Annotated in this window: 52 protein-coding genes (2 of these 52 only partly in view); 27 read left to right on the top strand and 25 right to left on the bottom strand. The window is 72.9% G+C overall.

All coding sequences use genetic code 11. The features are described 5' to 3' along the window. On the bottom strand, window positions 1–2,220 hold the 5' portion of the coding sequence (locus AA0005_RS12030) for a serine hydrolase (RefSeq protein WP_413450413.1). Its footprint begins 1,212 nt before the window's first position; the window shows 2,220 of its 3,432 coding nt (coding positions 1–2,220); its start codon is at window positions 2,218–2,220; its stop codon lies off the left edge, out of view. 114 nt (window positions 2,221–2,334) lie between these two features. Beyond that, window positions 2,335–4,074 carry a pyruvate dehydrogenase gene (locus AA0005_RS12025; RefSeq protein ID WP_413450412.1) on the bottom strand — a complete coding sequence of 580 codons (1,740 nt, stop codon included), beginning with the start codon at window positions 4,072–4,074 and terminating at the stop codon, window positions 2,335–2,337. Between the two features lie 223 nt (window positions 4,075–4,297). Between AA0005_RS12025 and AA0005_RS12020 the strand changes: the two genes are divergently transcribed. Next, a complete protein-coding gene (locus tag AA0005_RS12020) occupies window positions 4,298–5,803 on the top strand; it encodes a DUF222 domain-containing protein (protein ID WP_413450411.1) in 1,506 nt (501 codons plus the stop codon). Window positions 5,804–5,867: 64 nt separating this feature from the next. On the opposite strand, the gene deoD is transcribed toward AA0005_RS12020, so the two are convergent. After that, window positions 5,868–6,584, bottom strand: coding sequence for a purine-nucleoside phosphorylase (gene deoD, locus AA0005_RS12015; protein ID WP_413450410.1), 717 nt, complete (start codon window positions 6,582–6,584; stop codon window positions 5,868–5,870). A 67-nt stretch (window positions 6,585–6,651) separates the two neighbouring features. On the opposite strand from deoD, the gene AA0005_RS12010 reads away from it, so the two are divergent. From AA0005_RS12010 to AA0005_RS11980, 7 genes are all read left to right on the top strand, one after another. Next, window positions 6,652–7,209, top strand: coding sequence for an RNA 2'-phosphotransferase (locus AA0005_RS12010; protein ID WP_413450409.1), 558 nt, complete (start codon window positions 6,652–6,654; stop codon window positions 7,207–7,209). 55 nt (window positions 7,210–7,264) lie between these two features. Continuing rightward, the gene (locus tag AA0005_RS12005) at window positions 7,265–7,795 is read left to right on the top strand and encodes a DUF4282 domain-containing protein (RefSeq protein WP_413450408.1); all 531 of its coding nucleotides are present in this window, start codon (window positions 7,265–7,267) and stop codon (window positions 7,793–7,795) included. Window positions 7,796–7,850: 55 nt separating this feature from the next. Beyond that, on the top strand, window positions 7,851–8,885 hold the full coding sequence (locus AA0005_RS12000; RefSeq protein WP_413450407.1) for a 3-oxoacyl-ACP synthase III: 1,035 nt from the start codon (window positions 7,851–7,853) through the stop codon (window positions 8,883–8,885). Beyond that, window positions 8,882–11,536 carry an alpha/beta fold hydrolase gene (locus AA0005_RS11995; protein WP_413450406.1) on the top strand — a complete coding sequence of 885 codons (2,655 nt, stop codon included), beginning with the start codon at window positions 8,882–8,884 and terminating at the stop codon, window positions 11,534–11,536. Before AA0005_RS12000 ends, AA0005_RS11995 begins: the two co-directional genes overlap by 4 nt. Window positions 11,537–11,583: 47 nt before the next feature. After that, window positions 11,584–12,555, top strand: a complete 972-nt coding sequence (locus AA0005_RS11990) for an NAD-dependent epimerase/dehydratase family protein (protein WP_413453094.1) — start codon at window positions 11,584–11,586, stop codon at window positions 12,553–12,555. Window positions 12,556–12,756: 201 nt separating this feature from the next. After that, entirely contained in the window at window positions 12,757–13,578 is an 822-nt protein-coding gene (locus AA0005_RS11985) for an aldo/keto reductase (protein ID WP_413450405.1), read from the top strand. Between the two features lie 28 nt (window positions 13,579–13,606). After that, complete coding sequence (locus AA0005_RS11980; protein WP_413450404.1) at window positions 13,607–14,377, top strand: HAD-IIB family hydrolase; 771 nt, start codon at window positions 13,607–13,609, stop codon at window positions 14,375–14,377. Between the two features lie 126 nt (window positions 14,378–14,503). On the opposite strand, the gene AA0005_RS11975 is transcribed toward AA0005_RS11980, so the two are convergent. Then, complete coding sequence (locus AA0005_RS11975; protein ID WP_413450403.1) at window positions 14,504–16,327, bottom strand: ABC transporter ATP-binding protein; 1,824 nt, start codon at window positions 16,325–16,327, stop codon at window positions 14,504–14,506. Between the two features lie 163 nt (window positions 16,328–16,490). Between AA0005_RS11975 and AA0005_RS11970 the strand changes: the two genes are divergently transcribed. Continuing rightward, window positions 16,491–16,898: a MarR family winged helix-turn-helix transcriptional regulator gene (locus AA0005_RS11970; protein ID WP_413450402.1), complete on the top strand. Its 408-nt coding sequence runs from the start codon at window positions 16,491–16,493 to the stop codon at window positions 16,896–16,898. Here the strand turns inward: AA0005_RS11970 and AA0005_RS11965 are convergent. The 3 genes from AA0005_RS11965 to AA0005_RS11955 all read right to left on the bottom strand — a co-directional run bounded on the left by AA0005_RS11965 (window position 16,895) and on the right by AA0005_RS11955 (window position 19,236). After that, window positions 16,895–17,269 (bottom strand): GntR family transcriptional regulator, encoded by a 375-nt coding sequence (locus tag AA0005_RS11965; protein WP_413450401.1) that lies wholly within the window; start codon window positions 17,267–17,269, stop codon window positions 16,895–16,897. The two genes, AA0005_RS11970 and AA0005_RS11965, sit on opposite strands and share 4 nt — an antisense overlap. A 135-nt stretch (window positions 17,270–17,404) precedes the next feature. Further along, entirely contained in the window at window positions 17,405–18,061 is a 657-nt protein-coding gene (locus tag AA0005_RS11960) for a response regulator (protein WP_413450400.1), read from the bottom strand. Beyond that, complete coding sequence (locus tag AA0005_RS11955) at window positions 18,058–19,236, bottom strand: sensor histidine kinase (protein ID WP_413450399.1); 1,179 nt, start codon at window positions 19,234–19,236, stop codon at window positions 18,058–18,060. The genes AA0005_RS11960 and AA0005_RS11955 overlap by 4 nt, the downstream gene beginning before the upstream one ends. 243 nt (window positions 19,237–19,479) lie before the next feature. Between AA0005_RS11955 and AA0005_RS11950 the strand changes: the two genes are divergently transcribed. Continuing rightward, window positions 19,480–19,971 (top strand): hypothetical protein, encoded by a 492-nt coding sequence (locus AA0005_RS11950; protein WP_413450398.1) that lies wholly within the window; start codon window positions 19,480–19,482, stop codon window positions 19,969–19,971. Window positions 19,972–20,138: 167 nt separating this feature from the next. On the opposite strand, the gene AA0005_RS11945 is transcribed toward AA0005_RS11950, so the two are convergent. Continuing rightward, window positions 20,139–20,471 (bottom strand): TlpA family protein disulfide reductase, encoded by a 333-nt coding sequence (locus tag AA0005_RS11945; RefSeq protein WP_413450397.1) that lies wholly within the window; start codon window positions 20,469–20,471, stop codon window positions 20,139–20,141. Window positions 20,472–20,560: 89 nt separating this feature from the next. On the opposite strand from AA0005_RS11945, the gene AA0005_RS11940 reads away from it, so the two are divergent. Further along, window positions 20,561–22,303, top strand: coding sequence for a hypothetical protein (locus tag AA0005_RS11940; protein ID WP_413450396.1), 1,743 nt, complete (start codon window positions 20,561–20,563; stop codon window positions 22,301–22,303). Between the two features lies 1 nt (window position 22,304). Here the strand turns inward: AA0005_RS11940 and AA0005_RS11935 are convergent, their stop codons facing one another. The 4 genes from AA0005_RS11935 to AA0005_RS11920 form a co-directional block, all read right to left on the bottom strand. Then, window positions 22,305–23,069 carry a hypothetical protein gene (locus AA0005_RS11935; protein ID WP_413450395.1) on the bottom strand — a complete coding sequence of 255 codons (765 nt, stop codon included), beginning with the start codon at window positions 23,067–23,069 and terminating at the stop codon, window positions 22,305–22,307. Window positions 23,070–23,083: 14 nt separating this feature from the next. Beyond that, on the bottom strand, window positions 23,084–23,431 hold the full coding sequence (locus AA0005_RS11930; protein ID WP_413450394.1) for a PadR family transcriptional regulator: 348 nt from the start codon (window positions 23,429–23,431) through the stop codon (window positions 23,084–23,086). Between the two features lie 426 nt (window positions 23,432–23,857). Continuing rightward, window positions 23,858–24,889: a glutathione S-transferase family protein gene (locus AA0005_RS11925; RefSeq protein ID WP_413450393.1), complete on the bottom strand. Its 1,032-nt coding sequence runs from the start codon at window positions 24,887–24,889 to the stop codon at window positions 23,858–23,860. A 26-nt stretch (window positions 24,890–24,915) separates the two neighbouring features. After that, a complete protein-coding gene (locus AA0005_RS11920; RefSeq protein ID WP_413450392.1) occupies window positions 24,916–26,145 on the bottom strand; it encodes an amidohydrolase in 1,230 nt (409 codons plus the stop codon). Between the two features lie 80 nt (window positions 26,146–26,225). Between AA0005_RS11920 and AA0005_RS11915 the strand changes: the two genes are divergently transcribed. Continuing rightward, entirely contained in the window at window positions 26,226–26,585 is a 360-nt protein-coding gene (locus AA0005_RS11915; protein ID WP_413450391.1) for a hypothetical protein, read from the top strand. A 10-nt stretch (window positions 26,586–26,595) separates the two neighbouring features. On the opposite strand, the gene nhaA is transcribed toward AA0005_RS11915, so the two are convergent. From nhaA to larE, 6 genes are all read right to left on the bottom strand, one after another. Then, window positions 26,596–27,810, bottom strand: a complete 1,215-nt coding sequence (nhaA, locus tag AA0005_RS11910; RefSeq protein ID WP_413450390.1) for a Na+/H+ antiporter NhaA — start codon at window positions 27,808–27,810, stop codon at window positions 26,596–26,598. A 107-nt stretch (window positions 27,811–27,917) separates the two neighbouring features. Beyond that, a complete protein-coding gene (locus tag AA0005_RS11905) occupies window positions 27,918–29,225 on the bottom strand; it encodes a TRAP transporter large permease (RefSeq protein WP_413450389.1) in 1,308 nt (435 codons plus the stop codon). Further along, window positions 29,225–29,851: a TRAP transporter small permease gene (locus AA0005_RS11900; protein WP_413450388.1), complete on the bottom strand. Its 627-nt coding sequence runs from the start codon at window positions 29,849–29,851 to the stop codon at window positions 29,225–29,227. Before AA0005_RS11900 ends, AA0005_RS11905 begins: the two co-directional genes overlap by 1 nt. Window positions 29,852–29,856: 5 nt before the next feature. Further along, window positions 29,857–30,879, bottom strand: a complete 1,023-nt coding sequence (locus AA0005_RS11895; RefSeq protein WP_413450387.1) for a TRAP transporter substrate-binding protein — start codon at window positions 30,877–30,879, stop codon at window positions 29,857–29,859. A gap of 140 nt (window positions 30,880–31,019) precedes the next feature. Then, window positions 31,020–31,697, bottom strand: coding sequence for a nickel pincer cofactor biosynthesis protein LarB (gene larB, locus AA0005_RS11890; RefSeq protein ID WP_413450386.1), 678 nt, complete (start codon window positions 31,695–31,697; stop codon window positions 31,020–31,022). Beyond that, entirely contained in the window at window positions 31,690–32,541 is an 852-nt protein-coding gene (larE, locus tag AA0005_RS11885; RefSeq protein WP_413450385.1) for an ATP-dependent sacrificial sulfur transferase LarE, read from the bottom strand. The genes larB and larE overlap by 8 nt, the downstream gene beginning before the upstream one ends. A 108-nt stretch (window positions 32,542–32,649) precedes the next feature. On the opposite strand from larE, the gene AA0005_RS11880 reads away from it, so the two are divergent. Together AA0005_RS11880 and gndA are read left to right on the top strand one after the other, a co-directional pair. Next, window positions 32,650–33,669 (top strand): LacI family DNA-binding transcriptional regulator, encoded by a 1,020-nt coding sequence (locus tag AA0005_RS11880; RefSeq protein WP_413450384.1) that lies wholly within the window; start codon window positions 32,650–32,652, stop codon window positions 33,667–33,669. A gap of 98 nt (window positions 33,670–33,767) precedes the next feature. After that, complete coding sequence (gene gndA, locus AA0005_RS11875; RefSeq protein WP_413450383.1) at window positions 33,768–35,219, top strand: NADP-dependent phosphogluconate dehydrogenase; 1,452 nt, start codon at window positions 33,768–33,770, stop codon at window positions 35,217–35,219. Window positions 35,220–35,495: 276 nt separating this feature from the next. Here the strand turns inward: gndA and AA0005_RS11870 are convergent, their stop codons facing one another. Next, the gene (locus AA0005_RS11870) at window positions 35,496–36,812 is read right to left on the bottom strand and encodes a lactate racemase domain-containing protein (protein ID WP_413450382.1); all 1,317 of its coding nucleotides are present in this window, start codon (window positions 36,810–36,812) and stop codon (window positions 35,496–35,498) included. A 142-nt stretch (window positions 36,813–36,954) separates the two neighbouring features. Here AA0005_RS11870 and uxaC point away from each other — a divergent pair, with 142 nt between their 5' ends. From uxaC to AA0005_RS11855, 3 genes are read left to right on the top strand one after another with little or no spacing between them, the layout of a single operon-like run. Continuing rightward, window positions 36,955–38,388, top strand: a complete 1,434-nt coding sequence (gene uxaC / locus AA0005_RS11865) for a glucuronate isomerase (protein ID WP_413450381.1) — start codon at window positions 36,955–36,957, stop codon at window positions 38,386–38,388. Then, window positions 38,385–39,758, top strand: a complete 1,374-nt coding sequence (locus AA0005_RS11860) for a mannitol dehydrogenase family protein (protein WP_413450380.1) — start codon at window positions 38,385–38,387, stop codon at window positions 39,756–39,758. Before uxaC ends, AA0005_RS11860 begins: the two co-directional genes overlap by 4 nt. A 2-nt stretch (window positions 39,759–39,760) precedes the next feature. Beyond that, window positions 39,761–41,281 carry a gluconokinase gene (locus tag AA0005_RS11855; RefSeq protein ID WP_413450379.1) on the top strand — a complete coding sequence of 507 codons (1,521 nt, stop codon included), beginning with the start codon at window positions 39,761–39,763 and terminating at the stop codon, window positions 41,279–41,281. A gap of 4 nt (window positions 41,282–41,285) precedes the next feature. Here AA0005_RS11855 and AA0005_RS11850 read toward each other — a convergent pair whose 3' ends face one another. After that, window positions 41,286–42,761 (bottom strand): glutamate--cysteine ligase, encoded by a 1,476-nt coding sequence (locus tag AA0005_RS11850; RefSeq protein WP_413450378.1) that lies wholly within the window; start codon window positions 42,759–42,761, stop codon window positions 41,286–41,288. An 87-nt stretch (window positions 42,762–42,848) separates the two neighbouring features. Between AA0005_RS11850 and AA0005_RS11845 the strand changes: the two genes are divergently transcribed. From AA0005_RS11845 to AA0005_RS11825, 5 genes are all read left to right on the top strand, one after another. Beyond that, complete coding sequence (locus AA0005_RS11845) at window positions 42,849–44,648, top strand: metallophosphoesterase family protein (protein ID WP_413450377.1); 1,800 nt, start codon at window positions 42,849–42,851, stop codon at window positions 44,646–44,648. Then, on the top strand, window positions 44,645–45,334 hold the full coding sequence (locus AA0005_RS11840; protein WP_413450376.1) for a vitamin K epoxide reductase family protein: 690 nt from the start codon (window positions 44,645–44,647) through the stop codon (window positions 45,332–45,334). Before AA0005_RS11845 ends, AA0005_RS11840 begins: the two co-directional genes overlap by 4 nt. Next, the gene (locus AA0005_RS11835; RefSeq protein WP_413450375.1) at window positions 45,331–46,014 is read left to right on the top strand and encodes a metal-dependent transcriptional regulator; all 684 of its coding nucleotides are present in this window, start codon (window positions 45,331–45,333) and stop codon (window positions 46,012–46,014) included. The genes AA0005_RS11840 and AA0005_RS11835 overlap by 4 nt, the downstream gene beginning before the upstream one ends. Before the next feature lie 91 nt (window positions 46,015–46,105). Next, window positions 46,106–46,543, top strand: a complete 438-nt coding sequence (locus AA0005_RS11830) for a hypothetical protein (protein WP_413450374.1) — start codon at window positions 46,106–46,108, stop codon at window positions 46,541–46,543. Then, window positions 46,543–46,791, top strand: coding sequence for a hypothetical protein (locus AA0005_RS11825; RefSeq protein ID WP_413450373.1), 249 nt, complete (start codon window positions 46,543–46,545; stop codon window positions 46,789–46,791). The genes AA0005_RS11830 and AA0005_RS11825 overlap by 1 nt, the downstream gene beginning before the upstream one ends. Before the next feature lie 25 nt (window positions 46,792–46,816). Here AA0005_RS11825 and AA0005_RS11820 read toward each other — a convergent pair whose 3' ends face one another. After that, entirely contained in the window at window positions 46,817–47,284 is a 468-nt protein-coding gene (locus AA0005_RS11820) for a MarR family winged helix-turn-helix transcriptional regulator (RefSeq protein ID WP_413450372.1), read from the bottom strand. Window positions 47,285–47,328: 44 nt separating this feature from the next. On the opposite strand from AA0005_RS11820, the gene AA0005_RS11815 reads away from it, so the two are divergent. Continuing rightward, entirely contained in the window at window positions 47,329–47,775 is a 447-nt protein-coding gene (locus tag AA0005_RS11815; RefSeq protein ID WP_413450371.1) for an HIT family protein, read from the top strand. 6 nt (window positions 47,776–47,781) lie between these two features. Here AA0005_RS11815 and AA0005_RS11810 read toward each other — a convergent pair whose 3' ends face one another. From AA0005_RS11810 to AA0005_RS11800, 3 genes are read right to left on the bottom strand one after another with little or no spacing between them, the layout of a single operon-like run. Further along, window positions 47,782–51,015 carry an SNF2-related protein gene (locus AA0005_RS11810; RefSeq protein ID WP_413450370.1) on the bottom strand — a complete coding sequence of 1,078 codons (3,234 nt, stop codon included), beginning with the start codon at window positions 51,013–51,015 and terminating at the stop codon, window positions 47,782–47,784. A 29-nt stretch (window positions 51,016–51,044) separates the two neighbouring features. Continuing rightward, window positions 51,045–51,800, bottom strand: coding sequence for an ABC transporter permease (locus AA0005_RS11805; protein ID WP_413450369.1), 756 nt, complete (start codon window positions 51,798–51,800; stop codon window positions 51,045–51,047). Beyond that, entirely contained in the window at window positions 51,797–52,840 is a 1,044-nt protein-coding gene (locus AA0005_RS11800; protein ID WP_413450368.1) for an ATP-binding cassette domain-containing protein, read from the bottom strand. Before AA0005_RS11800 ends, AA0005_RS11805 begins: the two co-directional genes overlap by 4 nt. A gap of 61 nt (window positions 52,841–52,901) precedes the next feature. Here AA0005_RS11800 and AA0005_RS11795 point away from each other — a divergent pair, with 61 nt between their 5' ends. Both AA0005_RS11795 and AA0005_RS11790 read left to right on the top strand, forming a co-directional pair. Continuing rightward, on the top strand, window positions 52,902–53,867 hold the full coding sequence (locus tag AA0005_RS11795) for a helix-turn-helix transcriptional regulator (protein ID WP_413450367.1): 966 nt from the start codon (window positions 52,902–52,904) through the stop codon (window positions 53,865–53,867). Between the two features lie 154 nt (window positions 53,868–54,021). Further along, window positions 54,022–54,177 (top strand): hypothetical protein, encoded by a 156-nt coding sequence (locus tag AA0005_RS11790; RefSeq protein WP_413450366.1) that lies wholly within the window; start codon window positions 54,022–54,024, stop codon window positions 54,175–54,177. Window positions 54,178–54,638: 461 nt separating this feature from the next. Here AA0005_RS11790 and AA0005_RS11785 read toward each other — a convergent pair whose 3' ends face one another. Beyond that, entirely contained in the window at window positions 54,639–55,589 is a 951-nt protein-coding gene (locus AA0005_RS11785; RefSeq protein ID WP_413450365.1) for a helix-turn-helix transcriptional regulator, read from the bottom strand. 108 nt (window positions 55,590–55,697) lie between these two features. On the opposite strand from AA0005_RS11785, the gene AA0005_RS11780 reads away from it, so the two are divergent. Further along, the gene (locus tag AA0005_RS11780; RefSeq protein WP_413450364.1) at window positions 55,698–56,117 is read left to right on the top strand and encodes a VOC family protein; all 420 of its coding nucleotides are present in this window, start codon (window positions 55,698–55,700) and stop codon (window positions 56,115–56,117) included. Then, a protein-coding gene (locus tag AA0005_RS11775) for a YdeI/OmpD-associated family protein (protein WP_413450363.1) crosses the window boundary here: on the top strand, window positions 56,114–56,366 show its 5' end (the start). The gene runs 299 nt beyond the window's last position; 253 of the gene's 552 nt are visible here — the first part of the coding sequence; the start codon lies at window positions 56,114–56,116; its stop codon lies off the right edge, out of view. Before AA0005_RS11780 ends, AA0005_RS11775 begins: the two co-directional genes overlap by 4 nt.

Below are 56,366 nucleotides of genomic sequence, written 5' to 3'. Positions count from 1 at the left end.
GTAGTCGAGGTTGACGCCGTCGACGTCGTAGTTCTCGACGATCGAGCCGACGGCGTCGACGAGGTAGTCGACGGCGTCCGGGTGGGCGGGGTCGATCCACGTGTTGTTGCCGACCTGCTCGACGCCGTCGACCCGCTTGTTGAGCCAGCGGTCGCGGCCCTCGGCGCTCGGACCGTGTTGGTTGAAGGCGTGCTCGGGGGAGCGGGGCGGGGTGGCGGAGTTCCACAGCGTCGTCGCGTTGACCCAGGCGTGGACCTCGATGCCGACGGCGTGGGCCTGCTCGATGACCTCGGCGAGCGGGTCGTAGGGCGCCGGTGCGATCGCGGCGTCGGTGCGTGGGAGCAGGGCGTCGTTGCAGAAGCAGTCGAAGCGGCGGCCCACCTGGACGATGAGGGCGTTGGCCCCCACCTCCTGGGCGTCCTCGACCAGGGCGGTCACCTGCTGCGCGTCGTAGATGCCGGGGTTGAAGGCGTCCACCCAGTACCCGCGCCACTCCTCGACCGGTTCGGGCGCGGGGAAGCCGTCCGCGGTCACGCGGGTCCAGCCCTCGGCGGTGATCGTGGCGCGGTCGGTGAGGTCCCAGTCGTCGAAGGCGCCGGGCACCTGGATGCGGTCGAGGTAGACGCCGCGGCCGGAGTAGACGGCGTCGGTCGCGTAGCGCAGCCGCAGCTCGACGTCGCCGCTGAGGCCGGCGAGGTCGAAGCGGCCCTCCCACCAGCGGCCCAGCCCGTCACCCGAGACGGTGCCGGACGTCGTGACGGTGTCGTCACCGGCGGTGAGGGTGCCGCTGAGCGGCTCCCAGGTGGCGCCGTCGTCGTCCGATGCCTCGACGTGGAGCAGGTCGGTCGGCTCGGTGTGGAACCACAGGTCGACGACGAGCTCGGTGGCGCTGTCGAGGGTCACCGGCACGGTGAGCGTGTGCTCGACGGCGTCCCCGATGCCGGAGTACCAGGCGGCGCCCCGGGTGAAACCGGTCATCGGGTGGGCGAGGCCGGCGGCGCGGGCGACGGCGCGGCGGACGGGGTTGATGCTGCCCCAGTCGCGGCTGGGGTGGACCCGGTTGGTCATGAGGATCGCGATGGTCTCGGTGTGCGGGTCGATGACCAGGGAGGTGCCGGTGAAGCCGGTGTGGCCGGCGGACTCCGCGCTCGTGAGGACGTCGTGGTAGAACCACGCCTCCAGCTCCGGGCCCAGGCCGCGGTGGGAGCTGGACAGCTGGCCGGTGTAGTCGCGCATCATCTGCTCGACGGTGGCGGGCTCCAGGACGCGGGCGCCGTCGTAGCTGCCGCCGTTGAGGAGCATCTGGCCGAAGACGGCGACGTCGTCGGCGGTGGAGAAGACCCCGGCGTGGCCGGCGACGCCGCCCAGGCGCCACGCGGCCTCGTCGTGGACCTCGCCGTGGACTAGGCCGCGCGCCGGAGTCGCCTGGTACTCGGTGGCCGCGATGCGGGGGAGGAGCTCGGCCGGCGGGTTGTACATCGTGTCGCCCATCCCGAGCGGGCCGGTGATGTGCTCGGCGACGTACTCGTCCAGGCCGAGGCCGGAGACCCGCTCGACGATCTCACCGAGGGTGATGAGCCCGAGGTCGCTGTAGAGGTAGCCGGTGCCGGGCTCGTTCACCGGCGTGACGTCCCAGACCCGCTGGAGGGCGGCGGCCTCGTCCGGTGCGCTCCAGAGGTTGATCCACGCCGGCAGGCCGGCGGTGTGGGTGAGGAGCTGCTGGACGGTGATGTCCTCCTTGCCGTTGGCGGCGAAGGCGGGGACGTAGGAGGCGGCGGTGTCCTCGAGGGCGACCTCGCCGTCCTCGACCAGCTGCATAACGGCGACGGCGGTGAAGAGCTTGGACAGGGAGGCGAGGTCGAAGATCGTGTCGGTGCGCATCTCGACCTGCTCCTCGGCGGGGAGCTCGGTGGTGGTGTCCGCCCAGCGCACCGCGTGGCCGACGGCGGTGCGCTCGACGACCACGCCCTGGGAGGCGATGAGCGAGACGGCGCCGGGGTAGAAGGGCGTGGGCTGGCGGGTGAGCCCCTCGCGCAGGGCGGGCTCCACCCGCTCGAGCTCCGCGGCCACGAGGCCGACCTCCTCGGGCGTCCCGTCCCGCAGCACCCGCTGCGGTGCCTCCGAGCGGTCCCAACCCACGCGGTCGTCCGCCGCGGCGGGGAGCACCGCCCCCGCGATCGCGACGCCGATCGTGGCACTGACGGCAAGCAACCTGCGCATGACTACCCCTCCCGTAGCTCCCGGCGTCCTCGCCGGTGCGGCCAATCGTGGCGAGGTGGCGGCGCCGCGTCAAGGGTTGCCGACGGCTCCGGCTCGGTGCAAAGGACTTACCGGCTACGGGCGCGGGATGTTGCGGAGGTTGGAGCGGGCCATGGTCATGACCTCGCCCGAGCCGCCGCCGAAGATCTGCTTCGTCATCGAGGTCGCGAAGCCGCGGACCTGTCCGGCCGAGATGCTGGGCGGGATCGACAGCGCGTTGGGGTCGGTCATGACCTCGACGAGGACCGGCCCGCGCTGCTTCAGGGCGTCGCGGAAGGTGCCGGCGAGCTTGCGGGGGTCCTCCACGCGCACCGAGGGGATGTCGAGCGCCGCGGCCACCCGGCTGTAGTCGACGGCGGGGGAGTCCGTCGCGTGGTGGGGCAGGCCCTCGACGAGCATCTCGAGCTTGACCATCCCGAGGGAGGCGTTGTTGAGGACGACGACAGTGACGGGCAGGTCGTACTGGCGCAGGGTGACGAGCTCACCCATGAGCATCGACAGCCCGCCGTCGCCGGCCAGCGCGACGACCTGCCGCTCCGGCTCGGCGAAGGCCGCGCCGATGGCGTGGGGCAGCGCGTTGGCCATCGAGCCGTGGATGAAGGAGCCGATGACCCGCCGTCGTCCGTTCGGGGTGAGGTAGCGCGCGGCCCACACGTTGTTCATGCCGGTGTCGACGGTGAAGACGGTGTCCGGGCCAGCGGCCTCGTCCAGCTGTACCGCGGCGTACTCCGGGTGGATCGGGCGGTGCTTCTCGACCTTGCGTGTGTAGGCGCCGACGACCCGGGACATGACCTTGTCGTGCTTCTTCAGCATGTCCTTGAGGAAGGCACGGGACTTCTTGCGCTTCACGAGCGGGAGCAGCATGCGCAGGGTCGCGCCGACGTCGCCGTGGACGGGCACGTCGAGACGGGTGCGCCGGCCCAGGTGGGTGGGGTCGATGTCGATCTGGGCGGTGCGGACGTCGGACGGCAGGAAGTCGGTGTAGGGGAAGTCGGTGCCGACCATGACGAGGAGGTCCGCGCTCTCCATCGCCTCCTGGCAGGCGCCGTAGCCGAGCAAGCCGGACATCCCGACGTCGTAGGGGTTGTCGTACTGGATGACCTCCTTGCCGCGGAGCGAGTGGCCGACGGGTGCGCCGATCTGCTCGGCGAGGGCGAGGACCTCGGCGTGCGCGCCGCGGGCTCCCGCGCCGACGAAGAGGGTGACCTTCCGGGCGGCGTTGACCGCCTCCGCGAGGGCGACGACGTCCTCCTCGGCCGGGACGACGGTGGCGGGCCGGGTGGCGGGGACGAGGTACTGGCCGTCGTCGTCGACCTCGGCGTCGGCGAGGTCCCCGGGCAGGGTGAGGACGGCGACGCCGGGGCTGCCGACGGCGTGCTGGATCGCGCTGCGGGTGACGCGCGGGAGCTGGGCGGGGGTGGAGATGAGCTCGGAGAAGACCGAGGCCTCGGTGAAGAGGCGGTCGGGGTGGGTCTCCTGGAAGAACTGGGTGCCGATCTCGCTGCTCTGGATGTGCGAGGCGATCGCGAGGACGGGCAGGCGGGAACGGTTGGCGTCGTACAGGCCGTTGATGAGGTGGAGGTTGCCCGGCCCGGCTGAGCCGGCGCAGACGGCGAGGCGGCCGGTGACCTCGGCCTCGCCGGCGGCGGCGAAGGCGGCGGCCTCCTCGTGGCGGACGTGGATCCACTCGATGCCCTCGGTGCGGCGCACGGCGTCGACGACCGGGTTGAGTGAGTCCCCGACGATGCCGTAGATGCGCTCGACGCCGGCCGCGGCGAGCTGGCGGACGAGGTGCTCGGCGACGCTGGAGGCCATGGGGGTGCTCCTTCACGGTGGGGGGCGAGGCACCTCGATCGTGGCCCGGGGGCCGCGTGGGCGCAGGTCGAGGCGGATCGGGCCGGATGTCGGTGGTCGCTGGGAGAGTGTGACCAGCAGCACATCGAGTGGTCCGTGAGGGGCGGGCGATGGGCTCGAATGTCAGAGGTCGATGGGACGATGTGACCAGCAGCACATCGAGGGTGCGAAGGAGGTGGGGACGATGACCACGGACATGCTCGACGGCACGGCGTCCGCACCCGGGCACGCACCGGATGCGGTCGACGCGCTGGCTGAGGTGCTCGCCGCCGTCGGGGGCCTGGAGGGCACGAGCTGGCACGAGGTCGATGGCCACCGCCTGCACAAGGGGTTGGCGCTGCTGGAGACGCTGGAGCGTCAGCTGTCGGGTGTGCGGGCGGCGATGCTCGCGACCATCGAGGCCAACGGGCTGTGGGCGCTGGACGGTCAGCGGACCTTTGCCGCGTGGCTGCGCACCCGCACGGATGCGACGGCGCAGGGCGCGGCGCGGCAGGTGCGCCAGGCCCGGGCGCTGCGCGACCTGCTGCCCCGGGCGCGGGCGGCGCTGGCGCAGGGGCGGATCAGTGAGGAGCACGTCAGTGTGCTCGTGCGCGGGGCGATCACCACCACCCGGCAGCGGATGCAGCTGACCGACGAGGATCTCGGTGAGGGCTTCCTGGTGGAGCAGGCCGAGCAGATGGACGCCACGTCCTTCGCCAAGCTCGTGGCCACCTGGGCGATTGCCGCCGACCCCGAGGCCGCCGACCGGGCCTGGCGGGAGGACGGGGCCAAGGAGCAGCTGACCCTGTCGCGGACGATGGACGGCTACCACCTCAACGGGTGGCTCGACGAGCTGTCCGGTCAGACCGTCGACACCGCACTACGCGCACACATGGGCCGCAAGGCCAAGGGGGACGAGCGCACCCCGGCGCAGCGGCGGGCGGCGGCGCTGACGTCGCTGGCGCGGCAGTCGCTGGATGCTGGGGAGCAGGGCAAGGGTGCCCGTATCCGCCCCCACGTCACCGTCACCACCGACCTCGACACCCTGCGGGCGCTGGCCGCGGCCACCGGGTCGCCCCAGCCGCCGGTCACCTCCAGCGGAAACGAGCACGAACCGGGCGCCGAGCTCGGGTTCTGGGAAGAGGCCACCTTCACCGCCCCCGGAGGCCCCCGCGACCCGAACCGGCCCGCCGGTGACCCCTTCCAGCTCTCACCCGAGGCCAAGGAGTGGATGGACGCGTGGAAGCCGGGTGACACCCACGTCATCTCCACCGCCATCGACCCCCGAGCGTTGACCGGTATCACGCCCGCCACCCTCGAGGACGGAACACCGGTCCCGCCGGCGATGCTGGCCCGCCTGGTGTGCGAGTCCTCCCTGTCGCGGGTGGTGTTCGGACCGGACTCCACGGTCCTGGACGTGGGAAGGGAGCAGCGGATCTTCCCCGCCCACATGGTCCGGGCGATCATCGCCCGCGACCGGCGCTGCCAGTACCCCGACTGCGGCCAACCACCCGGCGTCGGGGAGATCCACCACTCCCTGCAGTGGTACCGCGACGGCGGCAACACCTGTGTCGAGCACGGGATCCTGCTGTGCTGGCACCACCACGACTGGGTCCACGCCTACGGCATCACCATCGCCCGCGCCCACGGCCGCTGGTACTTCTACACCCGCCACGGCCAGCTCATCACCACCCAGCACGAACAGACCTAGAAACCCCAGGGGACAGGTCTGCCCACCACCCGGCACAGGGCGGTGGGCAGACCGTGCCTGCTGGTCAGTCGCTGAGTGCTGCCGCGACCGCGAGGGAGAGCGCGCCCTGGAAGGTCGTCTCGCGCTCCTCGGCGCTCATGTCTTGCGAGCCGTCGAGGAGGTGGTCGGAGACGGTGAGCACGGTGAGGGCCTGGCGACCGAGCTCGGCGGCCACGCCGTAGAGGGCCGCGGCCTCCATCTCGACGCCCAGCACCCCGTAGGCGCCCAGCGCCTCCGTCTGCCCGGGGACCTTGAGGTAGAAGTGGTCGCGGGAGACGATCGTGCCGACGTGGTAGCGCTCGATGCCCTGCTCGCGGGCGGCGCGGACGGCCGCCTCGGCCAGCTCGAAGGACGCGACGGCGGAGAAGTTGATCCCCGGGATGCGGTGCTGGTTCATCGCCGAGTCCGTGTGGGCGCCCATGCCCACGAGCACGTCTCCGACGCGGACCTTGGGGGAGATGCCGCCCGCAGTGCCGACGCGGATGATGCGCTGGACGTCGTACTCACGGAAGAGCTCGGTGGCGTAGATGGTCGCCGAGGGCTGGCCCATCCCCGAGCCCATGACGCTCAGCGGCTTGCCGTCCACGGTGCCCGTGTAGCCGAGCATGCCGCGCACGTCGTTGACGAGGCGGGCGTCGGGCATGAGCTGCTCGGCGATCCGCTGCGCCCGCCGGGGGTCGCCCGGCATGAGGACGGCGGGAGCGAAGTCGCCCGGGGCGGCGGCGATGTGGGGGGTGGGCACTGGGACCTCCAGGAGTGCGGACGGGTGCGCCCATGCTGCCACGAGACGGCGGGGCGAGAATCGACGCGTGGACCGTTCCCTCGTGCGGGTCAGCCGCTTCCTCAGCCGGGTGCTGCGGCACCGGCCCGACGAGATCGGCCTCCGGCTCGACGCCGCCGGCTGGGCGGACGTCCAGGAGCTGCTGGAGCGGAGCGCGTCTGCCGGCATGCCTCTCTCCGCCGAGACGCTCGAGGCCGTCGTCGAGCAGAACGACAAGCAGCGCTTCGCCCTCAGCCCCGACCGCCGTCGCATCCGCGCCAACCAGGGCCACACCGTCCCCGTCGACCTCGGCCTCGCCCCGGTACCCGCGCCCGAGGTCCTCTTCCACGGCACAGGGCACCGCGCCGTCGACGCTATCCTCGCCGAAGGGCTGCGCCCGCAGGGCCGCCACCACGTCCACCTGTCCGGTGACCCCGACACCGCCGTCGCCGTCGGTCGGCGGCAAGGCAGGCCGGTGGTGCTACGGGTCGACGCCCGCACCATGGAGGACGAGGGCTGGACCTTCTACCGCTCGGCCAACGGCGTGTGGCTGGTGGACCACGTCCCGCCCCAGTTCCTCTCCCGGGACGAGATGCCCTCCGGCTGAGGCCCTGCCTCGCCTAGGCTCGGGGCGTCCCGTCGTCGACGCCCAGGGGGCCGCCATGTCCGACCAGCCCAGTCACCAGCAGCCCGCCGGTCCGCCGGCCCCCCAGCAAGGCTCCTCGCAGGGCGGTCAGCAGGGTTACCCCCAGCACCCCGGTCAGCAGCCGCCGCCGGGCTACGGCTACCCCCAGCAGCAGGCCTACCCCGGCTACCCCGGCCAGCCGGCCGGGCCGGGCCCCGGCTACCCGCAGGGCTACCCCCAGCAGCCGCCCCGCCCCTCGACCCTCGGCGGGCTCGGCGATCTCCGCTTCACCCGGCGCATCACCCCTAGCCTGGCGAAGGTCGTCTACGTAGCCGTTGCCGTCCTGGCGGCGCTCGTCGCGATCCTCTCGGTCATCGGCGCGATCGGTGCCTTCGCGCAGGCCGACCACCCCTTTCTCGGGGGCGGGCAGTGGGTGCTGTACGGGCTGCTCCTGCTCGTCAGTGGACCGCTCGGCGCCTTCGTCCTGCTCGCCTTCACCCGCTTCTGGCTCGAGTACTTCCTCGACCGTGCCGACGAGGCGCGGCAGAGTGGTGACCGGAGCCACTGAGCGGGCCCCTCGCCCCCGTGTGCGCCTCCCGACGTGCTGCGGATAAAGTCGTCTGGTGACTCCCGCTGGTAACGCGACCTTCCGCTACTCCAACGCGGCACTCCTCGCCGTCACGCACATCGAGGCCCCGGTGCGGGTGCCGTCGTCGCGTTTCGAGGAGGAGCTGGCGCCGACGCGTCGGCGGCTGCGTCTGCCCGACAGCCTGCTCGAGCGTGTCTCCGGGGTGGTCGAGCGTCGCTGGTGGGAGCCGGGGACGCGCTTCGACGACCCGGCGATCGAGGCGGGCGCCAAGGCGCTGGCCGAGGCGGGGGTCGACCCCGCCCGGGTCGGGCTGCTCATCAACACCTCGGTGACGCGCACCCACCTCGAGCCCTCCGTCGCGGTGCGCATCCACCACGGGCTGTCCCTGCCGCCGTCGGCCGTGAACTTCGACATCGCCAACGCCTGCCTCGGCTTCGTCAACGGGATCATGCTCGCCGCGACGATGATCGACGCCGGGCAGATCGACTACGCCGTCATCGTCAACAGCGAGGACTCCCGCGGCACCCAGGAGACGACCCTGCGCCGTCTCTCGGGACCCGACGTGACCCGCGAGGACTACCGCCGCGAGTTCGCCTCCCTCACCCTGGGGAGCGGCGCCGCGGCCGCCGTCATCGGCCGCGCGGACCTGCACCCGGGTGGCCACCGCGTCGTCGGCGGCGTCTCGCGCGCGGGCACCGAGCACCACGAGCTGTGCGTCGGCAGCCTCGACGGCATGTTCACCGACACCAAGGGCCTGCTCGACGGTGGCCTCCCGCTCGTCACCGCCGCCTTCACCGAGGCGAACAACGGCGCGGGCTTCCGCTGGGACGACATGGCCCGCTACGTCACCCACCAGATCTCCACGCCCTACACCAAGGCGGTCATCGACGCGATCGACCTGCCCGCCGACCGGGTGCCGATCACCTTCGGCTACTGGGGCAACGTCGGCCCGGCGTCGCTGCCGATGACGCTGGCCGCGCAGGCCGACTCCCTCGAGCCGGGGGACCGCGTGCTCTGCCTCGGCGTGGGCTCGGGCCTCAACACGGCGATGCTCGAGCTGCAGTGGTGAGCCCCGACCCCGACCTTCCCGAGCTCCCCGGACTCGACCGCCGCTGGAGCCGCCGAGTCACCGTCCCCGGTGCGGGGCAGGACCCGCCGGTCACCTGGCACCTGCTCGACAACGCCCCCGACCTCACCGGCGAGGCCCGCGGGACGCTGCTCGCCGTCCACGGCAACCCGACGTGGTCCTACCTGTGGCGCTCGCTCCTCCCGGCCGCCGCCGCGGCCGGCTGGCGGGTCGTCGCCGTAGACCAGCTCGGCATGGGCTTCTCCCAGCGCGACGGCCGCTTCCGCCGCCTCGCCGACCGCGTCGCCGAGCTCGGCGCCCTCACCGACGCCCTCGGCCTCACCGGCCCGGTCGTCACGGTCGGGCACGACTGGGGCGGGGTCGTGTCCCTCGGCTGGGCCGTCGGGCACCCGGAGCTGCTCGCCGGCGTCGTCGTCACCAACACCGCCGTCCACCACGACGACGACTCCGAGATCCCCGCCCTGCTGCGGCTGGCGGGAAACCCGAGCGTGCACGGCTGGGCGACGAGCGGCACCCGCACCTTCCTGCGCGCCACCCTCGCCCTGGCCAACCCGCCGCTGAGCCGCGAGGTCCGCGCCGCCTATCACGCGCCCTACGCCGAGGACCGCAGCGCCGTCGCAGACTTCGTCGCCGACATCCCCGCCGACCCGAGCCACCCCAGCCGCCCGGCGCTCGACGCCATCGCCGACGGCGTCGCCCGGCTCGAGGTGCCCGCGCTCGTGCTGTGGGGCCCGCGCGACCCGGTGTTCCAGCGCCGCTACCTCGACGACATCCTGCGCCGGCTCCCGCACGCCGACGTCCACCGCTTCGAGGGTGCCGGCCATCTGCTTGCCGAGGACGTCGACGTCGCCGGCACGGTCGTCCGCTGGCTGGACGCCCGCTTCCCGACCCCCCTCCCCGCCGACAGTACAGTTACCGCCGACAGCACACTTACCGCCGACTGCGGAGTTGTTACTCGCCCCCTTGCTGCCGTCCTCGACGAGCGGCGCGAGGACGACGCCCCCGCCGTCGTCGCCCTCCACCCCGGTGGCACGGACACGGTGACGTGGCGCGACCTCGCCACCCGCGTCCGCCACCTCGCCCTCGGCCTGCACGACGCCGGCGTGCGCCCCGGCCAGCGCGTGAGCCTCCTCGTCACCCCCGGCGTCGACCTCACGACCGCACTCTTCGCCTGCCTGCGCCTGGGTGCCGTCGCCGTCATCGCGGACCAGGGCCTGGGTCTGCGCGGGATGAGCCGCGCGATCCGCGGCGCCTCCCCGGACGTCGTCATGGGCATCGACCGCGGGCTCGTCGGCGCGCGCCTGCTCTCGTGGCCCGGCCGTCGCGTCGCGGTGAGCGAGCTCCCGCCGGCGCAGGCCAGGGCGCTGGGTGTCAGCGACTCCCTGCCCGGCCTCCTCGCCCGCGGCGCCGAGCTTGAGCGTGCCGGCACCGACCTGCCGCCGCTGCCCGGCCCCGACGACGACGCCGCCATCCTCTTCACGTCCGGCTCCACCGGCCCGGCCAAGGGTGTCGTCTACACCCACCGCGGCCTCGCCGGGATGCGTGACACCCTCGCCGAGACCTACGGCCTGGGCCCGAGCTCGTCCTTCGTCGCCGGGTTCGCGCCCTTCGCGCTGCTCGGCACCGCCCTGGGCTCCCTCGCCGTCGTCCCGGACATGGACGTCACCGCCCCGGCCACCCTCACCGCCGCAGCCCTGGCGGACGCGGTGAACGCCGGCAGCGCGACGGCCGTCTTCACCTCACCCGCCGCCCTCCGCAACGTCCTCGCGACCGCGGGGGAGCTGACGGCCGAGCAGCGCGAGGCGCTCTCCGGCGTCGGGCTCTTCCTCTCCGCGGGGGCGCCGATCCCGCCGGAGCTGCTCGCGCGCGTCGCCGAGGTCATGCCCCGCGCCAGCGCCCGCACGCCCTACGGGATGACCGAGGTCCTGCCCGTCACCGACATCGACCTCGAGGAGATCCGCCGCGCCCTCGCCGACGTCGGCACGGTCGCCGGCGCGGGCGGTGGCACCTGCGTGGGCCGCCCCGTCCCCGGCACCGAGGTCACCATCATCCCGCTCGACGACGACGGCGCCGCCACCGGTGAGCCCACCGACGCGCCCGGCGTGACGGGCGAGATCCTCGTCGCCGCCCCGCACCTCAAGCGCACCTACGACAGGCTCTGGGCCACGCAGCAGGCCAGCGCCGACCACCGGGGCCGCCACCGCACCGGCGACATCGGCCACCTCGACGCCGAGGGCCGGCTGTGGGTCGAGGGGCGCCTGTCGCACATCGTCACCGCGCCCGGCGGGGTCATCACCCCGGTCGCAGTGGAGCACGCCGTCGAGCGGGTGCCCGGAGTGCAGCGCGCAGCCGCCGTGGGCGTGGGGCCGGCGGGGACGCAGCAGCTCGTCGTCGTCCTCGAGACCGACCCCGCCGTCGACCGCCGGGCCCGCGCCGGCGCCTCGCTCGCCACCCCCGGGCTCACGAGCGCGGTGCGCCGCGCCGTCAGCGACGCGTGCGGCGTCCCGGTCGCGGCCGTCCTGCGCGTGCGGGAGCTGCCCACGGACGTACGGCACAACGCGAAGATCGAGCGCGGCCGCATCGGCCGGTGGGCCGAGCAGGCCGTGGCCGGCGGGCGGATGGGCGAGCCGTGAGCCGCCGCGTCGACGCGCCCGCGACCACCGAGGCCGCCCCGCCGCGGCTGCGCGTCCTCGTCACGGGCGCGAGCGGCATGCTCGGGCGGCGCACGGCCGAGCGGCTCGTCGCCGCCGGGCACGACGTCCGCACCTTCCAGCGCCGGCCGGCCGGGGTCGACGGCGCGAGCGACTCGCTCGGGTGGCTCACCGACCCCGCGGCGGTGACCCGCGCACTCGAGGGGCGTGACGCCGTCGTCCACCTCGCCGCGAAGGTCTCGGTGAGCGGGCCGCGGCACGAGTACGAGCAGGTCAACGTCGAGGGCACGCGCACCCTCCTCGCCGCCGCCCGCGCGGCCGGGGTGGGGCGCTTCGTCCAGGTGTCCTCACCCTCGGTGGCGCACACGGGCGGCTCGCTCGTGGGCGAGGGGGCCGGACCGGCGCAGCCAGAGCACGCGCGCGGGAACTACGCGCGGACGAAGGCGGCCGCCGAGCTGCTGGCGCTGGAGGCCGACGGACCGCACTTCGCCGTCGTCGCGGTCCGCCCGCACCTCGTGTGGGGGCCGGGGGACACGCAGCTGGTCGCGCGGATCGTCGAGCGCGCCCGCGCCAGGCGGCTGCCGCTGCTCGACCACGGCGCGGTACTCGTCGACTCGGTCTACGTCGACAACGCCGCCGACGCGCTCGTCGCCGCGCTCGAGCGGGCGCCGCAGGCCCACGGGCAGGCGCTCGTCGTGACGAACGGCGAGCCGCGCGCCGTCGGCGACCTCATCGCCGGGATCTCGCTCGCCGCCGGAGCGCCCGCCCCCGCGTGGCGCGTGCCGGCCCGGCTCGCGAAGGTTGCCGGGGGACTGGTCGAAGCGGTGTGGGCGGTCCGCCCGGGCCGCGACGAGCCGCCGATGACGCGCTTCCTCGCCGAGCAGCTGTCGACGGCGCACTGGTTCGACCAGCGCCGCACCCGCGAGGTGCTCGGCTGGGAGCCGGCCGTGAGCATCGACGAGGGCCTGGCAAGGCTGGCCGAGCACTACCGCCGCGCCTGACCAGCCCTCCCGCGCGCCCAGCCCACCCCCTCCCGCGCCGACAGCCGGATTCCTCCACCCGCCCCGCTCCGTGAGCTCCCCGGTTGTCCTCCGAGCTCCCCGCTCCTCGTCCATCCAGATGAGGCGAAGCGGGTAGCTCACCGGCCGGCGCGTGTGAGCGCGGAGTGCGAGGGCCCGCGCCCCACCGCCACAATGGACCGCATGATCCCGACTCTCGCGCTCAACGACGGCAACCGGATCCCGGCGATCGGCCTCGGCACGTGGCCGATGAACGAGGAGGCCCCCGAGGCCGTGCGGACGGCGCTGGAGATGGGCTACCGGCTCATCGACACCGCCGCGAAGTACGAGAACGAGGAGGCGGTGGGCCGCGGCATCGCCGAGTCCGGCGTCCCGCGCGAGCAGATCGTCGTCACCACCAAGCTGCGGGGGAGCGAGCAGGGCTACGAGGAGGCGCTGCGCGCCTTCGAGACCTCGCGCAAGAAGCTCGGCCTCGACTACATCGACCTCTACCTCATCCACTGGCCGCTGCCGCGCCTGGACAAGTACGTCGACTCCTGGCGCGCGCTCGTCAAGCTGCGGGAGGACGGCGTCGTCCGCTCGATCGGCGTCTCGAACTTCACCGCCGCGCACCTGGACCGGATCATCGAGGAGACCGACGTCGCGCCGGCGGTCAACCAGATCGAGCTGCACCCCTACTTCACCCAGGCCGACATGCGCGCCGCCGACGCCGAGCGCACCGTGCTCACGCAGTCGTGGAGCCCGCTCGCCCGCAGCGCCTCCCTGCTCACTGAGCCGGCGCTCGAGCAGATCGCCGCCCGCCACGGGGTGGAGACGGCGCAGGTCGTGCTCCGCTGGCACGTCCAGCTCGGCGTCCTGCCGATCCCGAAGTCCGCCAGCCCGGACCGGCAGAGCCTCAACCTCGACGTCTTCGGCTTCGAGCTGAGCGAGTCGGAGATGGCGCAGATCAGCGGCCTCGAGCGCGGCCGGCAGAGCCACGACCCGGACACCCACGAGGAGTTCTGAGCCCCGGGCGCACTTGTATCCTGAGCCGATGCCTGCCGCCCGACTGGTCGCCTTCGACCTCGACGACACCCTCACGCCCTCGAAGTCCCCGATCCACCCGGAGATGGCCGAGGCGCTCACCGCACTCCTCGCCGTCGTGCCAGTGTGCATCATCTCGGGCGGGCAGCTCGAGCAGTTCACCACCCAGGTCACCGACCGCCTCGACCTCGACGACGCCGCCCGATTGCGGCTGCACCTCATGCCCACCTGCGGCACGCGCTACTACCGCTACGACGACGGCGGTGAGCTCCGGGAGGTCTACGCCCACGACCTCTCCGCCGAGGAGCGCGCCGAGGCGCTGACCGTTCTCGAGCGCGAGGCCCGCCGGCTGGGGCTGTGGGAGGAGGAGAGCTGGGGCCCGGTCCTCGAGGACCGCGGCTCGCAGATCACCTTCTCGGCCCTCGGCCAGCAGGCGCCGCTCGAGGCCAAGCGCGCCTGGGACCCGACGGGGGAGAAGAAGGAGCAGCTGCGCGCCGCCGTCGCCCCGCTGCTGCCCGAGCTCGAGGTCCGCTCCGGCGGCTCGACGTCCATCGACATCACCCGCCAGGGCGTGGACAAGGCCTACGGCATGACCCGCCTCGCCGAGCACACCGGCATCGACCTCGCCGACATGCTCTTCATCGGCGACCGCCTCGACGAGGGCGGCAACGACTACCCGGTCAAGGCCATGGGCGTCCCGTGCATCGCGGTCGAGGGCTGGGCGGAGACGGCCGGGAAGGTTCGCGAGCTCGTCTCCTCTCTGGGAGCCCTCGCCCGCTGAGCGGGGCGCACCCTGTCGGATCCCGCCACAAGCGGGTCCGGTAGCCGAGCGGGTCAAGCCGGAGTGCTTGTCATGCGCCGTGCGGCGATACTGCGCCCTCGGCTTTGTGGCGGAAAACCGACGCGGTCAGGGCACGAGCGCCGGCGTGCGCTCCGCGGCCGCCACCAGTGCGGCGTAGTGGCCGCCGTGATCGAGGAGCTCCTCGTGATTGCCCCGCTCGACCATCCGCCCCCGGTCGACGACGGCGATGAGGTCGGCGTCCCGGACGGTCGAGAGGCGGTGGGCGATGGTGATCGTCGTGCGCCCGCGGCTCAGCACGTCGAGGGCCTCCTGAACGGCGTGCTCCGTGCGCGTGTCGAGCGCGCTCGTGGCCTCGTCCAACACAAGCACGCGCGGGTCGCGCAGCAGCGTGCGGGCGATCGCCAGGCGCTGCTTCTCACCGCCGGAGAAGCGGTGCCCGCGCGCGCCGACCACGGTGTCGTAGCCGCGCGGCAGGGCAAGGATGACGTCGTGCACCTGGGCGGCCTTCGCGGCAGCCTCGATCTCCTCGTCGGTCGCCTCGGGACGGGCGTAGCGCAGGTTCTCCCGCACGGTCGTGTGGAGGAGGTAGGTCTCCTGGGAGACGACGCCCACCTGTGAGGCGAGGTCGGCCAGCGAGAGGTCGCGCAGGTCGACGCCGTCGAGTAGCACCCGCCCGGAGGTCGGGTCCTGGAGCCGCGCGACGAGACCGGCGATGGTCGTCTTGCCGGCGCCGGACTCGCCGACGAGAGCCAGCCGGGTGCCGGCGGGGACGTGCAGGTCGAGGTCGGTGACGGCGTCGGCGTCCGCGTCGGGGTAGCGGAAGGTGACGTTCTCGAAGGTGACCTCGCCGGGGCCGCCGCCGGAGGGGAGGGCCACCGGGGTGACGGGGTCGTCGATCTCGACCGGCAGGTCGAGGTACTCGAAGATCCGGCTGAACAGCGCGAGCGACGCGGTGACCTGCACGCCGGTGTTGAGCACGCCCATGAGCGGGCGGAACAGCCCGGACTGGAGGGCGATGAAGGCGACGAGCGTGCCGATCGAGATGTTGCCGGAACCGGGCAGTCCGGCGACGAGGTAGATGAGCGCGGGGATGGCGGAGAAGATGACGCTCATCGTCGCCATCCGCCAGCGGCCGGCGAGCTCGGAGCGCAGCTCGAGGTCGACGAGCTCGGCGGAGGAGTCGGCGAAGCGGCGGCTCAGCTCGGGGCCGGCGCCGAGGGTCTTGGCGAGCAGCGCGCCGCTCACCGACAGCGACTCCTCGACCTGCCCGTGGAGGGCGGCCAGCGCCCGCTGCCGCTGGGCGGTCACCTCGCGGCGCATCTGCGCCACGCGGCGGGTGAGCCAGATGGCGGGCGGCAGGACGACGAGGGACAGCAGGGCGAGCTGCCAGCTCAGCGCCACCATGGCGACGATCGTCGCGATCGCCGTCGTGACGTTCGCGGTGATCGCGGTGGCGGTACCGGTGACGACGGACTGCATCGCGCCGATGTCGTGCGTGAGGCGCGACTGCACCTCACCGCCGCGGGTGCGGGTGAAGAAGGACATCGGCTGGCGCTGCAGGTGGACGAAGACGTCGGTACGCAGCCGGTGCATGACGTTCTGGCCGACGTCGGTGGAGATCCACGTCTGCAGGACACCGAGCGCCGCCGTCACGACCGTGACGACGAGCATGCCGGCGACGAGGAGGAGGAGCAGGCGCACGTCCTGCTCGGGCAGGGCGACGTCGATGACGTGCTTGGTGAGGAACGGGGTGGCCAGGCCCATGACGGAGCTGGCGGCGATGAGCGCGACGACGAGGAGCAGGCGGGCCCGGTGCGGCGCGAAGAGCGCGGCGATGCGCCGCAGGCTCACGGGGTGCGACTCGAGCTGGGCGGTGTCGGCCGGGTCGCGGCGGACGGGGCCGTGGGGGCGGAAGGAGGGACTCGACATGAGCGCCACCTCGCTTTCTCGAAAGGCGACGGCGGAGGATGGGTGCCGTCGGACCGGTTCAGGGCGGGGCGCGGGACTGGCCGGCGATCGCTCGCCGCGGCCGTCGCGCCGCTCGCAATAGCGAGGTTACCTCACTATGTGGGTGCGCGCTACTGTTACGCGCATGGCCGACCCCGAGCTCAGCGAAGCCCTCATGCACGCCAGCCGCGCGCTGCGCCGGCGCATGTGGTCCTCGCTGGAGGACTGGGACCTGTCCCCGCACCAGGCCAGGGCGCTGCGCACCGTCTGCACGCACGACGGCGCCCGGCTCAGCCAGGTGGCGGCGCACCTGCGGATCGCCCCGCGCTCGGCGACCGAGGTCGTCGACTCCCTCGAGGCCCGCGGCCTCGTCGCGCGGCAGCCCGACCCGGCCGACCGGCGGGCCGTGCTCGTCGTCGCCACCGACGAGGGCCGTGAGGTGCACGAGGCGGCGGACCGGATCCGCGGTGCCGCGGCCGAGGAGTTCTTCGGCCGGCTGGAGGCGAGCGAGCGCGAGCAGCTCGCCGTCCTTTTGCGGCGACTGGTCGACTAGACCCCGAGCGCCCGGCGCACGAGGGTGAGCGCCTCCCGTGGCTCCATGCCCAGCGACCGCACCGTGTCCGCGTAGGCGGCCGCGGCCCGCTCGGCGGCGGCGTGGTCGTTCCCTGCGCTGTCCCGCACCGCGGCGGGGTCGGTGACGAAGGTGCCCGACCGTCCGCGCCCGACGAGCAGGCCGTCCGCCTCCAGCTCGCGGTAGGCGCGCGCGACGGTGTTGGGAGCGATGCCGAGCTCGTCCGCGAGGGCGCGCACGGGGGGCAGCCGGTCACCGGGTCGTAGCGTGCCGTCAGCGACCTGCGCGGTGACCTGCGCGCGCAGCTGGGCGAAGGGCGGCTCGGGGGAGGCCGGGTCCACGCGCAGCGTCATGCGGCGAGGGGGGCGCGGGCGTCCAAGGGCATGGTGCCCAGGCTAGGGGCCGCGGCGGCCTTCCGGCCAGCGCCCGTTCGCCACCGTCCGGCACGCCGGTGTCCTGCCCAGCTGCCACCCGCCGGTCGAGCACGTCTAGGGCGCACCGGGAACGACCAGGCCGGTGTCGTAGGCGAGGGCGACGAGCTGGGCGCGGTCACGGGCGCCCAGCTTGGTCAGGAGCCGGCTGACGTAGGTGCGGGCCGTGGCCGGGCTGAGGAACAGCCGTGTGGCGAGCTCAGCGTTGGACAGCCCGCGGCCGACAAGGGCGAGCACCTCACGCTCGCGCTCCGTGAGGTCCTTGATCGGGGTGGGGTCGACCCGATGGCCGACGCTGAGCGCGTGCATGACCGTACGGGTCGCCGCAGGCGAGAGAAGGGCCTCGCCACTCGCCACCAGGCGGATCCCGCGGCGCAGGTCCTCGGGCGTGACGTCCTTGAGAAGGTAGCCGGACGCACCGGCGCGAACCGCCTCGAAGACGTGCTCGTCCTCGTCGAACGTCGTGAGCACGAGGACCTGGACGTCGCCGAGGCTCGGGTCGCCGACGATCGTGCGGGTTGCGGCGATGCCGTCCATCCCCGGCATGCGGATGTCCATGAGCACGACGTCGGGCCGGAGACGGCGCACCTCAGCGACGCCGTCGCGTCCGTTGTCGGCCTCTCCGACGACGGTGATGTCGCCGTCGCGCTCGGCGAGCGACCGCAGCCCGGTCCGCACGAGGGCCTGGTCGTCGACGAGGACGATGCGGATCACGGGAGCCTCGCCGGCAGGTCGGCGCGGACGACGAAGCCGCCTTGGTCGCCGTCGTGGGTCTGGAGGCTGCCGCCGAGCAGCGCGGCGCGCTCCCGCATGCCGAGGATGCCCTGCCCACCAGTTGCGTGGCCGCGTGACGCCGCGGTGCCGTGCCCGTCATCGGTGACACTGATGAGGAGTCGACCATCGGTGATGCGCGCGACCACCCTCGCGTGGCGCCCTCCGGAGTGGCGGATGACGTTGGTGAGGGACTCCTGGACGATGCGGTAGGCCGCGGACTCGATCGCGCCGTCGAGCCGGCCAGGGTCGACGTCAAGCTCCAGGTCGACGTCGAGACCAGCGTTGTGGGCCGCAGCCACGAGCCCTGGAATGCCGGCGAGGCCGACGGCGTCCCTCTCCGCCTGGGCGGCCGGGGACCGAAGCAGCTTGACGGTGGAGCGCAGCTCGCGCATGGTCTCGGAGCTGACCTGCCGGATCCGGTCGACCGCGCGGGCAGCCGTGGCGTCATCGCGCCCGATGGCCTCGGCGGCCACGCTGCCGTGAACCGCGATGACGGAGATGGTGTGCCCCACGACGTCGTGCAGGTCGCGGGCGATCCGGATCCGCTCCTCCTGCAGCCGGCGCTCGGCCTCCCGCGCGTGCTCGGCGGCGATGAGCGCGCGAACCCGCTCCTCGTGCGCCCGGATGGCGCGCCGGTCACGCACGCTGACCCCCAGAGCGACCGCAGCCGCGACCAGGGCGACGTTGGTCAGCAGGTCGTAGCTGAGCAGGTACGCCGCCGGCATCCCCTCGCGGATGCGGAAGTACGCCGCGACGCTCACGAGCACGACGCCGGCACCAACCGCCCACCACGTACGCCCGACCTCCGCGGCCGAGTAGAGGGCGGCCACAGCGGGTAGCGCGATCCCGATGGGTGGTAGCCCCAGGCTGTAGTAGACGAAGATGCCCAGCACGGTCACGGCCAGCACGGCGACGGGGGCGCGACGTCGCGCGAGCACCAGGGCGCCGAAGCCGCTCGCGAAGAGGTACGCCGCGGGCTCGCTACGGCTCGTTCCTGCGAGATCGGCGATGATCACGATGGCGACGACGAGCGCCATCCCCATGGCCAGGACTGCATCGACGAGCCGGGGGTCCACCTCGCCGGTGGACCCTCGGGGCACGGCGGTTGCTGACACGCGCTTCTCCTACGTCAAGCCGCGGTGGACGGACGGTTCGGCCGGCCGAGGAACAGGGTCCGCCCGCCGAAGCGGCAGCACTCACTCTGGCACTGACAGGCAGCCTACGGAGCCCAAGCGGGCCGGCAATCGGCCACAGGCGAGATGTCGTCGACAAGCGACCAGCGATGTCGGCGGAAGGCGATCGAGCGGACGCCTCTGGCCTGATGCCGGGGCAGGTCGCCGATTCGTAGCGTCAGCGGTATGGAACCTCTCGACCCACAGCGCAGCCGGCCCGGCGCTCCGCGGCCCGCCGGCACCCAGACCGGCCTCCCCGACCACCACTCGCCGCAGCTGCCGCCACCGCGTTCGCAGCTCAACTGGGTGCTCGTGCTCGGGCTCGGCGCCCTCGCGCTGATCCGCCCGCTGGCACGGATCAACGGGCTGGCCGACGCCATCGGCTCCCCGGCCGGCCCGATCCTGCTCACCGTCCTCATCACGGGTGCCTGGGTGGCGATCGTCGGGCTGAGCCGCGTCGCACGACCGGTGATCACGCTGACGCTGGCCGGGCTCGCCTACGGTGTGTACGTCATCCCACTCAGCGCCGCCCTGTCCACCATGCTGGACGGCACGCTGGAAGGCCCCGTGGCCACGCCGCTCGCGATCGTCCCGTTGCTGGCGACCAACGCGGCCTGGGGCGCTCTCGCGGGTGTGCTGGCCCTGGGCGTACAGGCGGCCACGGGCAGACGTCGCTGACCTGAGAGGGACGGGCGGGCCGCCTTCGGATGCCGTCATAGCGGCGAGTCACAGCACGAGGCTGGACAGGTCACAGCGCGAAGCTGGACACGAGGGTTGACCCACCCGTCGGCCACATTCTGGCCGGTACGCGGGTGTGGGCGCCAGTCCCGAGCGCGCCGTGTCCGTCAGCCGCCCGCCGGCGCCAGTCGCTCGAGGAGCTCGCGGACCGCCGCGAGTCGCGGCACGCCCTCGTAGCGCGAGACGACCGTCCCCGTCGCGTCGAGGACGACGACGGTGGGCGTCTGGGTGATCTCCAGCCGCGCGGCGAGCGCGGTGTCGTGCGCCACGTCGACGTCAACGTGCCGCACGCCAGGCGTCGTCTCCGCCACCCGTGCGAGCAGTCCGCGTGCCGCGCGGCACGGCGCGCAGAAGCCGGACGAGATCTGCAGCAGGGTCGCCCGCTCGCCCAGCGGCCCGGTCAGTCCGAGCGCGTCCGCGGTGAGGGGAGAGGCAGTCACGCACCCGATTCTACGGAGCCCCGCCGCCCCGCGCCGGGTCGGCCGCCCGCACGTAGGGTGGTCGGGCCCCCGATCTCTGGAGTGACTTCGTGACCCGACGTCCGACCCGCGCCGCGGCCCTGACCGCGACCGTGTGCCTCGCCCTTGCCGCCTGCTCCGGCGAGGACGGACCAGAGGACGCCGCGCCCCCCACACCCGAGCCGACCCCCGAGCGCGCCGAGCTTCAGCAGCCCGCGGACGCCACCGCCGTCCTGCCCGGCGCCGACGGTGAGCTGGCCCTCGCCGCGAGCCGCACCTTCTTCGCGGAGGCGCCCGTCGTCGTCCTCGCCGACGACGCCGAGTCCGCCTCCCAGCTCCGCGCGAGCAGCGCCGCGCTCGCCCTCGGTGCCCCCGTCCTCCTCGACGACGACCCCGCCACCCTCACCGAGGAGCTCGGCCGCCTCGGCACGGGCTGGGTCCTCACTGTCGGCGACGCCGAGCTGCCGGACGAGGCGCGCGACGTCGTCGCCGTCCCCGCACCGCAGGACGACGACGACCTCGCCGAGACCCTCGCCCTTCCCGCCGCCGAGCCGGTGGACGTGGCCGACGGCGGGGAGGTGGCGGCCGTCGTCGGGCTCGAGCGCGGCACGCTCACCCCGCTCGCCCCGGTTGCCGCCGCCCCGGCCGCCACCGAGGTAGCAACGGAGGCCGACGAGACCGCGACTGCGAGCGACACGGCGACCGCGAGCGAGGACGCGACGGCGGACGAGACCACGGACGTGGCCGCCGGCGCCGAGCTGCCGCCGACCGAGCTCGCCGAGCCGCTGACCGCAACCCTCGCGCTGACCACCGGCGCACCGCAGGAGCTGCTCGCCACCGCGACCGCGCGGGCGGCCGGTGCGGACGTCGCCGTCGTCCCCGGCGGTGACCCGCGTGCCACCAGCGAGTCGGTGACTGCGGTGAGCGAGGCGGGCGCCGAGCACGTCGTCGGGCTCGGTGACGCCTTCGGCGACGCCGACACGCTCGGCTGGCGGGTGTCCACGGCGGCGACCGGCGTCGAGCTGCCCGGCGGTGGCCAGCTCGTCTTCCCCGGCAAGCGCTACGTCGCGCTCTACGGCACCCCGAGCACGAGCGCGCTCGGGGTCCTGGGGGAGCAGGGCGTGCCGGAGACGATCGCGCGCGCCCAGGAGCACGCCCGCCCCTACGAGGCGCTGGTCGACGACACCGTCGTCCCGGCGCTCGAGGTCATCGCGACGGTCGCCTCGGCCGGCGCGGGCGCGGACGGCAACTACTCCAACGAGCTGCCGCCCGAGAGCCTGCGGCCGATCATCGACGCCGCGGGGGAGGCGGGGCAGTACGTCGTGCTCGACCTGCAGCCGGGCCGCTCGTCCTTCCTCGAGCAGGCCCAGCAGTACGCCGAGCTGCTCGCGCTGCCCCACGTGGGTCTGGCGCTCGACCCGGAGTGGAACCTCGGCCCGAACGACCGCCACCTCGTGCGCATCGGCTCGGTGACCGCGCAGGAGGTCAACGAGGTCGTGCACTGGCTCGCCGACTTCACCCGGGAGCGGAACCTGCCGCAGAAGATGCTCGTGCTCCACCAGTTCCAGGTGCGGATGATCCAGACCGTCCCCGAGGTCGACCTCTCACGCAGCGAGCTCGCCGTGCTCGTCCACGTCGACGGCCAGGGCGGGCAGGAGGCCAAGCAGGGCACTTGGCGGACACTCCTCCAGCACGGCCCGGACATCGAGTGGTGGGGCTGGAAGAACTTCTACGACGAGGACGTCCCGATGCTCACCCCCGAGCAGACGATCTCCCAGGTCGACCCGGTGCCGCACTTCATCACCTACCAGTAGGTCAGCGCAGCAGCCACGGGACGGCCGAGAGGACCACGTAGGCGATCGGGACGAGCGCTGCCGGCAGCAGCGTCCTGATCGACCGGTGGCGGGGTGCCGGTGCCTGCGGGGTCGGGCTCAGCGGTGAGGTCACCAGGTCGTCGTCCGCGTCCTTCGTCAGCTCGCGGTGCTCGAGCACCCCGAGCGCGACGATGGCGAGGAACAGGGCGACGGTCGCCGCGGCGGGCGGCAGCGTGAGCAGCACGGGGAGGTCGAGCCGTCCTGCGACGGCACCACCGCTGGCGAGGAGTGTCACGACCGCTAGCAGGGGAATGCCGACGGCCCACGGGTGGGTGACGATCGGGCGCAGGAGCGCGGGGATGGCCAGCAGCACCGCAAGGAACAGCGCCGTTGCGGCGACCTGGACGGCGTTGTAGGTCAGGTCTTCGCCCCGCGCCCACGCGAAGGCGGCCGACGTGCCGACGAGTAGTGCGAGCACCTGGATGCCGGAGATGGCCGCCACCCGCCAGGCCCCGGCCGCCTGGGCGGGGGAGCGGTCCTCCTCGAGCTCGCGGGCGTAGGCGATCGCGTTGCCGAAGGCCTCCGCGGGGCTCTCCCCGGTGTCGGCGCAGTGCTGCTCGACCTCGGCGAGCCGGTCGCCGATCACTCGCCCCGGCACGTCGCGGAGCCGCAGCTCGAGGACGAAGTCGTCGCACCACTCCTGGTGCTGCTTGACGAAGGGACGGTGCCAGACCTCGTGGGAGGTGCTGCTGGGGGTGGTGTCCATGGCTTCTCCTGTGGTCAGTGGCGCGGTGACGGGACGGGGGACAGGTGTGACTCGACGGTGGTGGCGAAGGTCCGCCACTGCGCGGTGCCCTCCTCGAGGGCCGTGCGTCCGGCCTCGGTGAGGGCGAAGTACTTCCGGCCGGGGCCGCCGTCGCCCGCCCGCCACTCGACGGTGACGAGCTCGTTCTTCTCGAGCCGGCCCAGGAGCGGGTAGAGCGTGCCGCCCTTGATGTCACCGAAGCCGGCGTCCGCGAGCTCCGCGGCAATGGCGTAGCCGTAGGTGGGGGCGCCGGCCATGGTGCGGAGCACGCAGAGCTCGAGGACTCCGCGGAGCCACTCGCTGCGTTGAGGGGTCACGCTCATGGGGTAGATCGTGGCACTACCTAGCCAGATTGTCTAGGTAGACAGGCCGACTATTTCTCGGCTCGTGAGCCGGCCGCCGGCAGAAGGTGCGCTGCGAGCGACTGTCGGGCCAGCGGGAGCGGTGCCGCGTGTCTGGCGCACTGCTCCCGCTCGACGAAACCGGTCCCGCTGTCCGGGACTCGTGACGAGTCAGCCACCGGTGGACCCGCTCAGCGAGATCGCTGACGGGTCAGCTACCGCTGGTCCCGTTCTCCGTGATTCGTGACGTGCCCAGCGAGCGCTGCTCCCGCTCAACGGGCACGATCCCGCACAGCCGAATCCGTGTCGCGTAGACGTGTCGCGGATTCTGCCCGTCCGACAGTCCTTTGCGACGCACCCTTCTCCCCGTGGGCGGGGCCGCTCCGGGAGCGGGCAGCGTGGCCTCGCTCAGCGCAGGGGTGTGTGCGCGGGGTCGACCCGCTCGTCCTCGCGCACCGGCCCGGGCGCGGTGCCGTCGCCGAAGGGACGCCCGCCGAGCTCCTCGCGGCCGTGCGGGGTGACCCAGCCGGACAGGTCCGGGCCCACCGGGACTATCTGCGTGGGATTGAGGTCGGTGTGGACGACGTAGTAGTGCTGCTTGATCTGCTCGAAGTCCACGGTGTCGCCGAAGCCTGGCGTCTGGAACAGGTCGCGCGCGTAGCCCCACAGCGCCGGCATCTCGCTCAGCTTGTTGCGGTTGCACTTGAAGTGCCCGTGGTACACCGGGTCGAAGCGCACGAGCGTGGTGAACAGGCGCACGTCCGCCTCGGTGATCGTGTCGCCCACGAGGTAGCGCTGCCCGGTGAGCCGCTCCTCGAGCCAGTCGAGGGCGGTCCACAGCCGGTCGTAGGCCTTGTCGTAGGCCGCCTGGGAACCGGCGAAGCCGCAGCGGTACACGCCGTTGTTCACCTCGGTGAAGACCCGCTTGTTGACCGCGTCGATCTCCTCGCGCAGGTGCTCGGGGTAGAGGTCCGGCGCGCCCTCGCGGTGGTGCTCGCGCCACTCGGCGGAGAGGTCGAGGGTGATCTGGGCGTAGTCGTTGGTCACCACCTGGCCGGTGGGCACGTCGACGATCGCCGGCACCGTGATGCCCCGCGGGTAGTCGGGGAAGCGGGCGAAGTACGCCTCCTGGAGCCGCTCGATGCCGAGCACGGGGTCGCGGCCGTCGGGGTCGAGGTCGAAGGTCCACGAGCGGGCGTCGTGCGTGGGCCCGGGCAGGCCGAGGGAGATCGCGTCCTCCAGGCCCAGCAGGCGCCGCACGATGATCGTGCGGTTCGCCCACGGGCAGGCCCGCGCGGCGACGAGCCGGTAGCGCCCGGGCTCCACCGGGTAGCCGTCGGCGCCGTCGCGGGTGATGCGCGTGGTGATGTAATTCGTGTCCCGGGTGAACTCCTGGCCCGTGGTCACGTAGCTGCCGGCGGTCGAGTGCGCGTCGTCCATGCCCTCGACCGTAACCCCGTCCCGCCTCAGAAGCGCTCGCTGCGCTCGTGCACCCCGTGCTCGGCGGAGTAGACCTCCGCGCCGGTGATGAAGGCCCGCTGCACCCGGGAGAACACGTCGAGCGGGTCGCCGGACCAGACGACGACGTCGCCGTCCAGGCCCGGGCGCAGCGCCCCGATCCGGTCGTCGAGCCCGAGGATCTCGGCCGGGTTGATCGTGAGCGCCCGCAGCGCCACGTCGCGGTCCAGGCCCTCCTTGACCGCGAGCGACGCCTGGTGGACGAGGAAGTTGATCGGGACCACCGGGTGGTCGGTGGTGATCGCGACCTTGACCCCGGCCTCGGCGAGCCGGGCGAGGTTGGCGATGTCGCGGTCGCGCAGCTCGACCTTGGAGCGGCTGGTGAACAGCGGCCCGAAGATCACCGGGACGCCCTTCTCGGCGAGGACGTCGGCGATGCGGGCGCCGTCGGTGCCGTGGTTGACGACGAGCCGGTAGCCGAACTCCTCGGCGAGGCGGATCGCGGTGGCGATGTCGTCGTGGCGGTGGGTGTGCTGGTCCCAGATGAGCTCGCCGTCGAGCACGGCGGCGAGCGTCTCGAGGGTGAGGTCGCGCTCCACCGGCTTGCCCTCGGCCAGCGCGTGGTCGCGCTTGGCGGCGTAGTTCTGCGCGGCGACGAAGGCGTCGCGGATGACCTTGGCGACGCCCAGGCGGGTGGAGGGCAGGGCCTTCTTGTCGCCGTAGACACGCTTGGGGTTCTCCCCGAGCGCGGCCTTGACCGACACCCGCTCGCGGATGACCTGCTCGTCCACGGTGCGCCCGCCCCAGGTCTTGATCGCGACCGTCTGCCCGCCGATCGGGTTGCCGGACCCGGGCTTGACGACGGCGGCGGTGACGCCGCCGATGAGCGAGTCCCGGAACCCCTCCTCCTCGATGTTGATCGCGTCCAGCGCGCGCAGCCCCGCGCCCACGGGGTCGGTCATCTCGTTGACGTCGGCGCCGGCCCAGCCCTCGCCCTCCTCGCTCACGCCCATGTGCGCGTGGGACTCGACGAAGCCGGGCAGCACCCACGAGCCGCTCGCGTCGATGACGCGTACGCCGTCGGGGACCTCGACGTCGGCACCGACGGCCGCGATGACGCCGTCGAGCACGAGGACGGTCCCGTTCTCGATCGGCTCGCCGTCGACGGGGACGACGTAGCCGCCGGAGACGGCGACGGAGGCGGTGCGGGTGCGGCGGGGCGCGGAAGAGGTTGTCATGGTCCAGTGGTACCACCTGCCGCCGACGTGGCGGCAGTGCGAGCCGGTGGTGTCGGCGCCGCCGGGGGAGGAGGCAGGCCATGGCCGCACGCGAGCAGAAGCCGGGAACGACGGGCGGGAGCACGCCCACGACGCCGGAGGGGCGCCGCGCCCCCGCCTCGCGCAACCGGCTCGGGTGGATCGCGATCACCGTGGCGGGCGCGCTCACCGCGTGGCAGATCGTCTACGCGATCACGCTGCCCAGCGTCCAGAACGTCGAGACCTACGAGTCCGTGGGGCTGCTGCTCACGCTCGTCCTCGCCGTCGGCGCGGCCGTGCTCGGCATCGTCGCGCTGAGCCAGCGGGTGACGCCCCGCTGGCCCGGGCTGGCCGCGCTCGCCGTCGGCACCTACGCCTTCATCGTCGCGGTGGCGAGCTGGATCGGCCGGCTCATGTACTGAGCCGGCCGGCTCAGGTCTCGATGTCGTCGCGGGTGCGTGCGCGGATCCGCAGCGCGATACCGCCGAGGGCCGCCGAGAGCACGGAGCCGAGGAGGACACCGACGCGGGCGTGGCTGCTCTCGACCGAGCCGGGCTCGAAGGCGAGTTGGGCGATGAGGAGGGAGACGGTGAAGCCGACGCCCGCGAGCAGGCTCATCCCCACCATGTCCTTGAGGTTGAGGCCCTTGCCCAGGACGAGCGGGGTGAGGGTGACGAGGAGCGCGGTGCCGCCCCAGATCCCGATGAGCTTGCCGAGGGGCAGTCCGAGCGAGATGCCGACGGAGACGGGGTCGGTGATGACGCCGAGGATGCCGCCGGAGTCGACGACGTTCACGCCGGCGGCGAAGAAGGCGAAGATCGGCAGGACGATGCCGGAGGAGATCCAGCTGATCCGGTGCTCGAAACGGTGGGACAGGTCCTCGTCCTCACCGGGCCGCGCGACGGCGGGCACGACCATGCCGAGGAGCACACCGGCGATGGTCGCGTGGACGCCGGAGGCGTGCATGAGCGCCCAGGCGACCACGCCCACGGGGACGAGCACCCACCAGGCGGTGATGCGGCGGCGGACGAGCACCGCGAAGACGGCGACGGCGAGGAACGCGGCGGCCAGCAGGAGGTAGTTGAGGCCGTCGGCGAAGACGACGGCGATGATGACGATGCCGATGAGGTCGTCGACGACGGCAAGGGTGAGGAGGAAGAGGCGCAGCGCCGTCGGGAAGCCGCGGCCGAAGATGCCGAGGAGGGCGACGGCGAAGGCGATGTCCGTCGCGACAGGCACCGGCCAGCCCTCCCAGACGCCCGAGCCGGTCACGGCCTGGATGAGGAGGTAGACGGCCACGGGCCCGAGGACCCCGAAGAAGGCGGCGATGACCGGCACGGCGGCGGTGCGCACATCACGCAGCGAGCCGGTGACGAACTCCTGCTTGAGCTCGAGGCCGACGGCGAAGAAGAAGATGGCCAGCAGGCCGTCGGAGGCCCACGCGGCGAGGGTGAGGTCCAGGTGCAGCGCCGCCGGGCCGATCGTGATCTCCGAGAGCGAGGCGTACGCCTCCCGCCACGGGGAGTTCGCCCACACGAGCGCGACGAGCGCCCCGGCGAGCAGCACCATCCCGGCGAAGGTCTCGTTGCCGAGCTTCTCGCGGTATACGGCGAGAGGTCCGCGGCGGGTGGTGGACGGGCTCGGCATGGGGAGACCTTTCTCGGGGGTGGTTCGGCCGCGAGTCTACGGGCGCGCGCACGGACGGGCCCGTGGCCGGGAGGTCTCCCTCCCGGCCACGGGTGTGGTGCGTCGTGCTACAGCAGCCCCATCGCCGTCGGCAGCCACAGCGACAGCTGCGGGACGAAGACGACGAGGAACAGGGTGAGGATGATCGCCACGAGGAAGGGCCACAGCTTGCTGATGACCGGCTCGATCCGCAGCCGGCCGACCCGCGCGCCGACGAACAGGACGTTCCCGACCGGTGGCGTGATGACGCCGACCGACAGGTTCATCACGACCATCGCGCCGAAGTGCACCGGGTCGATCCCGAACTCGGTGACGATCGGCAGGAAGATCGGCACGAAGATGAGGATGGCCGGGGTCGGGTCCATGAACGTGCCCGCGACCAGCAGGATGACCATCATGATGATGAGCACGACGGTGCTGGAGTCGGTGAAGCCGAGCACGGCGTCGGAGATGAGGTCCGGGATCCGGGCGAAGCTCATGACGAAGGACAGCGCCGTGGACACCGCGACGAGCAGCATGACGATGGCCGTCGTGCGGCCGGCGTCGACGAGGATGCCGGGCAGCTCGCTCACCCTGATGCTCCGGTAGATCGCCGAGAGCACGAGGCAGTAGACGACGGCGATGGCCGCCGACTCGGTGGCCGTGAAGAACCCGCCGAGGATGCCGCCGACGACGATGATGATCATGAGCAGCGAGGGCACCGCGCGCCAGATGACGAGCATCCCCTGGGCGAAGGAGATCCGGTCGGCCGACTTCAGCTTGCCCGGCTGCTTGCGGGCGTAGAGGTAGATGACGACCATGCAGGCCAGCGCCCACAGGATGCCCGGGACCGCGCCGGCCATGAACAGCGCCGCGATCGAGGTGCTCGAGACGAGCGAGTACACGATGAAGGTGTTCGACGGCGGGATGAGCATGCCCGAGGGGGCGGAGGCGACGTTGACGGCGGCCGCGAAGCGGCGGTCGTAGCCCTCCTTGACCATCCGGTGGTGCATGACGTTCCCGACGGCGGCAGCGGCGGCGACCGCCGCGCCGGAGACCGCGCCGAACATCGCGTTGGCGACGACGTTCGTCTGGGCCAGCGAGGCGGGCATGCGGCCGGTGAGGACCTTGGCCGCGTCGACGAGCCGGCCGGCGATGCCGCCGTTGTTCATGATGACGCCGGCCAGCACGAACAGCGGGATGGCGAGGAGCGGGAAGGAGTTGATGCCGGTGAACATGCGCTGCGCCGTCACCAGCGCGGCGGCCTCGAGGCCGAGCAGCGGGATGGCGGCGAGCATGGACGCCGCACCGATGACGATCGCGATCGGCACGGAGAAGACGATGCCGACGAGGATCGAGCCGAGCAGGATGAGCCCTGCGAGCGTTGCCGGGTCCATCACGCCTCCGTCTTGGGGTCGGCCCGGCGGTCACCGGGGGTGTCGGGGGTGTCGCTGAGGAGGATGCTGTCGACCTCGAGGGTCTCGGCGCGGGCCGCCTCCGGCTGCGAGCCGGCGCCGGCGCCCTCCTCCTCGTCGGAGTGGTCGCCGTAGGGCGGGAGCTTGCCGCGGCCGATCGTGAGGACGTAGTAGACGGCGTAGAAGGCGATGAGGACGCCGGCCACCGGCAGCGCGAGGTACATCTGCCCGAGCGTGAAGGGCAGCGCGGACAGCTCCTGCAGCCAGGCGTTCTGCGAGGCCCGCCAGCCGCCCCACACGAGGACGGTCAGCGCGAAGACGAGGACGACGAGCTGGACGACGACGGCGAGCACCTTCTCGCCCCGCTCGGGGAAGCGGCGCGCGAGGATCTCGACGGCGATGTGGCCGCGCTCGCCGAAGACGTAGGCGGCGGCGAACAGGCCCAGCCACACGAAGGTGAGACGGGCGCCCTCCTCGGTCCACGTGCTCGGGTCGCCGAGCACCTGACGGCTGACGACCTGCCACACGACGATGACGACGAGCAGCGCGAAGAGGACGACGGTGACCCAGTACAGGACCCGGTCCAGGACGTTCTTCAGGGCATCCATCTGCCTCACTCCTCCGTCCGCGTCGACGCGGCGCGCGCGGCGTCGTAGATGCGCCACTGGTTGTCGGTCGTGAGGAACTCCTCGGCCAGCGGCTCGAGCGCCTCGTCGAAGATCGTGTCGTCGACCTCGTGGAAGGTGGCGCCGCCGGCCTCGGCCTCGGCGACGGCCTCGGCGGTGGCCTCGAGCCACAGCTCGACGTGGGTGGACCGGGTGCGGTCCCAGCCCTGGTCGAAGACCGCACGGTCCTCCTCCGTCATGGAGGCGAGCATGTCGGTGTTGATGATGAGGTAGTCCAGGCCGACGAGGTGGTTGGTGTAGCTCCAGTGCGGGGCCACCTCGAAGTGCCGCTGGGAGGCGTAGGAGACCTCGTTGTTCTCGGCGGCGTCGACGACGCCGGACTGCAGCCCGGTGTAGAGCTCGCCGTAGGCCATCGGGGTGGCGGAGGCACCGAGCGCCTCGGCCATGGCGACGTTGAGGGGGGACTCCTGCACGCGCAGCTTCTGCCCGTCCAGGTCGGCCGGCGTCTCCACCGGACCGTCGGTCGTGTACACGCTGCGGTTGCCCTGGGTGAACCCGCCGAGCACGGTGAAGTTGTTCGTCTCCTCGAGCGAGGAGTACAGCTCCCCGACGATCGACTCGTCGGCGATGACGCGCATCTGGTGGTCGATGTCGTCGAAGGTCGTGGGGAGGTTGAGCGCGATGAAGTCGCGGTTGAGGTTCTCGAGCTGCGGGCCGGAGACGATCGCCATCTCCACCGAGCCGTCCGACACCAGCTGCATGGCCTCGGCCTGCGCCCCGAGCGTCTCGTTCGGGTAGATGTCGATGGTCCAGCGGCCGTCGGTCTCCTCCTCGAGGTACTCGCCCCAGCTCTGGAGGGCGATGTACGAGGGGTGGGACTCGGTCTGGTTGAGCGCGAGGTGGAGGATGTCCCCCTCGTTGGTGCCGGGCTCGAGGGAGGGGCTGCACGCGGCCAGCACGAGAGCGGAGGTGCCCGCTACGGCTGCGGCCGCGGTCAGATGTCGCCGCATGATGTCCTTCTTCCTTGATAGTCGCGCGATGCGGGTGCGGAGTGCGCGAACGGCCGGACCCACGGGTCCCGCTGGCCTGCTGTCGATTGAGCCACACCGCGAGGACCGCCGGAAACAGTTGCCGGGAGTTGTCGCGGGGACTAGCTCGAGGCGATCTGGGCGGCCAGGTGGCCGCCTCCGTAGCCGTTGTCGATGTTGACGACGGCGACCCCGGGGGCGCAGGCGTTGAGCATCGACAGCAGCGGTGCGACGCCGCCGAAGGCGGCGCCGTAGCCGACCGACGTCGGCACGGCCACGACCGGTGCGCTCACCAGTCCGGCGACGACGCTCGGCAGGGCGCCGTCCATCCCGGCGGCGACGACGACGACGCGCGCCGAGCGCAGGAGGTCGAGGTGGCCCAGCACCCGGTGCAGCCCCGCCACGCCGACGTCGACGACGAGCTCGGTGCGCCGGCCGAGGTAGCGGGCGGTGAGCTCGGCCTCGCGGGCCACGGGCAGGTCGGAGGTGCCGGCGCTGACGACGACGACGAGCCCGCCCGTGGGCTCGGGGGCGGCGGCCGGCCAGGCGACGACGCGCGCCACCGGGTCGTGGTGGGCGTCGGGCAGCGCCGCGAGGACGGCGGCCGCCTGCTCGGGCGTGGCCCGGGTGAAGAGGGTGGGCGTGCCGGCCGTCGCGACCTCGGCCGCGATGAGCGCGACCTGCTCCACGCTCTTCGGCTCGCAGAGCACGGCCTCGGGGTAGCCACGGCGGGCGGCGCGGTCGTGGTCGAGGTGCGCCACGCGCGTGAGCTCGGGGCCCGGCACCCAGTCCTCAGCCACGGACGGAGACCAGGGGGAGGGTGAAGGCGCCGGACTGGATGCCGCGCAGGTCGAGCGCGGCGAAGCGGAAGCCGGCCTCGCGCACGGCGCGGTCGACCTCCTCGCGGCGCTGGACGGCGGCGAGCAGCTCCTCGGGCAGCAGCTCGATGCGGGCGACGTCCCCGTGGTGGCGCACGCGGCTGTCGGTGAAGCCGAGCCGGCGCAGGGCGGCCTCGGCCTGGTCGACCTGCCGGAGCTTCTCCGGGGTGACCTCCTCGAAGTGCGGGATCCGCGAGGCGAGGCACGGCGCCGCGGGCTTGTCGGCGACGGGCAGGTCCAGGGCCCGGGCGACCTCGCGCACCATCGCCTTGGTCATGCCGGCCTGGGCCAGCGGCCGCAGCACCCGGTGGTTCGTGGCCGCCCGGGAGCCGGGACGGTCGGGCCGCTTCGCGTCGTCGGCGTTCTCGCCGTAGGCGACGGCCGCCAGCCCGAGCTCGGCGACGAGGTCGTCGTCGATGCGGGTGAAGAGCTCGTCCTTGCAGTGGAAGCAGCGGTCGGGGCCGTTGGCCCGGTAGGCCGCCGACTCGCCCTCGTGAGTCTCGATCTCGACGACGCGCGCACCGATGACGGCCGCGGTCTCGTGGGCACGGGCGCGCTCGTCGGTCGCCAGGCTGGGGGAGACGCCGAGGACGGCGACGACGTTCCCGGCCCCCAGCGTGCGTACCGCCAGGGCGAGGAGCGTGGCCGAGTCGACGCCCCCGGAGTAGGCCACCCCGAGGGGTGCGTGGCCGGAGAGGAGCTCCCCGACCGTCGCCGCGGCCTGTGCCGCCGGTCCTGCCAGGCCCGGTACCGCCGTCGTCGTCATGGACTGCTCCTTCGTGCACGTGACGTTCCCCGAGCCAGTGGACAAGTCGGGCGGCGCACTGGCAACTCGTTGCCACTCGTTGCCCTGTGACCTTACCGTTGTGGGCCTATGGACAGCGAGACCGGCCGGGCCCCGACGATCTACGACGTGGCCAAGGCCGCGGGGGTGGCGCCGTCGACCGTGTCGCGGGCCCTCGCCCGGCCCGGGCGGGTGAGCGCGGCGACGGCGGAGAAGGTCCGGGCGGCCGCGGCCGCGCTCGGCTACCGCCGCACGTCCGTGGCGCCCGTCCTCGGCACCGTGACCACGCGGATGCTGGCCATGGTCGTCGCCGACATCGGCAACCCGCTGTTCGTCGACGTCATCCGCGGGGCCTCGGCGGCCGCGGAGGCGGCCGGCTACACGATGCTCCTCTTCGACGCCCAGGAGTCCGACCAGCGCGAGCGCGAGGCCGCGTCGACCTTCCTCAGCGCCGTCGACGGCCTCATCCTCACCAGCCCACGGCTCTCCGACTCCGGGATCCGCGCGATCGCCAAGCAGCGGCCCGTCATCGTCCTCAACCGGGTGGTCAGCGGGCTGCCGAGCGTCCTCACCGACGGCGCTCGCGGCGTGCGCCGCGCGGCCGAGCACCTCGGGCAGCTGGGGCACCGGGAGATCACCTACGTCGCCGGCCCGGAGGCCTCGTGGGCCGACGGCGTGCGCTGGCGCGGCCTCGAGGAGGCCGGCCACGAGCTCGAGCTGCGGGTGCGCCGCATCGGCCCGAACTCCCCGACCGTCGACGGCGGCGCCAAGGCGGCCCGGAGGTGGGCGCAGAACCCGACGACCGCCGTCGTCGCCTTCAACGACGTCATGGCCGTGGGCTTCGTCCGGGGGCTGCGAGCCCTGGGGATCTCGGTGCCCGGCGACGTGAGCGTCGTCGGCTTCGACAACAGCCGCACCGGTGCGCTCACCGTCCCCGCGCTCACCTCGGTGGCCTCCCCGCTGTCCCTCCAGGGGGCGACGGCGGTGCGCAACCTCCTCGCCATCATCGGCGGGGCGCGCTCGAGCGAGCAGCCGGTGGTGCTGCCCGTCAAGCTCGTCGCGCGCGACTCCACCGCCCGGGTCGGGCGGGGCCGGCTGCTGCGCTCCTGAGGGCGTGGCAACACATGGACACCGCTGCCGGTGGCCGGGGGCCTGCGACCATACTGGGGGCCGTAGCGTCACCCAGCCGCCGATGAAAGGACCAGCACATGACTGACAGCAAGGCGACTGCCTCCGCCCAGATCGGAGTCATCGGACTCGCCGTCATGGGCAGCAACCTCGCCCGCAACCTGGCACGTCACGGCTACACCGTGGCGCTGTACAACCGCACCTTCGCCAAGACCGAGGAGCTCGTCGCGGCCCACGGCGACGAGGGCACCTTCGTCGCGTCCGAGGAGCTGGCGGACTTCGTCGCGAGCCTCGAGCGCCCGCGCAAGATGATCATCATGGTCAAGGCCGGCGGCCCGACCGACGCCGTCATCGAGTCCCTCATCCCGCTCCTCGAGGAGGGGGACATCGTCGTTGACGGCGGCAACGCCCACTACGAGGACACCCGCCGCCGCGAGGCCTACCTCCGCGACAAGGGCCTGCACTTCGTCGGCGCGGGCATCTCCGGCGGCGAGGAGGGTGCGCTCAACGGTCCGAGCATCATGCCCGGCGGGCCGGCCGAGTCCTACGTGACCCTCGGGCCGATCCTCGAGGACATCTCCGCCAAGGTCGACGGCGAGCCCTGCTGCGTCCACATCGGCCCCGACGGCGCGGGCCACTTCGTCAAGATGGTGCACAACGGCATCGAGTACGCCGACATGCAGTTCATCGCCGAGGCCTACGACATCCTGCGCGCCGCCGGCTTCGAGGCCGCCGAGCTGGCCGAGGTCTTCACCGAGTGGAACACCGGCGACCTCGACTCCTACCTCATCGAGATCACCGCCCAGGTGCTCGGGCACGTCGACGCCGAGACCGGCCGTCCCTTCGTCGACGTCGTCGCCGACGCCGCCGAGCAGAAGGGCACCGGCCGCTGGACCGTGCAGATCGCCCTCGAGCTCGGGGTGCCGGTCAACACGATCGCCGAGTCGGTCTTCGCCCGCGCCACCTCCGGCCACGCCGCGCTGCGCGAGGCCTCCCGCGCCGCCCTCACCGGCCCGCAGCGGTCCGCTGTGGACACCGCCGCCCGCGCCGAGCTGGTGGAGAACGTCCGCCAGGCGCTGTGGGCCTCGAAGGTCGTCGCCTACGCCCAGGGCCTGGACCAGATCCGCACCGCCTCCGAGCAGTTCGGCTGGGACATCGACATCGCCGAGGTCGCCAAGATCTGGCGCGGCGGCTGCATCATCCGCGCCCGCCTCCTCGAGCGCATCCGCTCCGAGTACGCGGCCGGCAACCTCACGACCCTGCTCGAGGCCCCCTCGGTGGCCGCCGGGCTCGAGTCGAGCCAGGCCGGCTGGCGCGCCGCCGTCACCCACGCCGTCGCCAGCGGGGTGCCGGTCCCCGGCTTCTCCGCCGCCCTGGCCTACTACGACACCGTGCGGGCCGAGCGCCTGCCGGCGTCCCTCGTCCAGGGGCTGCGCGACTTCTTCGGTGCGCACACCTACAACCGCGTCGACCGCCCCGGTGTCTTCCACACCGAGTGGTCCGGCGACCGCAGCGAGTCCGCCCAGGGCTGACCCGCTCATACGCCGAGAGCCGGACTCCTCCACGGAGGAGTCCGGCTCTCGGCGTTCAGGGGTCCCGGCGCGGTGTGGGCGTCGGCGACGAGGTGTGGTCGGGTGGGCGGCAACGTGCACGGCGCCGAGGAGGGCCACCACGACGTCGTGCCCCAGCTCCCCGAGGAGTGCCCGCCAGTCACCCACCGCAGGTAAAAGTGCGGAGGGCGCGTGAAATACCACGCGCCCTCGTCACTTTCGCCTGCGATCGCCCCCCAGACAGCGCTCGGCCCACCGTCAGGCGCCGTGGAGCTCGGTGTCGCGGTTCTCGAGCTTCTCGCGAGTGGACCAGAGCCCGGCCGACGGGGTGGAGATGTAGAAGACCCGCTCGCCGTCGGGCATGGTGTTCCAGCCGTCCTTCATGACCGCGGGGTCGTAGCGGCGCTGGGCCTCCTCGACGTCCATGTACTGATAGCCGACGGACTCGATCTCCTCCTTGCTCAGCCGCCCGGGCGCGTAGGTGATCGTGAAGCGGCCCTCGCTCGAGCCGTGCACGAGGTGCGCGGTGCCGTGCGGGATGTCCTGCATGTCGGCCTGCGTCTTGTACAGGTCGATGACCTCGGCCTGGGAGAGGTAGCCGTACTTGCGGATGAGCGTGTCCACCTCGGGCTGCTCACCGAAGCGCTCGACGCCGGGCGCGATGACGAGCAGCTCACCGCCGTCGGCGATCGCCATGCGGGTGCGGTAGACGGCCTTGTTCGCGACCCAGGTCGCGCGGAACTCGTCGGCCTGCATGACGGCGACGACCTTGTCGGCCGGCTCGTCGAAGAGGGTGAAGTTCTGCTCGCGCGAGGCGCGGGCGGCGTCGTAGTACGTCTCGACGTCGTCACCCACGTACACGCCGGTGTGCGCGAGCTTGCCCTCGTCGTCGTAGTCCATGACGACCTGGAGGTAGACGTCGGGCAGGTGGCCGAGGAAGTGCTCCTCGGCGTAGTTGAAGCAGGCCCGCACCGGGGTGAGGAGGTTGCCGAGGTTGTTCTCGATGCCGTAGACGGCCGAGGCCATGTGGGAGGCGCCGAGGAGGCGCTTGCCGCCCAGGCCGATGAAGTAGTTCTTGTTGTGGTTGGCGAAGCCGAGGACCTCGTGGGGCACGACGTGCCCGACGTTGATGATGAGGTCCCACCGCTCGGTGACGAGCATGGTGTTGAGGTCGACCGGCATCTCCCAGTCGACGGCGCCGCCCGTCTTCTCGCGGACGAACTCCGCGGGCACGGTGCCGACGTTCGTCACGCCGTTCTTCCAGTCGTGGGCGTGGATGCGCTCCTCGGGGATCGAGCCGAACATCCACCGGTTGTCCTCCGGGGTGTGCGGCACGTGCTGCCCGAGCGTGGGGATGACGTGCACCTCGGTGCCGGCGGCGTCGAGCCGGTTGTACAGGTACTCGGTCATCCAGCCGGTGCCCGAGTGCGCCCGGGTGAGGTCCGGCGGCAGGAGGAGCACACGCTTGTACTCGGCGATGCCGAGCCGCTCCTTCGCCTCGTCGAGCAGCCGGTCGCACATCGCCTCGATCTGGGGCCGCGAGATGAAGCGGGCCTCCTCCTTGAACCACGTCATGTCCCGACCGTAGCGCCGCGTGGCCGCCGCCGTCAGGTGGGAGGGGCCGGAACGTGGGGTGTGGTGGCAATCGGTGGCAACAGGGTGGCAAGGTCTGGCAACTTCATTGTCGGCGGCGGGTGGTGTCGGGACGATGGCGGGCATGAGCGCTGACACGCAGGCATCGCTGGAGGTCCATCCCGACCGCCTCCTCCCCACGCAGCCGGAGGTGCGGGACGTGGCCCGGCGGCTGTACGCCGCGACGAAGGACCTCCCGATCATCTCGCCGCACAGCCACGTGCCCCCGCAGTGGCTGGTGGACAACAAGCCATTCCCGGACCCTGCGTCACTGCTGCTCACGCCCGACCACTACGTGCTGCGCATGCTGCACGCCAACGGCGCCGAGCTCAGCGACCTCGGCCGTGGGCCGGACGGGCCGCTCGAGCTGGACGAGGCCGCGGCCCGCAAGGCCTGGCGGATCCTGTGCGAGAACTACTACCTCTTCCGCGGCACGCCCGTGAAGTACTGGTTCGACACGACCTTCGTCGAGGTCTTCGGCATCACCCAGGTGCCCAGCGCCGAGACCGCCGACGCGATCTACGACCAGATCGCCGCGGCCCTGCAGACCCCCGAGTTCCTCCCGCGCGCCCTCTTCGAGCGCTTCGGCATCTCGGTGCTCGCGACGACCGACGACCCGCTCGACGACCTCGCCCCGCACCGCGCCCTGGCCGAGGACCCGACCTTCACCGGCCGCGTCATCCCGACCTTCCGGCCCGACCGCTTCCTCGAGGTCGCCCGCCCGGGCTTCGCCGACCTCGCGCGCGAGCTGGGCAAGGTCTCCGGCGTCGACACCGGCGACTACGCCGGGTACATCGCCGCGCTGGAGAACCGCCGCCGCTACTTCAAGGAGCACGGCGCCGTCTCCTCCGACCACTCCCACCTCGACGCCGGCACCCAGCCGCTCGAGACGGCGGAGGCCGAGCGCATCTACGCCGCCGCGCTGCGCGGGGAGGCGACCGTCGAGGAGGGCCGCGCCTTCCACCGCCACATGATGAGCGAGACCGCCCGCATGGCGACCGAGGACGGCCTCGTCATGACCCTCCACCCGGCGGTCTACCGCAACCACGACACCGACAACTTCGAGCGCTACGGCGCCGACGCCGGCTCCGACATCCCGGTCAAGGTCGAGTTCACCGAGGCGCTACAGCCGCTCCTCTCGCGCTACGGCAACCACCCGAACTTCACGCTCGTCGTCTTCACGATCGACGAGACCGTGTACTCCCGCGAGTTGGCCCCCATGGCGGGCTTCTACCGCTCGCTGCACGTGGGCGTGCCGTGGTGGTTCATCGACGCGCCCGAGGCGATCCGCCGCTTCCGCGGCGCCGTCACCGAGACCGCGGGCTTCTACCGGACCTCCGGCTTCATCGACGACACCCGCGCGTTCCTCTCGATCCCCACGCGCCACGACATGTCGCGCCGTCTCGACGCCGCCTACCTGGCAGAGTTGGTCGCGCAGCACCGCCTCACCGAGGACGAGGCGGTGGCGACCGCCCGCGACCTCGTCACGACGATCCCGAAGAAGGTGTTCAAGCTGTGACCGAGCGACTCAGCCGCCGGCCCGACCAGACCGCGCCGCCCGTGCGCATCGCCCACCTGGGCCTGGGGAACTTCTTCCGGGCCCACCAGGCCTGGTACACGATGCGCGCCGCCGACGGCGCGGACTGGGGCATCGCGGCCTTCACCGGCCGCCGCCCGGACGCCGCCCACGCCCTCGCGCCGCAGGACGGGCTGTACACGCTCGTCGTGCGCGGGGCCGAGGGCGACGAGCTCGAGGTCGTCACCTCGGTCAGCGCCGTCCACGCTGCGGCCGACCACGCCGCCTGGCTCGAGTACCTGCGTGACCCGGCCGTCGCCGTCGTCACGAGCACGGTGACCGAGGCCGGCTACCTGCGCGGTGCCGACGGTGGCCTCGACCGGGACAACGCCGACGTCGCCGCCGACATCGAGACCCTGCGCCGCGACCCCGTCGCGCCGGTCACCACGGTGCCCGGCAAGATCGTCGCCGGCCTCATCGCCCGCCAGGCGGCCGACGCCGGACCGATCACGGTCCTGCCCTGCGACAACCTCCCGGGCAACGGCGAGGTCGTCGCCCGCGTCGTGCGCGAGCTGGGCGGCGAGGTCGACCCCGGCCTCCTGCCGTGGATCGACGAGAACGTCGACTTCGCCAGCTCGATGGTCGACCGCATCACCCCGGCCGTGGGGCCGGAGACCGCCGAGCTGGTCGAGCGCGAGCTCGGCGTCACCGACGTCGCTCCTGTCGCCACCGAGCCCTTCTCCGAGTGGGTCATCGCCGGGCAGTTCCCGGCCGGGCGCCCGCGCTGGGAGACGGCGGGCGTCACCCTGGTCGAGGACGTCGAGCCCTACGAGCGGCGCAAGCTGCTGCTGCTCAACGGCGCGCACTCGCTCATGGCCTACGCCGGGCCGATCCTGGGCCACGAGACCGTGGACGAGGCCTTCGCCGACGAGCAGGTCCGCGCCTGGGTCGAGCGCCTGTGGGACGACGCCGAGGCGAGCCTCGACGTCCCCGCCGAGGACGTCGCCGCCTACCGCGAGGCGCTGCGCGAGCGCTTCGCCAACCCGCGGATGCGCGACATCCTCGGCCGGATCGCCGCCGACGGCTCGCAGAAGCTGCCCGTGCGCCACGTGCCCGTGCTGCGCACCGAGCGGGGGGCGGGACGGATGCCGCAGGGCGCCGTCGTCGCCGTCGCCGCCTGGGTCGCGCACCTGCGCGGCGCGGGCGTGCCCGTCAAGGACGTCGCTGCCGAGCGGTGGCAGCAGCTGGCGGCCGGGGACGACGAGCGGGCCGTGCGCACCGTCCTCGGTGAGCTCGCCCCCGACCTCGCCGAGGACGCCGAGCTGCGCGCAGCCGTCCTCGACCAGCTCCGCTCCTTCGAGTCGGAGCGCTGAGCATGGGCGTCGTCATCGGGATCGACGTCGGCACGACGACCACCAAGGTCATCGCCGTCGACGCCGCGACGGGCTGGCGCGTGGCGGCCTTCCGCGAGTACAAGCTCGCCGAGCCGCAGCCCCGCTGGCAGGTGCAGGACCCGCAGATGGTGCTCGACGCCGTCGACGGTGCGCTGGCCGAGGTGGTCGGCGCGTGCGCCGGCCACGCGATCGACGTCATCGGTGTCGGGTCGGCCATGCACGGGCTCGTCGGGCTGGACGAGGACCTGCGGCCGATCACCGACATCATCACCTGGGCCGACACCCGCGCCCACGCCGAGGCCGCCGAGCTGCGCGCCGCCGGCCGGGGCAAGGAGCTGCTCCACATGTCCGGCACACCGGTCCACCCGATGAGCCCGCTGGTCAAGCTCATGTGGTTCGCCCGCCACGACACCGCCACCGCGGCGCGCGCCCACCGCTGGATCGGGCTCAAGGACCTCGTCCTGCTCCACCTCACCGGCCGGGTCGCCACCGAGCTGTCCACGGCCTCCGCCTCCGGTCTGCTCGACCTGTCGACGCGCACCTGGGCCGACTCCTCCCTGGAGCTGGCCGGCGTGCGTCGCGAGCAGCTGCCCGAGGTGCTGCCGACGACGGCGCTGCTCGAGCTCTCCCGCGAGGCGGGTGGCCGCGTGGGCCTGCCGGCCGGCATCCCGATCAACACGGGCGCGACCGACGGGCCGCTGGGCAACCTCGGCACCGGCGCGATCGAGCCCGGCATCGCGGGGCTGTCGATGGGCACGAGCGGTGCCGTGCGCACCGTCGTCGACGAGCCCAAGCTCGACGCGGACGGCCGCCTGTTCTGCTACGCCCTGACGGACGACGCGTGGGTCGTCGGTGCGGCCATCAGCAACGGGGGAGTCGTGGCCCGCTGGGCGGGCGACGTCTACGCCCCCGACGTCCCGGCCGGCCCGCTGCGTGACATCCAGGTCATGGCGATGGCGAACGCCGTCCCGGCCGGCAGCGACGGCCTCATCATGCTGCCGTACCTCCTCGGCGAGCGCGCCCCCCTGTGGGACCCCGAGCTCACCGGCTCCTTCCTCGGCGTGCGGCACGCCCACGGGCGCGGTCACTTCATCCGGGCCGCGATCGAGGGCGTGGCCCTGCAGATGTCGAGCCTCGTCGACGTCCTCGACACGGTCACCCCCGTCACCGAGGTGCGGTGCACGGGTGGGGTCTTCCGTGCGGAGCTGTGGCGCCAGATCATGGCCGCCACCATCGGCCGCCCGCTCGTCCCGACCGACGACGCCGAGGGCTCGGCCCTGGGCTCGGCGATCCTCGCGCTCTACTCGACCGGGCAGGTGGACTCGCTCGCCGCGGGCCTCGAGCTGCTCAGCCCGGCCGGTGACGTCACTGACCCGATCGGGGTCTCCGAGGCGGACCGGGCGACCTACTCCGGGCTGCGCGGCCGCGCCGCCGGGCTGCTGGCCGCCTACGACGAGCTCCAGTCCTACCTGGAGACCCTGGAGACCAAGCCCCGCCTGTGACGGGTCAGGGCAGCGGCCACGTGTGGACGGGCTCGCCGGCGTTCGTGTTGCGGACGTAGTCGGCGAGCATGAGGTGGAGTGCGTCGCGACGGTCCTTGCCGCGCTCCTCGTAGGCCTTGACGGCGGCGACCTGCCAGGTGGCGCCGTTGCGGCGAAGGCGGGCGCGCGCCTCGATGATGTCGAGGTAGCGGCCCGCCACCGCGCTGTCGACCCCGAGCCGCTCCAGCCCCCGGGCCGCCATCGGCAGGAGCGTGTCGAGGACGAGCTCCGTCCCGTCGAGCTCGCCCCGGCCCGGCCAGTAGAGCCGGGCGTCGATGCCGTACCGCGCCGCGGCCCGGAAGTTCTCCCGGGCGGCGTCGAAGGACATCCGTGACCACAGCGGCCGCTCGTCGGTGACGAGCTCGACGATCATCCCGTAGAAGAAGGCCGCGTTGGCCAGGGTGTCGACGACGCTCGGCCCCGCGGGCAGCACCCGGTTCTCCACCCGCAGGTGCGGGCGCCCGTCCTGGACGTCGTAGATGGGCCGGTTCCAGCGGTAGATCGTCCCGTTGTGCAGCCGGAGCTCCGACAGCGACGGCGTGCCACCGGCCGCGAAGACCGCCGCCGGGTCCTCGTCGCTGCTCACCGGGAGCAGCGCGGGGAAGTAGTGGACGTTCTCCTCGAAGAGGTCGAAGATCGAGGTGATCCACCGGTCGCCGAAGAAGACCCGCGGCCGCACGCCCTGGTTGCGCAGCTCGACCGAGCGGGTGTCGGTGGCCTGCAGGAAGGTCTCCACGCGCGTCTCGGCGTGGAGCTGGTGGCCGAAGAGGAAGGGCGAGTTCGCGCCCATGACGAGCTGGGCCCCGGCGAGCAGCTGGGAGCCGTTCCAGTAGTCGGCGTAGCGCCGCGGCGTCACCTGGAGGTGGAGCTGGGTGGAGGTGCACGCGGCCTCGGCGATGATCGAGTCCATCGTCAGCGACAGCGGCTCGGGCCCGCCGATGCGCAGGGTGATGTCCTCGCGCCGCGAGTTCATGATGGCCTCGTCCAGTGCGACGTAGCGGTCGCTGGCGGTGAACCAGCTGCGCCCGGCGGGCGGCGCCGGCAGCGTCGGCATGATCCCCACCATGACGAGCTCGGCGCCCGCGTCCCCGGCCCGGTCCCGCGCGCGGTTGAGGTTGCGACGCAGCGCCGACTCCAGCTGCTCGAGCGACTGGCCGTCGATGCGCCGCGGCTCGACGTTGAGCTCGATCGTGAAGGTGCCGAGCTCGGTCTGGTAGAGCGGGTCGGCGATGCGCTCGAGCACCTCGGCGTTGTGGTGGAAGGGCCGCATGTCCGGGCCTGCGAGCCCCAGCTCGATCTCCAGGCCGGTGCGCCACTCGTCCTCGACGAACACGCCCGCGTCGAGCATCGCCTCGAGCGTGTCCAGGCACCGGCGGATCTTCGCGCGGTACTTCGCGTGGTCGGCCCGCGTGAAGGTCGTCCCGGAGATGTCCTCTCCCACGCTCACTCCTTGTCTCGACGTCGCTGGTGAGCGAACCACAGGACGCGGCGCTCGGCACCCGCTGCCGCCTGGGCGACAATGGTGGGGATGGTGGACGACGACGAGCGGGACGGCGTGCCCCGACGGCGCTGGCCGTGGTGGCACCGGCAGACGACGACGACGCGACGCGTCATCCGCACCCTCCTCGTGCTCCTCGCCACCGGCGTCGTCGCTGGCGTGGTGGGCGTGCTCACCGCCTCGACCGACTCCTCCCTCGGCCCGCACGCCGCGCACTACGAGGTCACCGCCCAGCACGAGATCGTCGTCGACCTCGGGCCGCTGGGCACGGTGCTCCTCGACTCCCCGCTGCCGTGGCCGCTCGGCGTCGAGGTCGTCGTCCAGGAGATCCCGGCCGAGCTCGCCGCGGTGCCGGCCAACCCGGTGACGGGGCTGGCCGGCGACGTCGCCGCCTACGCGCAGGTCGTCTCCCACCCCGACGCCGTCGTCGCCGACGCCACCGCGGCCCTGGTGCGCGACGCCCTGGGACGCACGGCGATCCTCTGGGGAGGCATGCTCCTCGTCATCGCCGGCGGGCGGCTGGCCTCGCGCGGGCTGCTGCGCCGGGAGGTCGCGCACGCGGCCCGCCGCCCGGGGGTCGTGCCGCTCGCCGCCGTCGTCGTCCTCACGCTCGTCGCGGTGCCGACCGTCACGACCCTGCGCGACCGTCCGGCACCCGGTACGACGATCAGTGCGCTGGCGGGCACCCCGATGGAGGACCTGCGGATGACGGGCCGCATGGCCCAGCTCATCGACACCTACGGCGGATACCTCGTCGAGGCCTACGAGGAGAACGAGGCCTTCTACGCCTCGGTGACCGAGAACCTCGAGGCGGCCTACGCGCAGAACCGGGCGCCCAACCGGCCGCCCGGCATCCCTCTCGTCAGTCCCGCCCCCACCGACACCGCCACCGATCCCACCACGGACCCGGCCGCAGACGAGGCCGCCACCGACCCGGCCGACGACGCCGCCACCCCGGCGGCCGCCGTCGAGGAGACGACCGACGACGAGCCGCCCGCCCGGGTGGAGCCGGTGACCTTCCTGCTCGTCAGCGACCTCCACTGCAACGTCGGCATGGCCTCGGTCGTCGCCACGGCGCTGCGGCTGAGCGGCGCGAGCGCGCTCCTGGACGCCGGCGACACCGTGATGAGCGGGACGGCGGTGGAGTCCTACTGCGTCAACGCCTTCGCCGGCGAGGTGCCCGACGACGTGCCCATGGTCGTGTCCACCGGCAACCACGACTCCGTCACGACGGCCGAGCAGATGCGCGACGCCGGCTACGTCGTCCTCGACGGCGGCGTCACCGAGGTCGAGGGCGTACGAATCCTCGGGGACACCGACCCGACGCTCACCGCCGTCGGGGAGGGCACCAGGCCGGAGCGCGACGAGACCGTGCCGGAGATGGGGGAGCGGCTGGCCGAGACGGCCTGCGCCGAGGACCGCGTCGACCTCCTCCTCGTCCACAGCCCGCGGGCCGCGCTGCCCACCATCGAGGAGGGCTGCGCGGGGCTCGCGCTCTCAGGCCACTGGCACCGGCGCGAGGGCCCGGAGGTCATCGGCGGCGCCGTGCGCTACGTCAGCTCGAGCACTGCCGGCGCGTCCGGCGGCGCGACCGTCGGCCCGCTCAACGGGCCGGCAGAGATGACGGTCCTGCGGGTGGACGCCGCGAGCGGGCGGCCGCTGGACTACCGGGTCATCACGGTCGGCACCGACACGACCGTCGAGCTGGGCCGCTGGTACCGCTTCCCGGACCCTGCTGACTCCGGGCCGGTGAGCGGTGATACTGGAGACTCCGGGCCCACCGGGGACCCCACCGACGCGGAGACGTCCGCGGGAACGGAGCGCAGATGAGCGGTCAGCAGCGGGAGGACGCCACCCTTCGCGACGACGAGCTGCTGGCCGAGGAGGAGGCGCTCGCGGCCCTCGACCCCGCCCGCCCCACCGAGCACCAGCTCGCCGGCGGCGCCCCGCGCGGCCTGGGCTGGCTGCTCACCATCGGCGGTGCCCTGGGCACCTGGGCCTCGGTCATGCTCATCCTGTCCACGCAGAAGCTCCTGCGTGACCCGAACGCCGCGCTCGGCTGCGACATCAACCCGCTCATCGGCTGCGGCAAGTTCGTCCTGTCGTGGCAGGCCTCGGTGCTCGGCCCGCCCAACGCCGTGCTTGGCACCATCGCCTTCGCGGTCGTCACCGCCAGCGGGGTCGCGCTGCTCGGCGGGGGCCGCCTGCCGCGCGTGTACTGGGTGCTGCTCATGGCCGGCTCGGTGCTCGCCGCCGTGTGGATCACCTGGTTCCAGTACCAGGCCTTCACCAACCTGCGCGGCCTGTGCCCCTACTGCCTCGTCGTGTGGACGGTGACGATCCCGATCGTCGTCAACGTCCTCGGGCGCGGCTTCCAGGCCCGGCACCTGCCCGCACCCGATGGGCTGCGCCGCTTCCTCGTCCAGGACAGGGCGCTGATCATCACGGTCTGGTACGCCGTCGTCCTCTTCCTCATCGGGTTCGTCTTCTGGGACCAGTGGATGCTGATCCTGTGACCGAGCTGCCCACCTCCAACGTCACCCAGGACTACCTCAAGGCGATCTACGCGGCGGTCGAGTGGGGCGGTCCGGCGACGAGCGTGAGCGCGCTCGCCGCCCGGATGGGCGTCTCCGCCTCGACCGCCTCCGAGACCGTCCGGCGCCTCGCCGACGAGGGCCTGGTCCACCACGAGCGCTACGGCGGCATCTCCCTCACCGGGCGCGGCCGCGAGGCCGCCCTGGCGATGGTGCGCCGCCACCGGCTCATCGAGACCCTCCTCGTCGAGCACCTCGGCTACGGCTGGGACGAGGTCCACGACGAGGCCGAGGTCCTCGAGCACGCCGTCTCCGACCTCCTCGTCGAGCGCATCGACGCCCTCCTCGGGCACCCCGTCCGCGACCCGCACGGGGACCCGATCCCCACCGTCGGCGGGGACGTCACCCTGCCACCCACCCGCCCACTGGGGGAGACGCCGGCGGGGGAGGGCGGGCGCGTCGTGCGGATCTCCGACGCCGAGCCGCAGGTGCTGCGCCACCTCGCCGACGTCGGGGTGCGGCTGGACGCGCAGGTGACCGTCGTCGAGGCGCGGCCCTACGTCGGCACCACGCTCTTCACCGTCACCCAGCCCGGGGAGACCGAGGGCGAGGCCGTCGAGCTGGGCGACCCCGCCGTCGCCGCGGTGTGGGTGACCGCCTGAGCCCTGACACGGTCCTGGACTAGATCCGCAATGCCGTTGGGGCCTGTGGAATCTGCGAGCGACACTCTGCTGAGCGCGGCAGCATGTCCGCATGGGGCGACACAAGGCGCTGCTGGTCGCATGCGCTGCCGCGCTCGTCGGGGCCGCGGTCTGGGCCGGGGTGACGTTCGACTGGGCCTGGCTGCCGCCGTTCGGACGGTGGCTTGACGGTTTCGTCAAGTCCTCCGGCTTCGGTGCCCTGGCGGCACTCACCGCTGCTGTGATCGCCTACCGAGGCGTGATCCAACGGATCGGCGTGGACCGGCAGATGGAAGTAGAGCGCCGTGCCGACGCCGGTGAGTCCGCAGAGCGTGCGCGGCACTGGCAGATGCTGCTGTGGGTCTACGACAACATCGACACGGCGGATCCGGACCGGATGTTCCTCGTCTGCCAAGCTCTGGCCAAAGAGGTGCGGACCGACCTCGAGAAGACGATGCTTGCTGCCATAATCGAGGAGCGGCTGGAAGACGACGCGGAGGTGAGCAGGTGATGGCACGCGCGTACCGCAGATCCGGCAACGGCAAGGGACAGAAGGTGCGGAGCGTCGCCCGCTCCGCCTCGACTGGCAGGGTCGCACGCACCGCCAGGAGCGGTCGGGACGGCAGCACCACTGGCAGCACCGTCGAAGGCTCGACGTCTGTCAAGAAGATGTCGCCCGGCACACGCGCCAAGTTTGAGCAGCTGCTCGACCAGCTCAACGCGGCCACCGGCGGCGGAGACGCCTCACCGCGGCCCTAGTGCCTTGGCCACTCCCGCTGGTCCGCTATAGGTGGCGCTGGGCGGTACGCAGCTTGTGCGCCAGGTGCTGCAGGGTGCGCAGCTCCTCCTCGTCGAGCGCGCCGCCCACGTAGCGGCGGATCGAGCGCACGTGGTTGCGGCCGATCTCCCGCTGCAGCCGCAGCCCCTCCTCGGTGAGGGCGACGACGACGCCGCGCGCGTCGTGCGGCACGGCACGCCGCTCGACCAGGCCGCGGGCGCTGAGGCGGTCGACCATCCGGCTGAGGCTCGGCTGGGACAGGAGGATGAGGCAGGTGAGGTCCCGCATCCGCATCGCGTGGCCCTCGCCGAGGCTCAGCTGGAACAGGACGTCGTACTCCCGCGAGGTGAGGGGCGCGAAGTCGTCACCGGCCTCGAAGCGTCGCATGAGGGTCACCTGGGCCCGGAAGAGCTCCTCCCACGCCTCGGCGGCCGTCCGCGTGGAGACCCCACGCTCGTCCTGTCCTCGCACCATGTCCCTTTCGTCCCGCCAATCCTAGGCGTCGATACCCTGGCGGCATGAGTACCGTCTTCAGCAGGATCATCGCCGGGGAGATCCCCGGACGCTTCGTCTGGGCCGACGACGAGTGCGTCGCCTTCGCCACCATCGCCCCCGTGACGGACGGTCATGTCCTCGTCGTTCCGCGCATCGAGGTGGACCAGCTGACCGACGCACCGGACGATCTCGTCGCTCACCTGGCCGTCGTGGCGGCCACGATCGGGCGGGCGCAGCGCGCGGCGTGGGACGCGCCACGCGCCGCACTCATGGTGGCCGGCTTCGAGGTGCCTCACCTCCACGTCCACGTGCTGCCCGCCTGGGACGAGGCGGCGCTGCGCCTGGACCGCGCCCGGCAGGACGTGCCCGCCGAGGAGCTGGACGCCGCCGCCGAGCGCCTGCGCGCCGCCCTGCGGGAGGCCGGGCACGGCGCGCACGTGCCGCGGGAGCTCGCGTCCCCGCAGCTGTAGGCGCTCTCAGCCGAGGAGCTCGCGCACGTCCTCCGCCGACAGCGGGGCCGAGGCGGATGCGGTGCCGCCGGTCAGCACCCGCCCGGCGAGCTCACGCTTGCGCTCGGCCAGGGCCATGACCTTCTCCTCGATCGTCCCCTCGGCCACCATCCGGTAGACCATGACGGTGCGGTCCTGCCCGATGCGGTGGGTGCGGTCGATCGCCTGCTCCTCCACGGCCGGGTTCCACCAGGGGTCGAGCATGAAGCAGTAGTCGGCCTCGGTGAGGTTGAGGCCCACGCCGCCCGCCTTGAGGGAGATGAGGAAGACCGGCGCGTGCCCCTCCTTGAACTCCCGGATGCGGGCCGCGCGGCCGCGGGTGCTGCCGTCGAGGTAGCAGTAGTCGATGCCCTGCTGCTCGAGGCGCTCGCGCACGAGGCCGAGGTAGCCGGTGAACTGGCTGAAGACGAGCGCCCGGTGGCCCTCGGCGACGAGCTCGGCGAGCTGCTCGAGGAAGGCCTCGGCCTTGCTCGAGCCCACCCCCTCGTAGTCGGGGTCGACGAGCCCGGGCGCCAGCGCGAGCTGCCGCAGGAGGGTGAGGGAGCGGAAGATCGTGAAGCGGTTCTTGTCCATGTCGTCGACGAGGCCGAGGATCTTGCGCCGCTCCCGCGCGAGGTGGGTGTCGTAGATCTTCCGGTGCCGCGCGCTCAGCGGGACGGTGAGCACCTGCTCCTGCTTGGGCGGCAGCTCCTGGGCGACCTCCTCCTTCGTCCGACGGCGGATGAAGGGCCGCGTACGCCGGCGCAGCCGGTCCAGGGCCGCTCCGTCCCGCTCCCGCTCGATCGGGGTGCGGTAGTCGACCGTGAAGGCCCGCGGGTCGGGGAAGAGGCCGGGCGCGGTGATGGACAGCAGCGCCCACAGGTCCATGAGGCTGTTCTCCAGCGGCGTGCCGGAGATCGCGAGCTTGACCGGGGCAGCGATCTTCCGCGCGCACACGTGGGTCTTGGCCTGGTGGTTCTTCACCATCTGCGCCTCGTCGAGGACGAGCACCGACCACCCGAGTGCGTCGTAGGAGGGGAAGTCCAGGCGCAGCAGCGCGTAGGACGTGACGACGACGTCCGCCCCGGCCACGTGCTCGGCGAGCGGCACCTTCGACTTGGCGGCGGTCTGCTCCACGGTCTGCACCGTGAGCTCGGGGGTGAAGCGCGCCGCCTCGCTCGCCCAGCCGCCGACGACGGACGTGGGCGCCACGACGAGCACCGGCTCGGTGAGGCGGCCGGTCTCCTTGGCCCGCTGCACCGCCGCGAGGGTCTGGAGGGTCTTGCCCAGGCCCATGTCGTCGGCGAGGATCCCGCCCAGCCCGGCGTCCCACAGGCTGGAGATCCACTCGTAGCCCTCGCGCTGGTAGGAGCGCAGCTCCGCCCGCAGGCCCGCAGGTGGCTCGATCGCCCCGGGCGGCGGACCGGAGACGAGCGCCTCGACGGTGCGCCGCCAGCGCTCGCTCTGCTCGGCGACGACGCCGAGGGTGACGAGCTCCTGCCACAGGTCGGCCTGGTAGGCCGTGACGCGCAGGGTGCCGGACTCCTCGTCGTGCAGCCCGCCGGCCTCGGCGATGAGCTGGCGCAGCTGCTCGAGCTCGGGCCGGTCGAGGCTGACGTAGCTGCCGGAGGGCAGGAACAGGTGCGGCGCCCCCGTCGCCAGCGCCCGGAAGAGGTGGCCGAAGGGCACCGGCTCGCCCTCGAGCTGCACCTCCACCTCGAGGTCGAACCAGTCGCCCTGCGGGGTGTCGGTGGCCGTGAGCCGGATGGTGGGCGCGACGTCGACGTGCTTGTAGTCGGGCACCTCGCCGCTCACCTCGACGACGACGGCGGGGTTGGCCTCGCGCAGCCGGTCCAGGCCGCGCTCGGTGAAGCGGGCGGCGTCCACCTGGCGCAGCTCGGCGACGGGCGCGGGCCCGCGCCCTGGCGGCGGCGCCTGGAGCTGGGGGTGCTCGGCGGGCAGCTCGAGGGCGTCGAGCAGCCGGCGCTCGGCCGCGTGGTCGCGCACCCACCCGGCGGCCGGGGCGTCGTCGTCGGCGGTGTCGACGGGGAGGTCGACGACGGCGTCCTCGGTGCGGTAGCGGAAGGACCAGGCGAGGCGGACGATGAAGCCCTCCCGGTGCTCCACCGACAGGACGAGCACCGGCGGCAGGACCTGGGGGAGCGCGACGGCGTCGTCGGAGGAGCGCACGGGGACGAGCTGGCGCAGGCGGGGGTAGAACTCGCGGCGGAAGCGGTCGACGCCGTCGGGCGGGATGTGGAGCGGCTGCCCGGTGACGAGCTCGGAGGCGCCGAGCGGCAGCGGCCGGGCGAGCGGGGCGAGGAGGAGGCCGTCGTCGGTGACGGCGACGCCGTGCACCGGGTGGCCGACGAAGGCGATCGCGTGCGCACCGACCGTGCGGCCGGCCACCCGCACCGAGGGCGCCACCCGCACGCCGTCCTGGACGGGGTGGGCGGTGACGTCGAGGGTGACCTCGGCGGGCGTGCTGCTGAGGGCGACCTCGCCCTTGACGCTGCGGTGGGGGACGAGGGCGACGCCGGCGTCGACCACCTGCTGGAGGAGCGGCCAGACGGCGGGGCCGAGCTCGTCGAGGAAGACGTGGGTGCCGTAGGCGTGGGGGTGGGAGGCGATGAGGGCGCGCAGGGCCTCGGCGTGCTCGGGCACGTACCGGCTCCACGTCCAGCGCACCGTCTGCCAGCTCACCCCGGTACGCACCCACTGGCCCTTGGCGCCGATGGTCACCGGCGCCATGCGGACGCGGGCGGCGGCCCGGCCGGCCCCGGCCGCCGCGGCCCCGCGGGCGACGACCCGCTCGAGCTGGAGCCCCAGCGGGTCCCCACTGCCGGGACCGACGTCGTTGACGGCGTCGTCCAGGGCCCGCTCCCAGTCGGGGCGCACCCCGTGGACGGCGGCCTCCCGGGCCGCGACGACGACGGCCACGCCGTGCTTGCAGCCCATCCGCACCGGGCAGGTGCAGTGCGCGGAGATCTGCGCGTCGGGGTAGAGGACGACGAAGCACTGGTAGGAGCTGGCACCGCTGCCGCGCACGGTGGCGAACAGGGCGCGCTCGTCCGGGTCGACGTGCAGCCGCTGGACCATCCCGCGCCGCGCGTAGTCCGTGCCCCGCTCGACCGTGCCGTGGTCGAACCACCGCGCGAGCGTGGCGTCGTCGGGAAGGGAGAGGTTCTCCAGCGCCCGGACGTCGCTCTCGGTCAGGTCCACCCGCCTACGGTAACCGCGGCCTCTGACACTCAGATGCTGCGGCGCATCATCCGGATCCCGACCGTCAACCCGACCGCCGCGAGGACGACGGCGGCCAGCGCACCCTGCCACACCGCCGGCTCGGTGAGCTGCCCGTTGAACAGCGCTCGCTCCGCCTCGACGAGGTAGGTGAGCGGGTTGAGGTTCCCGAGCACCTGCATCCACCGGGGCGCGGCCTCGAGCGGCAGGAGCATCCCGGAGAGGATCATCAGCGGGAAGATCAGCGCCTGCTGGACCGCCCAGAACATCCAGTCCCGCTCCCGCGAGGCGATCCCGAGGGAGTAGCTCAGCGCCCCCAGCCCGATCCCGAACGCGGCGAGGACCAGCAGACCGAGGGCCATGCCCGGCAGGTGCGGCCGGAAGCCGAAGATCGCAGCCACCAGCGTGATGACGACCGCCTGGACGGCGAGCGGCACCATCTCCTTGAGCGCGCGCCCCACCATGAGCGCCGAGCGCGCCACGGGCGTGACGAGCATCCGCTCGTGCGAGCCGGACTGCAGCTCGAAGAGGAGGTTGGAGCCGGCCATCGCGGTGCCGAACAGGGTGCTCATGACGATGATGCCCGGCACGAACCACTGGAGGGACTCGGCGAACGGCAGCCCCGTCGTGCCGCTGAGCAGCGGGCCGAAGAAGGCGAGGAAGACGAGTGGCTGGAGCAGGGAGAAGATGACGCTGAACGGGTCACGCAGGACCGGCCACAGCTCGCGGACGAGGACGTTGCGGGTGTCGGTGACGACGGCGCTCACTGGGGGCCTCCGGGGACGAGAGCGGGCTGGGCGGGTGCCTCGACGGTGGCCTGCTCCTCGCGGAGGCTGCGGCCGGTGAGCCCGAGGAAGACGTCGTCGAGGGTGGGCTGGTGGAGCTCGGCGGCGAGGACCTCGTGGCCGGCCGCGGCGAGTGAGGCGAGCAGACCGGGCAGCACCCGGTCGCCGTGGTCGACGACGACGGTGCACCGCACCGCCGCGCCCTCCGGTGCCGCGACCGCGGCCTGCTCGACGTCACCACCGCGGGCGGCGACGCGCCGCAGCAGGGCGAGTGCGCCGTCGTCGGCAACCGCGCCGGCGAGGGTGAGGACGATGCGGTCCCCGGCGAGGTTCGCCTTGAGCCGCGCGGCGGTGTCGTCGGCGATGAGGCGGCCCTGGTCGACGATCATCACCCGCTCGGCGAAGCGGTCCGCCTCGTCGAGGTAGTGGGTGGTGAGGAACAGGGTCATCCCGTAGCGCTCGCGCAGCGTGAGGATGTGGTCCCACAGGTGGGAGCGGGACTGCGGGTCCAGCCCGGTGGACGGCTCGTCGAGGAAGAGCAGCCGCGGGGCGGGGACGAGGCCGAGGGCGATGTCCACGCGCCGCCGCTGGCCGCCGGAGAGCGTCATCGTCGTGCGGGTGGCGAGCTCGGTGAGGCCGAGGATCTCGAGGAGCTCGTCGGCCCGCTGCCGCCGCTCGGTACGGCTCAGGCCGTAGAAGGCGCCCTGGGAGACGAGCTCGTCGCGCACCCGGTAGTACTGGGCGGCGCCGTTCTTCTGCCCGATGTAGCCGATGGAGCGGCGGACGTCGGCCTGCTCGCGGGCGACGTCGAAGCCGCAGACCGTCGCGTGGCCGCTCGTCGGCGGCAGGAGCGTGGTGAGCATCCGGAGGGAGGTGGACTTGCCGGCACCGTTGGGCCCGAGGAAGGCCGTGAGGGAGCCGGGCTCGATGTCCATCGTGAGGTCGCTGACCGCGACGACCTCCTCGCCGCCCTTGCGGCGGAAGGTCTTGGAGAGTTCCCGAGTGCTGATGATCGGAGCCATGGCGCAACGCTAGGAACCCATGCGGCCAGATCCTGGCCGCATGCGACGGTACTTTTCCATCATGGCCGATCCCACCGCCCGTGCCCTCCGACTGCTGTCCCTCCTGCAGACCCACCGCTCGTGGAGCGGGCGGGAGCTGCGCGAGCGGCTGGGCGTCAGCGCGCGCACCTTGCGCCGCGACGTCGACCGGCTGCGCGAGCTCGGCTACGAGGTCAGTGCCCGTCCTGGCCTCGACGGCGGGTACCGGCTCGAGGCGGGCGGGCGCCTCCCGCCGCTCCTCCTGGACGACGACGAGGCGGTGGCGATCGCCGTCGGCCTGCGGGTGGCGGCCGTGCAGGGGCTGGGGGAGGAGACCGCCCTCAGCGCCCTGGTCAAGCTCGAGCAGATGCTCGCCCCGCACCTGCGGCGGCGGGTGTCCGCCCTCCAGGAGTACGCCGTGCCGGTCGGGGGGCGGGGCAGGGCCGTGGACCCCGACGTCGTCGCCGAGCTGGCGCTCGCCTGCCGGGACCACGAGCGGGTCCGCTTCCGCTACGTCACCGCCCTCGACGTCGAGGCGGCGCGCCACGTCGAGCCGCACACGCTCGTGTCCAACGGGCCCCGCTGGTACCTCGTGTGCTGGGACCTCGAGCGCGAGGACTGGCGGACCTTCCGCCTCGACCGCCTCTCGCAGCTGCTGCGCACCGGCGTGCGGACCGCGCCGCGCGAGCTGCCCGTCGACGACCCGTCGGAGATGATCCACGCGACGGACACGGACAGCCAGACCTACCCGATGGAGGCGGTGGTCCACATGGACCTGCCGCTGGAGGAGATGCGCAAGCACTTCGGGGTCTGGGCCACCGGTGCGACGCCGAACGAGTCCGGCGGGACCGACTGGCCGGTGGGTGGCGGCTCCCTCGCCGACCTCGTCTACGGGCCGGCGTGGATCCCGCCCGAGGTGACGTGGACGGTGACGGGGGACGAGGAGGCGGTGCGCGCGCTCGCCCACTTCGGCCGGCGGCTCACCGAGGCGACACCCCCGGTCGAGTGACCACGATGTGAGACAATGGCGGGGAAGCTGGCGGCGAGGACGTCCTCAGCAGGACGTCCCGCCGCACCCAGGCAGCCCGGCCCACCAGGCCGTGCTCAGGTGCGCCCGCCCACCCGGCGGGCCGAGGAAGGGACGTGGTACCACCATGCAGAGGATGCTCGGCGACGACTTCGCCCGCAGCATGAACATTCCCCTGGCCGACATCGTCTACCTCCAGCAGCGGCCCGTGCCCCTGCTCCCGCGCCGGCTGCGCCGCCGGCGCCGCGCCGCAAGGACGCCGCGCACCGGGCCGGGTGACCGCCGCCGATAAATGAGTGGCACCCCTGCGACCACCCCTGGCAGGGTTCTCGTCATGGCCAAGCACCCGCTCGCGTAGCAGGCCTCGTCGCCGCTGGGATCCCGACGACGAGGTCGCGATCCCTGCCCGGGCACCGGGCCATGCCGTCGTCCCCTCCTCGGGGACTCCACCACGAGAACAGTCAGGGGTTTGTCATGTCCTCCCTCATGCTCGGCGACATGTCCGCCAGCGCCATGGGAATACCGCTCGCGGACTACGTCCACCTCCAGCGCCGTCCGGCCACCCGCGTCCTGCGGGCTCGCCGGGGACGCTGGGCGGGAGTCGGGCCGCGCGCGGTCGTGCGCAACGCGTCTCTGCCGCGCGCATGACCGCCCGCGCCCAGGGCCCGGCACGCAACAGCGTGCCGGGCCCTTTCCGTTGTTGCGGTGGCTTTGCGTGCATGTCCTGCTGCTTCCACGCCACGGGCAGGGGAGCTACCGCGGGCCGTAGCGGTCCACGAGCTCTGCACCGAGGCGGGCGAGCTCTCTCTTGACGGTGTCGGGTTCGAGGACCTCGGCAGCGGCACCCCAGCCGGCGAGCTGCTCGGCGATCGAGAGGTCCATGTGCGCCGTGACTCGGACCCGGACGCGCCCGTCGCCGAGGGTGTCGAGCGGCTCGCAGTGCCGCCCGAACTGCCGGCGCAGGACCGGGAGCAGGCGTTCGGCGACGAGGACCGTCGCCGAGCGGAGCGAGCGGCGCTGCTCGCTCTCGTCGACGACCCGGTCCCAGGCGCGCGCCAGCTCGAAGTCGGCGGGTGGCGGGGCGGCGGGGTCGTCGGTGCGGGTGGCCGCGCTCATCCGGTCGAGGCGGAAGGTCCGCTGGCCGTGCGCCGTGCCGGCGACCAGGTACCAGACGCCGTCCTTGTCGACGAGCCCCCAGGGGTCGACGAGGCGCTGCGTCACCGCGCCCTGACGGCTCTCGTAGTCCAGCTCGACCTTGCGGCGGCGGACGACGGCGTCCTCGAGGGCGTCGAGCAGCTCGGGACGTGCGCGTTCGTGCTCGCCCCATCGCGCGGTGTCGACGACGACGGCACCGGCCGCCGCCTCGACATCCTCCCGGAAGGGACCGGGCAGGGCCTGCACGAGCTTGCGCAGAGCCGACCGCAGCGCCGGGGCGCCGGACGTGGCCGGCCCGGCGAGGAGGAACAGGGCCCGGGCCTCGGCGGCGGTGAGGCCGGTGAGGTCGGTGCGTGCTCCGCCGACCAGCGACCACCCGCCCCCGCGGCCGGGCTGCGAGTACACGGGGACGCCGGCGGTGGACAGCGCCTCGAGGTCGCGGCGGGCGGTGGCCACCGACACCTCGAGCTCGTCGGCCACCTCGGCGGCGGTCACTCGACCGCGCGCCTGCATGAGCAGGAGGGTCGCCACCAGGCGGTCGGCGCGCATGCCTCAAGCATCGCAGGAAAGGTGCTCAGAGGATGAGCACTTTGGGGGACCACGATGGGCGGGTCAAGCCAGTGGCGGAGACTCCGCCCGAACCGAGGGAGCACCACCATGCTGCGAGGATTCGCCACCATCAGCCTCTACGCCGACGACGTCGTCCCCGCGGCGCGGTGGTACGCCGAGCTCCTGGGTGTCCAGCCCTACTTCGAGCGGTCCGGTCCCGACGGTCGACCGGCGTACGTCGAGTTCCGCATCGGTGACCGGGAGGCCGAGCTGGGCATCATCGACAGCAGCTACCGCCCGCCCGGTGCCGCGCCGGGGCCCGGCGGTGCCGTCACGTACTGGCACGTCGACGACGTCGCCGCCACCGTCGACCGGCTCCTCTCGATGGGCGCCACGGAGTACGAGCCGATCACCCCGCGCGGCGAGGGGTTCACCACCGCCGCCGTGGTCGACCCGTTCGGCAACGTGCTGGGTGTCATGTACAACCAGCACTATCTCGACATGCTCTCCACCAGTGAGGAGGCGTGACCGTGGAGGTGCTGGACTTCCCCGATGCCGCGGGCTGGGAGTCATGGCTGGAGGCCCAGCACGAGCACGCGCACGAGGCATGGCTCCGGATCGCGAAGCGGCACTCAGGGCCGACCAGGATCACGATCACGCAGGCGCTCGACGTGGCCCTGTGTTTCGGCTGGATCGACGGCCAGCGCAAGGCCTGCGACGAGGTGTCGTTCATGCAGCGGTTCTCGCGCCGCCGACCGAGGAGCCCGTGGTCGAGGC

This window comes from Georgenia phoenicis (assembly GCF_047302425.1).
Taxonomy (GTDB): domain Bacteria; phylum Actinomycetota; class Actinomycetes; order Actinomycetales; family Actinomycetaceae; genus Oceanitalea.
Note: the sequence above shows the minus strand (reverse complement) of the source record. Positions and strands in the feature narration are given on the sequence as shown.

Coding starts and splice junctions, on each gene's coding strand:
- AA0005_RS12025 (WP_413450412.1), bottom strand. CDS start 4,074: ATGGCCTCCAGCGTCGCCGAGCACCTCGTCCGCCAGCTCGCCGCGGCC.
- AA0005_RS12020 (WP_413450411.1), top strand. CDS start 4,298: ATGACCACGGACATGCTCGACGGCACGGCGTCCGCACCCGGGCACGCA.
- AA0005_RS12005 (WP_413450408.1), top strand. CDS start 7,265: ATGTCCGACCAGCCCAGTCACCAGCAGCCCGCCGGTCCGCCGGCCCCC.
- AA0005_RS11985 (WP_413450405.1), top strand. CDS start 12,757: ATGATCCCGACTCTCGCGCTCAACGACGGCAACCGGATCCCGGCGATC.
- AA0005_RS11980 (WP_413450404.1), top strand. CDS start 13,607: ATGCCTGCCGCCCGACTGGTCGCCTTCGACCTCGACGACACCCTCACG.
- AA0005_RS11975 (WP_413450403.1), bottom strand. CDS start 16,327: ATGTCGAGTCCCTCCTTCCGCCCCCACGGCCCCGTCCGCCGCGACCCG.
- AA0005_RS11970 (WP_413450402.1), top strand. CDS start 16,491: ATGGCCGACCCCGAGCTCAGCGAAGCCCTCATGCACGCCAGCCGCGCG.
- AA0005_RS11965 (WP_413450401.1), bottom strand. CDS start 17,269: ATGACGCTGCGCGTGGACCCGGCCTCCCCCGAGCCGCCCTTCGCCCAG.
- AA0005_RS11950 (WP_413450398.1), top strand. CDS start 19,480: ATGGAACCTCTCGACCCACAGCGCAGCCGGCCCGGCGCTCCGCGGCCC.
- AA0005_RS11935 (WP_413450395.1), bottom strand. CDS start 23,069: ATGGACACCACCCCCAGCAGCACCTCCCACGAGGTCTGGCACCGTCCC.
- AA0005_RS11930 (WP_413450394.1), bottom strand. CDS start 23,431: ATGAGCGTGACCCCTCAACGCAGCGAGTGGCTCCGCGGAGTCCTCGAG.
- AA0005_RS11925 (WP_413450393.1), bottom strand. CDS start 24,889: ATGGACGACGCGCACTCGACCGCCGGCAGCTACGTGACCACGGGCCAG.
- AA0005_RS11920 (WP_413450392.1), bottom strand. CDS start 26,145: ATGACAACCTCTTCCGCGCCCCGCCGCACCCGCACCGCCTCCGTCGCC.
- AA0005_RS11915 (WP_413450391.1), top strand. CDS start 26,226: ATGGCCGCACGCGAGCAGAAGCCGGGAACGACGGGCGGGAGCACGCCC.
- nhaA (WP_413450390.1), bottom strand. CDS start 27,810: ATGCCGAGCCCGTCCACCACCCGCCGCGGACCTCTCGCCGTATACCGC.
- AA0005_RS11905 (WP_413450389.1), bottom strand. CDS start 29,225: ATGGACCCGGCAACGCTCGCAGGGCTCATCCTGCTCGGCTCGATCCTC.
- AA0005_RS11900 (WP_413450388.1), bottom strand. CDS start 29,851: ATGGATGCCCTGAAGAACGTCCTGGACCGGGTCCTGTACTGGGTCACC.
- AA0005_RS11895 (WP_413450387.1), bottom strand. CDS start 30,879: ATGCGGCGACATCTGACCGCGGCCGCAGCCGTAGCGGGCACCTCCGCT.
- larE (WP_413450385.1), bottom strand. CDS start 32,541: ATGACGACGACGGCGGTACCGGGCCTGGCAGGACCGGCGGCACAGGCC.
- AA0005_RS11880 (WP_413450384.1), top strand. CDS start 32,650: ATGGACAGCGAGACCGGCCGGGCCCCGACGATCTACGACGTGGCCAAG.
- gndA (WP_413450383.1), top strand. CDS start 33,768: ATGACTGACAGCAAGGCGACTGCCTCCGCCCAGATCGGAGTCATCGGA.
- AA0005_RS11870 (WP_413450382.1), bottom strand. CDS start 36,812: ATGACGTGGTTCAAGGAGGAGGCCCGCTTCATCTCGCGGCCCCAGATC.
- uxaC (WP_413450381.1), top strand. CDS start 36,955: ATGAGCGCTGACACGCAGGCATCGCTGGAGGTCCATCCCGACCGCCTC.
- AA0005_RS11855 (WP_413450379.1), top strand. CDS start 39,761: ATGGGCGTCGTCATCGGGATCGACGTCGGCACGACGACCACCAAGGTC.
- AA0005_RS11845 (WP_413450377.1), top strand. CDS start 42,849: ATGGTGGACGACGACGAGCGGGACGGCGTGCCCCGACGGCGCTGGCCG.
- AA0005_RS11840 (WP_413450376.1), top strand. CDS start 44,645: ATGAGCGGTCAGCAGCGGGAGGACGCCACCCTTCGCGACGACGAGCTG.
- AA0005_RS11830 (WP_413450374.1), top strand. CDS start 46,106: ATGGGGCGACACAAGGCGCTGCTGGTCGCATGCGCTGCCGCGCTCGTC.
- AA0005_RS11825 (WP_413450373.1), top strand. CDS start 46,543: ATGGCACGCGCGTACCGCAGATCCGGCAACGGCAAGGGACAGAAGGTG.
- AA0005_RS11820 (WP_413450372.1), bottom strand. CDS start 47,284: ATGGTGCGAGGACAGGACGAGCGTGGGGTCTCCACGCGGACGGCCGCC.
- AA0005_RS11815 (WP_413450371.1), top strand. CDS start 47,329: ATGAGTACCGTCTTCAGCAGGATCATCGCCGGGGAGATCCCCGGACGC.
- AA0005_RS11800 (WP_413450368.1), bottom strand. CDS start 52,840: ATGGCTCCGATCATCAGCACTCGGGAACTCTCCAAGACCTTCCGCCGC.
- AA0005_RS11795 (WP_413450367.1), top strand. CDS start 52,902: ATGGCCGATCCCACCGCCCGTGCCCTCCGACTGCTGTCCCTCCTGCAG.
- AA0005_RS11790 (WP_413450366.1), top strand. CDS start 54,022: ATGCTCGGCGACGACTTCGCCCGCAGCATGAACATTCCCCTGGCCGAC.
- AA0005_RS11785 (WP_413450365.1), bottom strand. CDS start 55,589: ATGCGCGCCGACCGCCTGGTGGCGACCCTCCTGCTCATGCAGGCGCGC.
- AA0005_RS11780 (WP_413450364.1), top strand. CDS start 55,698: ATGCTGCGAGGATTCGCCACCATCAGCCTCTACGCCGACGACGTCGTC.